Source organism: Streptomyces sp. MAI_2237, assembly GCF_054189285.1.
The window spans coordinates 841,769-897,870 of sequence record NZ_JAJPGQ010000005.1 but is presented as its reverse complement, the minus strand read 5'-3'; the positions used below and the strand labels follow the sequence as shown (position 1 = coordinate 897,870).

The following is a 56,102-nucleotide window of genomic DNA, read 5'->3' as shown; positions in this document are numbered from 1 at the left end:
ATCGACGGTTCGTCCGCTGCGGAGCGGCGGCGATGCCACCGCTCACAGCTTGAGCGTGAACCAGGTCGTCTTGCCCTCGTCGGTGGGCCGTACGCCCCAGGTGTCGGCGAGGGCCCGCACCAGCAGCAGGCCCCGCCCGGACTCCTCGTCCTGCGCCGCCAGACGCGGCTGGGGCAGATGCGGGCTGTGGTCGCTGACCTCGACGGTCAGGTCCGTGGCGGTGCGGTGCAGATGCAGGCCGATGGGGCCCTCCGCGTGCAGCACCGCGTTCGTCAGGGTCTCCGACAGCAGCAGCAGGGCGTCGTGGGCGCTCGGCGTGCAGTTCCACGAGGTCAGCGCCTTCTGGAGGAAGGCCCGTCCCTCCGGCACGGAGGACGGCACGGCCGGCAGTTCCGTGCCGAGGGCCGCCAGCGGCGCGGCCGGCAACTGGGCCAGCAGGAGCGTCACGTCGTCGTTGTGGCTCTCCGGGTCGGGCAGCAGGCTCGCCAGCACATGATCGGCCGCGGCCTCCAGACACGGCGTGCCGACGAAGAACTCCTCCAGCACGACGGACAGTTCGCCCACCCGCTCCTCGATGTCGCTGCCCGGCGTCTCGATCAGCCCGTCGGTGTACAGCACGAGGGTCGCGCCCGGCGGGATCGCCGTACAGGACTGCTCGTACAGGATGCCGCCCACGCCGAGCGGCGCGTTGACCGGCGCGGGCAGGCCGCGCACTCCCTCGTCGACGCCTGCGACGAGGATCGGCAGATGTCCGGCGGAACACACCGTCACCGTCCCGGTGTCCGGCGCGATGACCAGGTAGCAGCAGGTGACGAGCTGGTCCGGTACGTCCAGGTCGGCCACGCAGGTGTCCAGCGCCTGCATCAGCTGCCGGGGCTGCATGCCGGTCTTGGCGAGGGCGTGGGCCGCCGAGCGCAGCTGGCCCATGACGGCGGCGGCCTCCAGACCGCGGCCCATCACGTCGCCTATGAGCACCCCGACCCGGTCGGCGCCCAGCGGGATCAGGTCGAACCAGTCGCCGCCCACCCCGGCGCCCTGCGTGGCCGGGCGGTAGCGGCTCGCCGTGGCCAGTCCGGGCAGGGAGGGCGGGGCGCCCATCAGACTGCGCTGCAGGGTGAGGGCGATGTGGCGCTGCTGCTCGTACAGTGCGGTGAGCTCGGCCTCCGCCTTCTTGCGGTCGCTGATGTCCCGCACGATGGCACACGCCCCCACCACGGTGCCGGCGGTGTCCCGGGTCGGCCACAGCGTGACGTCGACGTCCAGCAGGCCCCCGGTCCTGGTGACCCGCAGCGTTTCGAAGTGCTCGACCTTCTCGCCGTCGCGCAGCCGCCCCAGCAGGATGCTCACCTCGTCGCGCAGGGCCGAGGGCGCGAGGAGGGAGACGTGCCGGCCGATGACCTCTTCGGCCGTGTAGCCGTAGAGGTCCTGCGCGGCCGCGTTCCAGTAGGTGATGTAGCCGTCGAGGGTCTTGGCGAGGATCGCGTCCTGCGAGGACTCCACGAGCGCGGCGAGTTCGTTGATGCGGGCCTCTGCGGCCTTGCGGTCGCTGACGTCCCGGACCGCCGCGGACACCAGCAGGCCGTCGGAGGTCTCCAGCGGGCTGAGGCTGATCTCCACCGGGAACTCGGTGCCGTCCTTGCGCAGCCCGTGCAGATCGAGCCCGGCGCCCATGGGCCGCACCTGGCGGTTGTCGGTGTACCCGCCGCGGTGCAGGGTGTGGTGGCCGCGGAACCGATGGGGCATGAGCAACTCCACCGGATGCCCGAGGAGTTCCTCGCGTCCGTAGCCGAACAGGGCCTCGGTCTGGGCGTTGACGAGCTTGATGCTGCCGGTGTCGTCGACGATGACCATGGCGTCCGGCGCCGCCTCCAGCAGCCCACGGAACCTTTCTTCCGCACCCCCGGGAGCCCCGTCCCGGACGGCTGCGGCACACCGGCAACGATCACGCACCCCAGCACTGGGCTGCGGCTCCGTCTCGACGAAGTCGGTCACCTCCGCCTCACCTCCACCCCCGGCGTCGATCAGGCCATCTCACCGCCTCGCCGTCCGCGCCGCACCGGGTTGTCGCTTACTGTGCGTGCACTGTCCGACCCTGTCCGTTACGACGGTGATTTCTGGCCATCCCCTGCGGAAGTGCCCGTCGGCGCGCGGTCCTGGTGCCGTTCGGCCCAAGCCGTCCGCCCGCCGTCGGCGGGACGCTGAGTACAGGGACCCCTGACGGGCGCGACCCTGCGCCGGGGCATGCCGGAGGACATCATGTACGGCACTCCGCACACCGTGAGCGATGTGATGACCCGCACCGTCGTGGCCCTGGCGAGCGGCGCGCCGTTCAAGGACATCGCCAGGGCGATTCGCCGGTGGCAGGTCAGCGCCCTGCCCGTGCTGGACGAGGACCGGCGCGTCGTCGGCGTCGTCTCCGAGGCGGACCTGCTGCCGAAGGAGGAGTTCCGCAACCGGACCCCCGACCGGTACACCCGGATGCATCGCGGCGGCGACCTCGCCAAGGCCGGTGCGCGCACGGCGGGCGAGCTGATGACCGCGCCCGCGCTCACCGTCCGGGCCGACGCCACGCTCGCCCAGGCGGCCCGCACGATGGCCCAGTACGGGGTCAGGCGGCTGCCGGTCGTCGACGAGGCAGGGGTGCTACGGGGCATCGTCAGCCGCTCCGACCTGCTCCAGGTGTTCCTGCGCGAGGACGCCGACATCGAGCAGGAGGTGCGGCTCGACGTCATCGCCCCGCTCTTCCCGGACCCTCTCGAACCGATCCTGGTCAGGGTGCGCGACGGCGTCGTACGGATCACCGGCCGGGTCGCGGACACCGCCTTCGTGCCCGTCGCCGTCCGCCTGACGCGGGCGGTGGAGGGCGTGGTCGACGTCGACTGCGCCCTGACGGGCCCGCCGCGCCGGGTCGACCTCGACGCGGACCTGCCCGACGTCGCGGAGGCGCGAGCCGCCGGGGACCCGACGGGCCGGAAGGGGTCCGGATGTCCCGGCGACGACCCCGGTCGGCCCCTGACCTGCGACGGCCGTACGTGAGACGTTGTCCTGGAGGGGAACGCGGAGCGTTCTCGGCAGGCGCGGGAAGAGGCGTCGACGATGAAGCAGCAACGCCCTGAAAAGCCGGTCAGAGTGCGGTTCTGGCGGTGGCGGCACAACACGCTCCTGCGCCGCAGCGACCGCGTGCAGGGCTGGGTCCTGCTGACCGCCTGGGTCCTCGCCCTGGTGGGCGGCCTGTTCGCCGGGCTCACCGCCGGCACCTGGGCGGAGCACGACCTCGCCGCACGACGGGCCGCGGTGCATCCCGTGTCCGCCGTCCTCCTCCAGGACGCGCCCAAGAGCGCGGTCGTCGCCCCCTACGGCTCCGACGGCACCGTGTGGGCCAAGGTGCGCTGGACCGGCCGTGACGGCACCGCGCACACCGACCTGGCCAAGGTCGAACCCGGCGGAACGGCGGGCGCCCGCGTCACCGTGTGGCTCGACCGCGACGGCACCCCGGTCGTCGAACCCGCCGACCCTGCCGTGGCCCGCACCCAGGCCGTCCTGCTCGCCGTGCCGACCGGACTCGCCGCCGGCACCCTCGTCCTCCTCGGCGGCCGGCTGGTGTGCAACCGCCTGGACCGCCGCCGCTACGACGAGTGGGAGGCGGAGTGGCGCCAGGTCGGCCCCCAGTGGCGCAAGCGCATGCTCGGCTGACAGGGGCCACCGGGTCCCGCGCGGGGCCGGACGGCCCACGCGGACGCCCCTTCACAGCGCGACGCTGGAAACAGGAGAAGAGGAGGGCGAGATGAGCGGCATGATCGAGCGGTTCCCGGGCTGGCCCGCGCTCCCTGACCTGTTCGGCTGGGTCGAGGGCGGATTCCCGGCGACGCACACCGCCCCCGGGACGCACGGCATTCGCATCGAGGAGCAGCTGAAGGACGGGGCGTACGTGCTGCGGGCCGAGCTTCCGGGCGTCGACCCGTCGAAGGACGTCGAGATCACCGTCGCGGAAGGCGTTCTGACGCTGCGCGCCACGCGCACCGAGGAGACGACCGACAAACACCACAGCGAGTTCCGCTACGGCACCTTCACCCGCTCCCTGCGGCTGCCCGCGGGAGCACAGGGCGACGAGGCCACCGCGGAGTACAAGGACGGCGTACTGACCATCACGGTTCCGGTGCCCGAGAAGAAGGCGGACACGAGGACCATCCCCGTGCGGCACGTCTGAGCGCTGTCACGCGCTGAGCCGCACCCTGCGCGACCGGCCCACCCCGGCCGCGCAGCCGCGTCCGGCCGCGGGATCGGCACGGCGCGCGCTCGGACCGCCGCGGGCGGCGGCTTCCCGGCTCCGCCGGACCCGGCGGAGCCACCCGGCCTGAGGCAGGGGTCGTTCGGCTCAGTGCGTGCGGTGCCGCACGGACGACTCACCACTCGCCGACACGGTGAGGTTCCTGGTCGACAAGGTCGACAGGTCGACAGGTCGGCGGGCCAGGAAGGCGACAGGAGGAACGGACGAGGGGCATCGGCGGGGACCGGTGCGGGCCGGGCCACCGGTCCGTATCGGCTCCTCTGCTCGTCGGGCACAGCCGTCGGCCTCACACCGGCCGGCCGGACGACGCGCCGGCGGACGGGCGTGCGAGATGACCCGTGAACCAGTCGCAGGCCAGCTCGGCGACCATGGGCAGGGCGCCCGGCTCGGAGAACAGATGCGTGGCACCGGGCACGATCGCGATCCGGTGCTCGCAGCGCATCCAGTCCGCGGCGAGCCGGTTGAGGCCGAGGACCCGGGTGTCCGCGGAGCCCACGACGAACAGCGTCGGCGCGTGCACATGGGCCAGCGCGGCGGGCGACGCCAGATCGGGCCGGCCGCCTCGCGAGACGATCGAGACGATGTCGGCGTCCGTGGCGGAGGCCGCCTCCAGGGCGGCCGCGGCTCCGGTGCTGGCGCCGAAGTAGGCCACGTGCAGTCCCGTCTCGTGCCGCAGCCACAGGGCGGCGGCGTGCAGACGCTGCGCGAGCATGCCGATGTCGAACACGTTGTGCCGGTTCTCCTCCTCGTCGGCGCTGAGCAGATCGAGCAGGAGCGTGCCCAGGCCGGCCCGGTTGAGGGTGTCGGCGACATAGCGGTTGCGCGGGCTGTGCCGGCTGCTGCCGCTGCCGTGCGCGAACGCCACGACCGCCTGGGCCGCCCGGGGCACCGTCAGACGGGCGGGAAGCCGGACGCGGCCGGCGGGCACCTGGAGCTCGCCGCCCTCGGGCGTGCCGGGGGAGCCGCCGGACCCGGGTACGGTCGGCCGTTCGAGCAGTTCGGCCACCTCCGCGTCCGTGACCTGGGTGAAGTCGTGGTACCAGGCGCCGACCGAGCCGAAGGGACGCGGCTGGTGCAGGACGATCAGTTCGTCGACGATCCCGTGCAGCCGGGCGAGGCCGGTCTGCGGGGCGACCGGCGCGGCCAGGACGACCCGGGCAGCGTGCCGGGCACGGACCAGCCGGCAGGCGGCCTCGGCGGTGGCCCCGGTCGCCAGCCCGTCGTCCACGACCACGGCGACGCGCCCGGCCACCGGCACGGGTGTGCGGCCGAGGCGGTAGCGGCGTACGCGCCGGTCCAGTTCCGCCCGCTCGGCCTGCTCCACGACCGTCAGATCGTCGGGACCGAGCCCGGTCTCGCCGAGCACGTCCTCGTTGAGGACGCGCACCCCGCCCTCGCCGATCGCGCCGAAGCCCAGCTCCGGCTGCCAGGGCACGCCCAGCTTGCGCACCACCAGCACATCGAGGGGAGCGCCGAGCGACCGGGCGACCTCGTGGGCCACCGGCACCCCGCCGCGCGGCAGCCCGAGCACCACCACGTCCTGTCCCCGCAGGTACGCAAGACGCCGGGCCAGCCGACGCCCCGCCTCCCCGCGATCCCGGTAACGCATGGGCCACCTCCTCATGCGCGCACCGCCGCGGCGGAGACACCGCTTGCTGCGACGCGGATTCCACCTTCCTTCCATTGCACCTCCCGGCCCGCGGGTCCGGCAGGGGTACATCGGGCCCGACCGCGGAGCCCTTCGGCCCATGGCAGCGCCCTCGCGGCCCCGCAGGCTGGAAGGAGAAGGCAGGGAAGGGGAGAGGACCCATGGCTGTCTCCACCCGTATCGCGATCGTCGCCGTCGGTGACCGGCAGCGGCATGACGACGGCATCGGCGGCGCGGTGCTCACGCGGCTGAGGGAGCGGGCCGCCGCACGGCCCCTGCCCCCGGGCACGGCCCTCGCCGAGTGCGACGGCGAACCCGGGCACCTGGCGGACCTGTGGGAGAACGCGGAACTCGCCGTCGTGATCGAGTCCGCCCACCCGGGCACCGGCCATCCCGGCCGTGTCCACCGGCTCGACCTGGGCCCCGGCGAACTGCGAGGCCCGGACGGACTCGGGCCGCGCGGTCTCGGCGCGGCCGTCGAACTCGCCCGCGAACTCGACCGTCTGCCGGACCACCTGGTGGCATACGCCGTCGAGGCCGAGGACCTCTCGCAGGGCGGCGGACTGTCCGAGGAGGTCGCCGGAACCGTCGCCGGCCCTGGCGGCCCGGGTGGAGGACGACATCGTCCGGCATCGCACCGCCGCCGCCCGTGCCCCGGCACGACAGGGCGGGAAGGACCCATCCGCTTCTCGCGGATCCTGATTGCGCGGTGCGCGGCTCGGGTCCGCTGCTCCGCGTCTTCCTCAGGTCCTTCCCGTCACCTCAAGCACACCACGCCCGCGATGCGGGCGCCAGGGCCGATGGGCCCCCATCCGCGAAGGAGACCGTGGCCATGACCACCGTGCCAGCACGCCCCGACGACCGGCCGCGGTCACCGATCCGGCCCGCCCTGCTGACCTTCCTCGGCGGAGTGGGGACGGTCACCGGCAGCAAGTTCCTGGTGGAGAGCGACCACGCCCGGGTCCTCGTCGACTGCGGCCTCTTCCAGGGCATCGCCGAGCTGCGCAGGCGCAACTGGCGCGAACTGCCCTGCGACGGCGCCGACATCGAGGCCGTGGTCGTCACCCACGCCCACCTCGACCACTGCGGGTATCTGCCCCGGCTGGTCCGCCACGGCTTCCGCGGCCGCGTCGTGACCACGGAGTTCACCGCCCGGCTGATGGAGATCGTGCTGCGCGACAGCGCCAAGCTGCAGCTGGAGACCGCCCAGCACGCCAACGAGCACGGCTGGTCCAAGCACCGGGTGGCGCAACCCCTGTACGACGACTCCGACGTGGACCGCACGATGAAGCTCGTGGAGGCCGTGCCCTACCGCACACCCGTCGACATCGCCGTGGACACCCGGCTCACCCTGCACCCCGCCGGCCACATCCTGGGCTCGGCCTGGGCCCGCCTCACCCTGGAGGACGGCGGCACCCTCGCCGTCAGCGGCGACATGGGCCGCCCGGGCCACCCGCTGCTGAGCCCCGCCGAACCCTTCTCGGGGGCGGACGTCCTGCTCATGGAGTCGACCTACGGCAACCGGCGCCACGACGAGCGGGAGGGCCGGACCAACTTCGCCGACGTCCTCACCCGCACCCTGGCCCGCGGCGGCACCGTCGTCATCCCGGCCTTCGCCCTCGACCGGACCGAGGTCGTCCTGCACGAACTGGCCGAACTGCGCAGGGAGGGCCGCCTCCCGGCCGCCGTGCCGGTGTACGTCGACAGCCCGATGGCCCTGGCCGCCCTGGACGTCTACCGGGACGCCCTGCGCGCCCACGCCCCCGACCTGCGGCCGGAGGTAACCGCCACCGGCGCCGCCGTGCTGAGCCCCGAACCGTTCCGGGCCGTGCGCTCGCTGCAGGAGTCGATCGAACTCGGCCACGCCCGCGGACCGGCCGTCATCGTCTCGGCGTCGGGCATGGCCGCCGGCGGACGTGTCCTGCACCATCTGCGGCGGGTGCTGCCCGATCCGCGCAACGCCGTCGTGGTCGTCGGCTTCGCGGCCCAGGGCACTCGGGCCCGCGACCTCGTCGACGGCGCCACGGCGATCAAGATGTTCGGCGAGTACGTCCCCGTCCGGGCCCAGATCGCCGACGTGCCGCACTTTTCGGCACACGCCGACGCGGCGCAGATCGTCGACTGGCTGCGCGGCGCTCCCGCCCCGCACGTCACCTACCTGGTCCACGGGGAGCAGGAGGCGGCCGAGGCGCTGCGTGAGCGCATCGACCACACCCTGGGCTGGACCGCGGTGGTGCCACGCTCCGGCGAACGGGTCCTGGTCCGCTGAGGACCGCCGCTCTCAGTAGGGCATCGGCCGCCCGGAGGGCGTGCGCAGATCCTGGGGCTGCGGCCCGCTCGGTGTCCGGGGCCGCCTGGGCGCCTGTATCCGCCTCATGACCATCGCCTCCCGGGCCGTCGTCCGCGGGTGCCGAACTCCGGCACCGTCGACGACACCCAGCCTCGTGCGCCACGTGCCGCGGGCCCAGGGGGCGACCTTCCCCGGGCGATGGGCCGCCCCGCCCACCGGCGCCCGGGGCCGCCCGGCCCATCCGCCCCGGGCGCCGGCGCCCCGCGCACAAGGGCCGCTCCAGACCCCTGTTCGGGCCGGAAGGCTCATGTGCCGCACGCCGAAAGGGAGTTGGCTGTAGGAGAAGGAACGACGCCTACCCGAGAGGAGGGAGGACAGTGGGTACGACCCTGACACCGGAGTTCTGGGAGCGGTTCGCCGTCCTGCTGGTCGCCGCGATGGCCGTGACCTTCGTCCTCACCGCACTGTTCGACACGCTCGTCGTGCGGATGACGAACCGTCGCGGACACCGGCCGCCCCCGGCCCGGGCCCCGCACCGGCCGACGATCACGCGCCACCGTACGCCGGTTGGCTGAACCGGCGGCGTGGCAGCCGTAAGTCCCACGATGTGCCGCCGTGGATCCGCGCCGTTCCACACCGCGGCGGCCCGCCGTCGGCCCACCCCGCCCGCCCCGGCCGGCGCGACCAGGAGGTTCCGCACCGCGGCGCCCGCGGCGACCACGAACATCTCCCGCTCGGCCCCGTCCCGCCGCGCGTCCCCGTACGTGGGCGACCCGTCCATCACCTGGCAGGGCACGACCGGATACGGCGCGTCGCGCAGTAGGTAGCCGCAGCGTCGGGCGACGGGCAACCGGTAACGGCACAACGCGACCGCGGTCCCCGAGGGACCGTGCGGCCGCGACACGTCGCAGGCGCTCTCGATGGGCATCCTGGTGCGAGCCTCAGGCGGCGCCGGTGCGCGAGAACGCCCCTTTCACACTGCGCAGCGGAGTCGCGCTCCGGTCCGGCGCGGGCACCGTCACCACCGGCACCCGGGCGTGCCGCAGACACTCGCGGCTCACCGGGCCCAGCGTCGGCAGGTCCCACCCACCGTGATCGCCGCGCCCCAGAGCCAGCAGCGCCGCCCCGCGCGCCTGCCGCAGCAGCACCCGCGCCGCGGGCCCTTCGACCAGCACCGCGCGTACGCCGCTTCCGACGTGGCCCCCGAACGCCCCGCGCACTGCCGAGGCGAGCAGCCCGGCGGCCGCCTCGCGTTGCTCGGCCCGCGTCGGCCGGCCCGACGCCGGGGCGTAGGGGGCCAGGCCGGTGGCCGGCTCCCACGCGTGCACGGCGAGGACCCCGGTGCCCAGCGCCCTCGCCTGCTCACCGGCCCAGCGCAGCGCGGCCACCGACGCCGCGGAGCCGTCCACACCGACCACGACGGGACGCTCGGCGGTGTTCTCGGACATGGCTGCCTCCCCATCGGACGTGGGTTCACCGTGCCCCGGCCGGGAAGGCCGGGGCGTGGGCCGGGCGGCCGTGCACGAGTGCCGAACGGTCCCTTACGGACCGGGGCGCGCCGCGCCGCCGTCACAGACGGTGGTGGCGGCTGTCGTCGCGCTCGCCCGTGCCCATGTAGTGGCGTTCCTCGATGACCGTCCCGCTCTCACCGGGACGCTTCACCATGCCCCGCGTGGACAGGAACATGATCAGACCGAGAATGCCGACCGCCATCAGTGCGAGCCCGACCACGGCCTGGCTGTAGCCGAACACCATGCAGGTGCCCACGACGGCCGCGGCCACCAGGAAGAGCGGAAGATACATGGCTGCCCTCCTTCGGTCGTCCGCCCGAGGGCGGAGCGGTACCGATGAGCCTGACCGGGACGGCCGGCGGCCTCCCCCCTGCGGCTCATCTCCAGCGTCACCGCCGTCCGGGCCGCAAGCCAAGGGCTGAACGGGCAGGCGGCAGGCCCGAACGGCCCCTCACCTGCGAGAATCCCCGGCCGCAGAAACGCTCACCAGTCCCGCGCGCCTTCCGCCGTGCCATCACCGGGGGCCGAACGTCCCGGTAGGGGGCCGAACCACCTATCGCGCCGGCCGCGTACGGGTGCCACGGTGAACTAGGAGACCTGCGCTGCCGCGGGCTCCGCGGCCCGAGAAAGGCGGTGGAGAAGATGGAGCTGCCCTTGGTCGTGGGTGTCGACGGTTCGGAGTCCAGTCTGGCGGCGGTCGACTGGGCGGTGGACGAGGCGGCCCGGCGTCACCGGCCGCTGCGCCTGGTGTACGCCTCCCTGTGGCAGCGCTACGAGGGTGCCGCCCCGACCGGCGGCCTCACCCGCCCGTCGGGGCAGGTGATGGCGGAGAACATCGTCGGATCCGCCGTGGAGCGGGCCCGCCGTGGCGCGCCCGAGGTGCCGGTGTCCGGTGAGGTGGTGCCCGAGGACGCGGCGGACGCGCTGCTGCGTGAGGGCCACAACGCCTTCGCCCTGGTCACCGGCTCCCGCGGCCGCAGCGAACTGGCGGGACTGCTGCTCGGCTCGGTCGGCCTGACCGTGGCCGCCCGCGCCCACTGCCCCGTCATCGTGGTCCGCGGCGACAAGGCGGGCCTGGAGGGCACCCACGAGCGGATCCTGCTCGGTGCCGGTGATCCGGCCACCAGCGGCGAGGCCGCGCGGTTCGCCGTCCGGGAGGCCGAGGCCCGCGGGTGCGGCCTGGACGCCGTACGCGCCTGGCGCTGCCCCGAGCACGAGAGCGCCGCGGACCCCGGCGCCGCCACGGAACAGGTCCGCTACCACGAACAGCGGGCGTCGGCCCTGCTGGACGCCGTGCTGCACGACGCCGCCGCCGACCACCCGGCGGTCCGGGTGCGCCGGTTCACGGTGGAGGGCCCGGCCCGGCAGGTGCTGCTGAATCGCTCCGCGGCCGCCGACCTCGTCGTCATCGGCGCACGGCGCCGGCACGGACACTTCGGGCTCCAGCTCGGCCGGGTGGGACACGCGCTGCTGCACCACGCGGAGTGCCCGGTGGCCGTCGTACCGCAGCAGATGTGACCGGCCTTGGGAACGACGGGAGGACCGGGGACGTGACGGACGAGGTCTGGGAGTACGAGGGCTACGACCCCGAGGAGGAGCGGCTGCGCGAGTCGCTGTGCGCGCTGGGCAACGGCTACTTCGCCACCCGCGGCGCCCTGCCCGAGTGCGCCGCGGACGAGGTGCACTACCCGGGCACGTACGTCGCCGGCTGCTACAACCGGCTCACCTCCGAAGTGGCCGGCCGCAGCGTCGAGAACGAGGACATGGTCAACCTGCCGAACTGGCTGCCGCTGCGCTTCCGCCTGCCCGGTGGCCCGTGGCTCACCCCCGACACGGCGACCGTGCTCGAGCACCGCCAGAGCCTGCACCTGACCTCGGGGCTGCTGGAACGCCGCACCCGGTACGGGCTCGGCGAGGGCAGGTCGCTGGTGGTGCGCCAGGAGCGGCTGGTGCACATGGGCGATCCCCATGTGGCCGCGCTGCGCAGCGAGTTCACCGCCGAGGGCTTCGAGGGCATGCTCGAGGTGGAGGCCGCCCTCGACGGCACCGTCACCAACGCCGGAGTGCCGCGCTACCGCGACCTCGACGGCCACCACCTCACCCATGTGCACACCGGCGCCGACTCCGGCACCGTGTGGCTGCGCTGCCGCACCCGCACCTCGGACATCCGCGTCGGGATGGCCGCCCGGCTGACCGCCGACTCGCCGATCAAGATCTGGCACGACGGTCCGCGTCCCGCCCAGTACACGGTCCTGAGCCTGGCCGACGGCCGCCCCGTCACCGTCGACAAGACGATCGCGCTGCACACCTCCCGCGATCCCGCGATCAGCGACCCGCTGTACGCCGCCGTCGACCGGGTCGGGCGGGTGCCCGACTTCGACGTCCTGCTCGACGACCACATCACGGCCTGGGACCAGCTGTGGCGCCGCGCCGACCTCGAAGTCCCCGGCGAACCCGGCCGCATCCTGCGCCTGCACCTCTTCCACGTCCTGCAGACCCTCTCCCCGCACACCGCCGACCTCGACGTCGGCGTGCCCGCCCGCGGGCTGCACGGCGAGGCCTACCGCGGCCACGTCTTCTGGGACGAACTGTTCGTCCTGCCCTACCTCAACCTGCACTTCCCCGAGGTCTCCCGCACCCTGCTGCGCTACCGCCACCGCCGCCTCGAACAGGCCTGCACCGCCGCCCGCGAGGCCGGCCGCAGGGGCGCCATGTACCCCTGGCAGAGCGGCAGCGACGGCCGCGAGGAGACCCAGCGGCTGCACCTCAACCCCAACTCCGGCCGCTGGCTGCCCGACCACTCCCGCCTCCAGCACCACGTCGGCTCCGCGATCGCCTACAACGTGTGGCAGTACTGCCAGGCCAGCGGAGACACCGAGTTCCTGCAGACCAAGGGCGCCGAGATGCTGCTGCAGATCGCCCGCTTCTGGGGGGACGCGGCCGTCTACGACGAGGAGCTGGGCCGGCACCGCATCAAGGGCGTCGTCGGCCCCGACGAGTACCACGACGCCTACCCCGGCGCCGAACTGCCCGGCCTCGACGACAACACGTACACCAACGTCACCGCCGCCTGGGTGCTCGCCCGCACCCTGGACGTCCTGGACGACCTGCCCGAGTCCCGCCGCCGCGAGCTCGTCGAGCGCACCGGCCTGGACGGCGGCGAACTCGAACAGTGGGAGGACGTCTCCCGCACCCTGCACGTGCCCCTGCACGCGGGCGTCATCAGCCAGTTCGAGGGCTACGGCGACCTCGAGGAACTCGACTGGGACGGCTACCGCAGGAAGTACGGCGACATCCGCCGGCTGGACCGGATCCTGGAGGCGGAGGGCGACACCGTCAACCGCTACCAGGCGTCCAAGCAGGCCGACGTCCTCATGCTCGGCTACCTGTTCTCCCCGGCCGAACTCGCCGGGCTGTTCGGCCGGCTGGGGATCGCGGTCGACGACGAGACCTGGTCGCGCACCGTCGACCACTACCTGACCCGCACCAGCCACGGCTCCACCCTCAGCGGCCTGGTCCACGGCTGGGTACTGGCCCGTGCCCGGCGTGCCGAGGCCTGGAAGTTCTGCCAGGAGGCCCTGCAGGGCGACGTCGCCGACCTCCAGGGCGGCACCACCGGGGAGGGCATCCACCTCGGCGCGATGGCCGGCACCCTCGACTTCGTCCAGCGCGGGCTGACCGGCCTGGAGACCCGCGCCGGCGCCCTGTGGCTCGATCCGGTGCCGCTGCCCGAGCTGTCGTCGTACGGCTTCGTCCTGCGCTACCAGGGCCACTGGGACGTACGGCTGCGTCTGAGCCGCGGCCGCCTGGAGATCGCCGTACCCGAGTCCGAGGCGTCGCCGATCGAGGTGCGGCTGCCGGACCGGTCGGTGAGCCTGCGGCCCGGCGAGTCCGGCAGCCTGCTCCTGGTCGACTGACGGACGTCGACGGCGGGGGCCTGATGGGCCACCCGCCCAGACCCGATGGCCCCTACCCGGCGCCCGCCGGCAGGGGCGAGGCTTTTCCCATCGAGCGGTCCGAGCGAGAGGAAGGGGCCGCCATGAACATCGACCACGGCTCCGGGCGCGGAAGGACGCGCCCCGGCCCGGCGCCAGGGCTGGACACCACGACGGTCACAGCCCTCGTGGCCGCGGCCACGACCGCCCCGTCCCTGCACAACGCCCAGCCGTGGCGCTTCCGGCACGCCGCGGGCAGCCGCACGCTCGAACTGCGGGCCGACCTCGACCGGAGGATGCCGCGGTTCGACCCCGACCTGCGCGGCCTGCACCTGGGATGCGGCGCCGCCCTGTTCAACCTCCGTGTCGCCGCGGCCGACGGCGGCCGGGACGCGGACGTCCGGCTGCTGCCCGACCCCGCGGACCGGCAGCTGCTCGCCGGCGTGCGCATCACGGACACCGACCACCCCGACCGCGAGCTGGCCCGGCTCTCCACGGTGCTCGGCCGGCGGCACACCAGCCGCCACCCCTTCGAGGACCGGCCGGTCCCGGCCGACGTGCGGGCGGCGCTGCGCCACGCGGCAGAACGGGAGGGGGCCCAGCTGGTGTTCCCCGACCGATGGCACATCGAGTCTCTGCTGGACGACGTCCGCGACGCCGAGGGTCGCGACGACTTCGACGCCGCCTACCTGGCGGAGATGCGCGCGTGGACCCGCGTCGGCCCGCAGGAGACCGGTGCCGCCGTGGACGGGGTCCCGGACTACGCCTTCGGGCCGAGCAAACGCGGCGGCCGCGCCCCGGTGCGGGACTTCGCGGGCCGCAAGCCCGTCCCCGGCCGCCCCGCAGCCGTCTTCGAGACCGTCCCGAACCTTGCCCTGCTCGGCACCACCCAGGACGGAGTCGCCGACTGGCTGCGCGCCGGAGAGGCGATGGAACGGGTCCTGCTGCTGGCCACCCTCCACGGACTGGCCACCTCGCTCACCTCGCACAGTCTCGAACGACAGGACCTGCGCGAGCTGGCCCGCGACCCCCTGTCCGGCATGGGCTTCGTCCAGATGGTGCTGCGCCTCGGCTACGGGCCCGCAGGGGTCGCGAGCCCGCGGCGGCCCGTGGAACAGGTCCTGGAGATCGTCTGACGGCACGGTCCCGCACGGCGGTTCAGTCGTGCGGGACAACGTCGGTTCAGTCGTGCGGGACGATGGCGGTTCAGTCGTGCGGGACGATGGCGACGGGGCACGGCGCGTGGTGCAGCACGGCGTGGGCGACGGGCCCGAGTTTCCAGGTCAGCGCGGAGGGGTGCCGGCGGCGCCCCACCACGGTGAGCCGGCCGTGGGTGGCGGCGGACAGCAGCACGTGCGCGGCCGGTCCCGCCGCCGTCTCCTCGATCACGGGAACGTGGGGGAACTTGTCCCGCCACGGCGCCAGCGCGGCCGCGAGCCGCGCCTCTTCATCCGGCTCGCTTCGGCCGTTCCCGATCACGCGCGGGTGCGGGACCAGCGCGGGCAGAGGGACGGACCGTATGGCGTGTACCCGGCCCCCGTGCGCTTCCGCGGTGGTGAAGGCGAACTCCAGCAGGGCGTCCGCGGCCGGTCCCGGCTCGACCCCGACCACGATGTCCTCCCGCTCGGCCGCCGGTTCCGCCCAGCCGGTCGCGACCGCCGGATCGCCGGCGCGGACGGTGACGGCGGGACACCGGGACAGGCCCAGGACGTGCAGGCTGATGGAGCCGAGGAGGAAGCTCGCGGCCGAGCCGTGTCCGCGGGAGCCCAGCACGAGCAGGGCGGCCCGCTCGCTGTGCTCCAGCAGGGCCTGCGACGCGGAGGCCTCCACCAGCTCGGTGGTGAGGCTCAGATCGCCGTAACGGTGCAGCAGTTCGGCCTCGGTCCGGCGCAGCACCCGCTGCCCGTACCGCTGCTTGCTCAAGGCCTCCTGCGGGACCGGCACGTTCAGCGGCTGGGTGGTCCACGAGTGGATCAGGACCACCGGCAACCGCCTGGCCACGCCTTCCCGGGCGGCCCACCACGCGGCGGTCGTGCCGGCGGGCGAGCCGTCGACTCCGACGACGACGAGTCCGGTCATGGCGCACCTCCCCGGCGGTGCGACGGCAGCGCCGAGGCACCGCGTTCGGGTCCCTCGGTCCCTTTCTTCCAGCGTCGTCCCGCGCCCGCCGGTGGGGGAGGGCCGGACGGTGCGCTGTTGGGAGCCGTCCGGCCCTGGGGGAAAACCGCCGACCGGGGCAGGCTGGGACCGGAGCAGCGAGGCGTGTCCGCACCCGCCGGCGCTGTCGGCCGCGACACCCTCGCCGCCCGGAGCTGCCGCCGTCACCACCCGCGTCCGGAACGGGAGCGGCGGCCGCGAGGGGAGATGCGTCATGAGCGGCCCCGTCGTCGTGGGCGTGGACGGTTCGGCGTCGAGCCTTGCCGCCGTGGAGGCGGCGGCACGGGAGGCAGCCCGGCGGGGCGCCGGGCTGCGCCTGGTGCACGCCGTGGGCTGGCCGCCGCTTCCGCTGCGGCCGGGCCGCTCGGCGTGGAACCCGGACGCGGCCGGCGTGCGCGAGCGGGTGGACGGCATCCTCACCGAGGCCGAGCAGCGGGCCCGCAGGATCGCGCCGCACGTGCGGACCGTCACCGACAGCGTGCTCGGCGAGCCGGTCATGGTGCTGGAGATCGTCTCCCGCCACGCCCCGCTCCTCGTGGTCGGCAGCCGCGGGCTGAGCAGGCTCGGCAGCCTGCTGCTCGGCTCCACCGCCGCCCACCTCGCCGCCCACGCCCGCCGCCCGCTGCTGGTGGTGCGCGGCAGGCCGGATCCGTCCGGTCCCGTCCTCCTCGCCGTCGACGGCTCCCCGGACGGCCGCCCGGCCGTCGAGTTCGCCTTCGCCGAAGCGCAGGCGCGCGCCACCGGCCTGGTGGCGCAGCACGTGTGGAACACGGCCACCGAGCGGGTGTACGACGGCCCGGCCGACCCGCCGTTCATGACGTACGACGAGGACCGGCTGCGCGACGAGGAGCAGCGGGTGCTGGCCGAGGCGTTGTCGGGGCTCGGCGCGAGGTACCCGGACGTCGCCGTCGAGCGGCGCCTGGTCCGAGGGCGGGTGAGCGGCACGCTCGTCGAGGCGAGCGCCGCGGCGCAGCTCGTGGTGACCGGCGCGCACGCCCACGGCGGCTTCACCGGGCTGCTGCTGGGCTCGGTCGGGCAGGCCCTGCTGCACCACGCGCACTGCCCCGTCGCCGTGATCCGCTCCACGGGGGAGTGACCCGGCGAGGGGGTCGCGTCGCGGTGTGCGGGCGGTCCCGCACACCGCGCGGCGGCCGGTCAGGCGCGGACGAGGTGGTCCACCACGGCGACGACGTCCGCGATCCGTTCCACCTCGGCCGTCAGCTTCGGGATCCGTCCGGCGTCCAGCGAACCGCTGAGCGTCACCGTCCCGTCGTGGACCTCGACGTCCACCTGCGCCGGGTCGATGCCCAACTCGCCGCGCACGACCCGGTGCAGGACCTCGGCGCGGATGGCCGCGTCGTCCCGCACCAGGGCGCGCAGCAGCTCGCTGCGGCTGACGACGCCCACCAGGTGCCCCTTGTGATCGGTGACGAACAGCTGCCTGATCCGGGAACGCGAGGCGATGCGCGCCGCCTCGATCACGGGGGTCCACGAGTGGACGGTCAGCGCCGGAGCCGACATCAGCATGCCCGCCGTCACCCCCGCGCCCGCGTCCCGCGGATGCCGGCGCAGCATGCGGGCGAACGCGCCGGGATGCTCGCCCGCGGTGATGGACGCCGCCCGGGCGAGCAGGTCGGACTCCGCGATCACACCGATCACCCGCTGGGTCTCGTCCACCACGGGCACCGCGCCGGTCTGCCGGCGTGCCAGCATCCGGGCGACGTCGAGGAACGGGGCGTCACGGGAGACGTCCACCACCGACCGCCGCATGACGTCACGCACCCGCAGCTCGGCGGTCGTGCGTGCCTTGTGGTGGACGTGGTGGACCTCGCCGGAGTGCGCGCCGGCGGCGACCGGTGTCTCCAGCGCGGCCGCCGAATGGGACGCCATCGCCTGCAGGTAGCGCACCATCATGTCCTGATGGACGTCCTCCACCGGCGACGGCGCGAAGGTCGGTACGGCATGCCGGGCTTCCACCGACGCGGCGGCGTGTTCTCGTGCCTCTCGGTCGCTCATGGCTACCTCCCAGCGTGCGTGGAGACCACACCCCTCCTGACTCTTACCGTCTCGCCAGGCGGCGGCCGCTGACAGGGCCGACCGGTCCCTTCCGCGGGGCGGATCAGCCCTAGAAGACCTTCGTGCGCCTCCGTAGCGTGAGAGTGGGCCACGGCGGGCACCCGCGCCGGGTCCGGAGGTTCTCATGCCCGGGTTCCGAGAGTTCCGCATACGACTCCGGCCGGCCGGCTCGCCCGGTCCGGCCGCGCCGGGCGGTGTCCCCGCCGACCGGTCGGACGAACTCGAGACCGAACTGCGGCCCCCGCTGACCCGGCTGGACGACACGGCCGCCGAGGCCGACCGCATCCGCGACGACGCGGCCCGCGAGGCCGACGAACGACGCCGGACCGCGCAACGGCAGGCCGAGGAGACCGTGCGGGCGGCCAGGGCGCGCGCCATGGACGTCAGGAACGAGAGCGCCGCCCGGATACGGCGGGAGGCCGCCGCCGAGGCCGAGCGGGCGGACGCCGCCTCGCGCCGCGAGACCGAGGCGCTGCGGGCCCGGGCGCACGCCAGGACCCCCGCCCTCGCGGCCCGGATCGTGGCGCGGGTCGCCGCAGGCCTGGGCCTGCCCGCCGAGCGGCGCGGACCGGAGTAGGAGGCCGTGATGGGCGCCGGCTGGGTCGCGGGCGTGACACGGGCCAGGTCCATGGCCGTCGGACGACTCGGCCCGGACGGCGCTCGCGAACTGGCCGCCTCGGCCACCCTGACCGAAGCCCTGCGCGCCCTCGCGGGCACCCGTTACCGCCGGGTCGGCGACGCGCGGGCCGAGCCCGGCGCGGCCTGCCGGGCGGTCCTCGACGCCCTGCTGTGGCAGTTGCGCGTGCTCGCCGGATGGCAGCCCCGGGCGGGGGCCGCCGCGCTGCGCCGGATGGCCGCCGGCTTCGAGATCGCCAACACCCGGGACCACCTGCGCGCCCTGTCCGGCGAGCCGCGCCCGGCGCCGTATCGGCTGGGCGCGCTGGCCACCGACTGGCCCCGGCTGGCCCGGACCACCGGCGCGAGCGAGGTGCGGGCCGTACTGACCGCCTCCCCGTGGGGAGATCCGGGCGGTGAGTCCGCGGCCGCGGTGCTGACCGGTATGCGGCTGTCCGCGGACGCCCACGTCGTGGCCGACCTGCCGCAGGCGGCCCGATGGGCGGCCGGGGACGCCGCGCTGCTGGTGGCGCGCGCGTCCCATCTGCTGGACCGCCCGCCGACCGGACGGGCCGCGGTGCACGCCGAGCGGCTCCTCGGCCGGGCCGCGGTACGGGCCCTCTCCTACGACGACTTCCGCGCCCGCCTGCCCTCGACGGCGCGCTGGGCCCTGAAGGACGCCGGGCGGCCCGCCGACCTCTGGCGGGCCGAGGCCCACTGGTGGAACGTCGTCGAACAGGACGGCCTGGAGATGCTGCACAAGGCGGACTTCGGCGTGACGCCCGTCGTGGGCGCCGTCGCGGTGCTGTCCGCCGACGCCTGGCGGCTGCGCGCCGCTCTGCTGGCCGCCGCGCACGAGGGCCGGGCCCAGGAGGCGTTCGATGACCTCCTGGAGTGACTCCCTCACCCGCGCGGCACCGGTCCGCATGCAGCGGGTGGCCGTCGTCGCCCCCCGCGACGCGCTGCGGGACGTCCTGGTGCGGGTCGCCGACGCCGGCTGCGTGGAACTGGACCGTCCCGACGACTCGCCCCACGGCACGGGACCGGCCGCGCGAGCGCTGCAGACGCTGCGCACCGAGGCCGTCCCGCCCCTGCTGGCCCGAACGCCCCCCGATATCACCGCACTTCAGTGCGACGGCCGCGCCGACCTCCTGGCCGGCGAGGCACAGCTCGAGGCCCACCGGGCGGCCGCGGTGGGGCGCGGACCGGCGGCCGCGCTGGCCGGCTGGTGCCCCGTGAGCGCCGTGCCCCGGCTCGGCGCCGACCTGGCCGACGCCGGCGGTGCCCTCGTACCCCTGCGAGCGCCGCGCGGCATCGACCCGCCCACCCTGCTGACCGCGACCAGCGCCGTCCGGCGCTCCTTCGGCCCCTTGGTGCGCACCTACGGCACCGTCCCGTACACCGACATCGACCCCACCCTCCCCGCCGGGATCGCCTACGTCGTCATGTTCGGGATGATGTTCGGCGACGCCGGCCACGGCGCCCTGCTCCTCCTGGGCGCCCTGCTGCTGCGGCTCGGCCGCCCGCGCCGGCTCGCCCCGCTGCGCCGACTGTGGCCCTTCGTCGCCGGAGCGGGGCTCACCAGCACCCTCGCCGGCGTCGCCTACGGTGAGTTCTTCGGCCCGACCGGTGTGCTGCCGGTGCTGTGGCTGAACCCGCTGGAGGAGCCCGTGCGGCTCCTGGCGAGCGCTGTCGGCTTCGGCGCGATCCTGCTCGCCCTGGCCTACGCGGCGGGCATCGTCAACCGCTGGCGGGAGAGCGGACCGGGCCGCGCGCTGTACGCGGCCTCCGGCATCGCAGGCGCGGCGGTCTTCCTCGGCCTCGCCCTCGCCGCCGGGGGAGTGCTGCTGCACACCCCGGCGCTCACCTGGTGCGGAGCGGCACTCGCCGGGACCGGACTGGTGCTGGTCGGCGCCGGGCTGAGCGCGGAGTCCGGGGGCGGCGCCTCCGGGGTCCTGCAGACCGGCATCCAGCTCTTCGACGTGGTGGTCCGCATCGGGTCGAACACCGTCTCCTTCGCCCGGCTCGCCGCCTTCGGACTCACCCACGCCGCGCTCGGCGCCATCGTCTGGCAGGCCACCACGGGCCTCGCCGGGCGCGGCCCCCTGGGGGTGGTCGCCGCACTCCTCGTCTTCCTCCTGGGCAACGCGCTCGCCTTCGCGCTGGAGGCGCTGGTCGCCGGCATCCAGGCGCTGCGCCTGGAGTTCTACGAACTGTTCTCCCGCGTCTTCGACGCCGAGGGCCGCCCGTTCAAGCCCTGGCACGTGCCCACGGAGTCCGCAGAGCCCTCAGAACCCCCATATGCACCCCTACGACACGTAACGGAGGTGACCACATGATCGCCTGGCTGATCGCGCTTCCCGTCCTCGTCGGGGCCTTCGCCGTCACCCGCCGACTCCTGCGCCGCCGAGGCCGAGGGGCCCTGCGGGCCATCCTCGCGGTGGACGCGGCCCTGTTCGCCGGAGCGCTGGCGCTGCTGCTGGTCGCGCTGAGCGGCGGTGCGGCACAGGCCCAGACGGCCACCGCGGCCGCGCAGGGCTCCGGCTCCAGTTCCGCGGCGTTCATCGGCGCCGCCATCGCGGTCGCCGGCGCCTCGATCGGCGCGGCGATCGCCGTCGCCTACACCGGCGCCGCAGCCCTGGCGGCGATGAGCGAACGCCCCGAACTCTTCGGCCGGGCCATGGTCATCGTCGGCCTCGCCGAAGGCATCGCCATCTACGGCCTCGTCGTCGCCGTCATCCTGCTCGGGAAGACCTGACCATGGGACACATCGCGGCCATCGGGGAACCGTTGCGCATCCTCGGACTGGCGTCCGCGGGCATCCTGCTGCGCCCCGCGGAGGGCCCGGACGCCGCGCGCGACGCCTGGCGGGACCTGCCGCCGGGCGTGGACCTCGTCCTCCTCACCCCGGCCGCCGCCGACGCCCTCGGCCCCGAGGCCGTCGACGGGCAGGAGCCGCTCGTGGCGGTGATGCCGCCATGAGGAACCCGCCCCCGGCCACGACCGACGCCGCACTCGAACCGGTACGCGCGCAACTGCTGCGGGCCGCCCGCGCCGAGGCCGACGCGCTGCTGGCCGCGGCCGACACCGACGCCCGTGCCGTCCTCGCCGAGGCCGACGGCCGGGCCGCCGCGATCCTCGCCGAGGCGCGCAGCCTGGGCGAGGCCGACGCGGCGGCCGCCCGCGACGCCGCCCGCGCCCGGTCCCGCCGCACCGCCCGCGCCCGCGAACTCGCCGCCCGCCGGGAGTGCTGGGAGGAACTGCGCCGCCAGGTGGTGGCCGGCGTCGAGGACCTGCGCCACGCGGACTCCTACCCGGCCGTGCGCGCCCGGCTGACCGCGCACGTACGCGCCGCGCTGGGCCCGGACGCCGAGGTCGTCGAGGCCCCCCACGGCGGAGTGATCGCCCGCACGGCGCACCGCAGACTCGACTGCGGCCTGACCGCCCTGGCCCTGCGGGCGCTGGAGCGCATCGGCGGGGAGGCGGAGGAGCTGTGGACACCGTGACGGTGGTCTCGTCGGGGGTCGGCCGGGCCCTGCGGGGTGCGGCCGGGGGTGGACCAGGGGTGCGCGGCGTCTGCTCGGGCTCGCCGGATCGTGCGGGTTGCGGCCGGGGTGGGCCGGTTGGGGCTCGCGTCGGGGCGCTGGGGAGGTGGAGGTGCTGTGGGCGCCATGACGAGCGGGTCGTCCGTGGGTGGCCGGGGCGTGCCGGGTGCGGTCGGGGTGGGCGTGTTCGGGCTCGCGTCGGGGCGCTGGGGCGTGTCGGTGGGGGGTGGAGGTGCTGTGGGCGCCATGACGAGCGGGTCGTCCGTGGGTGGCCGGGGCGTGCCGGGTGCGGTCGGGGAGGGCCTGTTCGGTCTTGTGTCGGGGGCGTTGGAGCGTGTCGGTGAGGAGGTCGAGGAGTTGTGGGCACCGTGACAGGCGTGTCGTCTGAGGGCGGGCGCATCCTGCGGGTCGCCGGGCCCCTCGTGGAGGCCGAGTACGTCGCCGGCACCGCGATGAACGACCTGGTCGCGCTGGGCGAGGCGGAACTGCCCGGGGAGGTCGTCGCCATCCGGGACGGGGTCGTCACCGTCCAGGCGTACGAGTACACCGGCGGCCTGGCCCCCGGCGCGCGGGCCCACCCGCTCGGCCGGCCGCTGTCCGCGCCGCTCGGCCCCGGCCTGCTGGGCGGGGTCTTCGACGGCCTGCTGCGCCCCCTCGCCACGGCCGGTGCCTGGCTGGAACCCGGTGCCACGGGGCGCGGGAGCGGGCCCGCGCACCAGTGGGAGTTCGTGCCGCGGGCCTCGGTGGGCGACCTCGTCGACCAGGGCGACGTCCTCGGGGAGATCCACGGCTCCGGACCCGTGCCCCTCAAGGTGCTGGTGCCGCCCGGCCGTTCCGGCGCCGTGGACCACGTCGCGGGCGCCGGTCTCCACCCCGCCGACGCCATCGTCGCGTCCGTCGCGGGCACCCCCGTCCGCATGACCACCCCCTGGCCGGTCCGCACCCCCCGGCCCGTCCGCGAACGCCTCGACTCCCCCCGCGCCCTGGGCACCGGGCAGCGTGCCATCGACCTGCTCTTCCCGGTGGCCCTCGGCGGCACCGTCGCCGTCCCCGGCGGCTTCGGCACCGGCAAGACCGTGCTGCTGCAGCAGATCGCCAAGTGGTGCGACGCCGACGTCATCGTCTACGTCGGCTGCGGCGAGCGCGGCAACGAGATGGCCGACGTCATCGACGAGTTCGGCGCGCTCACCGACCCGCGCACCGGCGGCCGGCTCGCCGAGCGGACCGTGATCGTCGCCAACACCTCCAACATGCCGATGATGGCCCGCGAGGCCGGCATCCACACGGGCGTCACGGTCGCCGAGTACTTCCGGGACATGGGCCTGGACGTGGTCGTCATCGCCGACTCCACCTCCCGCTGGGCCGAGGCGCTGCGCGAGTTCGCCTCCCGCACCGGCGCCCTGCCCGCCGAGGAGGGCTACCCGGCCGGCCTCGCCTCGGCGATCGCCGCCTTCTACGAACGGGCCGGCGCGGTCACCACCCTCGGCGGCCGCACCGGCTCGGTGACCGTCATCGGCGCGGTGTCCCCGCCCGGCGGCGACATGGCCGAACCGGTCACCGCGCACACCCAGCGCTTCGTACGCTGCCTGTGGACCCTGGACCGCGAACTCGCCTACGCCCGCCACTACCCGGCCGTGTCCTGGGCGGAGTCCTTCTCCCGCGACGCCGATGCGCTCGGCGCCCGCCGCGCCGCGACCGACGACCCGGACTGGCCGGCCCGGCGCGCCCGCGTCGCCGGTCTGCTCGCGGAGGCCGACCGGCTCGCCGACCTCGTCGACCTCGTCGGCATCACCGCGCTGCCCGCGCAGGAACGCGTCAGCGTCCTGGGCGGCCGGCTCGTGCGCGAAGGCGTGCTCCAGCAGAGCGCCCTGTCGCAGCGGGACGCCTACAGCGGGGCGAAGAAGACGGCCGCGCTGGCCGAGGCGGTGCTCGACGTGGTCGACCGCTGCCGCGAACTGGCAGACGCCGGCGTGCCCCCGGCCCACATCGAGGAGGCCGACTTCACCCCTGTGCTGCGCGCCCGCGAGGAAGCCGGGCCGCACGACGCGGACACCGTCCGGGCACTCGGCCGGAGCATGCTCGACCGACTGGGGGAGCTGACATGACGGACACACCGGACTGGGGCCTCGTCGAGTACACCACCATCCGTGAACTGCACGGCCCCCTCGTGGTCGTCGACAAGGTCGAGGGCGTCGGCTGGGACGAGTTCGTGCTGTTCACCCTCGACTCCGGCGAGCAGCGGCACGGACTCGTGCTCGACGTCGACCGCGGCACCGCCGTCGTGCAGGTCCTGGAGGACACCGCCGAGATCGACCCCGCGCGCATCCGGGCCGCCTTCACCGGCACGCCGCTGCGGATCCCGGTGGGTCCCGGCTGGCTCGGCCGGGTCTGCAACGGCCGGGGCGAACCGCTCGACGGAGGGCCGCCCGTCTTCGGCTCCGCCACCTCGGCGGTCGGCGGCAACCCCGTCAACCCCGTGCGCCGCGAGCCGCCGGCCGAACCGGTGCTCACCGGGGTCAGCGCGGTGGACGCCCTGACGACCCTGGTACGCGGTCAGAAGCTGCCGGTGTTCTCCGTGGCGGGCCTGCCGCACCTGGAGCTGGCCGCGCAGATCGCGGCCCAGTCGACGGCCGGGGGAGAGCCGTTCAGCGTGGTGTTCGCCGCCATGGGAGTCACCCACGCGGACGCGGCCTTCGTGCGCGACGCGCTGGAGGAGCGCTCCGCGGCGGGCGAACTGGTGCTGCTGCTCAACACCGCCGCCGACCCGGTGATCGAACGCATCCTCACCCCGCGCATCGCGCTGACGATCGCCGAGGACCTGGCGTTCACCGGCGGCCGGCACGTGCTGGTGGTCATGACCGACATGACCAGCTACGCCGAGGCGCTGCGCGAGGTCTCCGCGGCCCGCGGCGAGATCCCGGCCCGCCGCGCCTACCCCGGCTACCTCTACAGCGACCTGGCGTCCCTGTACGAGCGGTGCGGACGCATCCGCGGGCTGCCGGGCTCGGTGACCGTGCTGCCCCTGCTCACCATGCCGGCCGGTGACATCACCCATCCGGTCCCGGACCTCACCGGGTACATCACCGAGGGGCAGGTCGTGCTCTCCCGCGAGATGCACGCCAAAGGCGTCTACCCGCCGGTCGACGCCCTGTCCTCGCTGTCCCGGCTCATGCGCAAGGGCGCCGGCCCCGGCCGCACCCGCGCCGACCACCTCGACGTCGCCGCCCAGCTGCTCGCCGCGCTGGCCCGGGCCCGCCAGGTCAGGGAACTGGCCGACCTCGTCGGGCAGGCCGCGCTGAGCCCCACCGACCGCCGCCACCTGGCCTTCGACGAGGCGTTCGCGCACGGCTTCGTCGACCAGGACCGCGACGAACGGCGCACGCTGGAACAGACCCTGGAGCGGGCCTGGCAGGTGCTGCTCACCCTGCCGCGCAGCCAACTGTCCATGCTGCCCGCCGAGTTCCTCGACGCCCACGCGGCGCCGGAAGGCGGGTGAGCCCGGTGAAGGAGCTGCGGACCCCGCCCGGCCGGGCCGGCCGTATGAAGGTGCGCCACAGCCTGGACGTCGCCCGGCGCGGCGCCGACCTGCTCGACCAGAAACTGCGCATCCTGCGCGCCCGGCACGAGACGCTCCTCGCCGCCGAGGAGACCGCGCGCACCGCCTGGCACGAGCGGCTGCGGGAGGCCGAGACCTGGCTGCGGCGCGGGCTGCTGCTGGCCGGCGACGAGGCGCTTGAGGCGCCGGCGCCCGTGCGCCCCGCCGAGATCGACATCGTCCGGACCTCCACGATGGGCGTGCGCCACCCCGAGACGGCCCGCTGTGCGCTGCCGCAGCGGGAACCGGACACCCCCGCGCCCGCCAACACCGCCCTGATCCACGCCGAGGCCGCCTACGCCGAGGCGGTACGCGCCGCCGCCGGCCACGCCGTCGCCCGTGCCGCGGCACGCGAGGTCGGCGCGGAGGTGCTGCGCACCCGCCAGCGCGTCCGGGCCCTGCAACGGCACTGGATCCCCCGCCTGGAGCGGGCCCTGGCCCGCGCGGACGCCGCCCTGGAACAGAGCGAGCACGAGGACGCGGTACGCCGCCGCTGGTCGGCCCGCACCTCGGCCGACCGGGCGTGACACGCGGCATGATCGCCGGGCCGTCCCCCGGGGATCCGCTCGGCCCCACCCGGGGGTCACATGACCCATGGCAGGCGGGCGGCGGTGCGTCGAAGCTGGAGCGAGGTCGTCTCGGAGTCCGGAGGGCTTCCTGTGGACAAGGACAGCGTCGCTCAGCGGCTCGCGCCCGGCCCGGAAAGCGGCACGGTGCCCGTGCGCCCCGCACCCGGCCCCCCGTTGCCGCGGCAGCGGGCCGACGAGGTGCTCGCCCAGCTCGGCACCTCTCGGCGGGGCCTGGCCGCGGCGGAGGCCGAGCGGCGCCGGCAGCTCCACGGCCCCAACGAACTGCCGCAACCGCGCCGCAAGGGACTCTGGCGCCGCTTCTTCGCCCAGTTCACCGACCTGTTCGCGATCCTGCTGATCGTGGCCTCGGCGCTGACCTTCCTCGCCTACGCCCTGCAGGACCCCCGCGACGTGGGCAACCTGCAGCTGGCCTTCGCGATCCTCGGCGTGGTGGTGCTCAACGCGGTCATCGGCTTCGTCCAGGAGTACTCGGCGGAGCGCACCGCCCAGTCGCTGCAGGCGATGGTGCCGCACACCTGCCGGGTGCTGCGCGACGGCGAACGCCTGGAACTGCCGACGGGCGCGCTCGTCCCCGGCGACCTCGTGGTCCTGGAGGCGGGGGACGCCGTACCCGCGGACTGCCGCGTCGTCGAGGGCCACGGCCTGATGGTCAACAACGCCTCCCTGACCGGGGAGAGCGTCGCCGTCGCCCGGGTGGACGAGCCTACGACGGCCGCCACCGTCCTCGACTCCCGCAACTGCGTGTTCATGGGCACCACGGCCGTCTCCGGATCGGGCAAGGCCGTCGTGTTCGCCATCGGCGCCGACACCGAGTTCGGCCGGATCTACCGGCTCACCCAGGAGGCACCGCAGCAGCAGACCCCGCTGCAGCAGCAGGTGGCGTCCATGGCCCGCAGGGTGGCCGTGCTGGCCGTGGCCATCGGTCTGCTCGTCCTCGCCGTCCGCGTGCAGAGCGGACAGCCGCTGGTGTCCACGTTCGTCTTCGCCCTCGGCGTGATGGTCGCCCTGGTCCCCGAGGGACTGCCCGCCACCCTGTCGGTGTCCCTGGCCATCGGCGTCCGGCGCATGGCCCGCCGCCAGGCGCTGGTGAAGAAGCTGCTGGCGGTGGAGGCACTGGGCTCCACCACGGTGATCTGCACCGACAAGACCGGCACCCTGACCCAGGCCGAGATGACCGTCACCCGGTTGTGGACCGGCGGTAAGTGGCACGAGGTGTCCGGCGTCGGCTACGCCCCCGTCGGCACCGTCACCGATCCGCAGACCGTACGGGACCTGCTGCGCGTCGGCGTGCTGTGCTCCGACGCCCGGCTGCTGGCGCCGGACGAGCAGGCCGACTGGCGGGTCCTCGGTGACACCACGGAGGGCGCGATCCTCGTCGCGGCGGCCAAGGCCGGCCTCGACCCGGCGACCGAACGGGCCGCCGCGCCGCGCGTCGCCGAGTTCCCCTTCGACCCCGTCCGCAAGCTGATGAGCACCGTCCACCGCACACCCGAGGGCGACGTCGTGTGCGCCAAGGGCGCCCCCCAGGAGCTCCTCGCCCGCTGCACGCACCTCCTGCTGGACGGCGCCTCCCAGCCCCTGACCGACGAGTTGCGCGCCGGTGTCACCGAGGCGAACGACGCCATGGCCGCCCAGGGACTGCGCGTCCTGGCCGCCGCCCTGCGGCCCGTGACCTCGGCGCCCGGCGACAGCGCGGAGGCCGAGTCCGGGTTGACCCTGCTGGGCCTCGTCGGCATGTTCGACCCGCCCCGGCCCGAGGTCTCGGCCGCCGTCGAAGCCTGCCGCAAGGCCGGCATCCGCATCGTCATGGTCACCGGCGACCACCCGCTCACCGCCGAGGCCGTCGCCCGCAGGGTCGGCATCGTCACCGGAACCGCCCCGACGGTGGTGACCGGAGCCCGGCTCGCCGAGATGGGCGCCGACGAGCTCGACGCGGTGATCGCTGCGCCGGGAGAACTGCTGCTGTGCCGGGTCAGCCCCGAGCACAAGATGCGGGTCGTGGCCGCCTTCCAGGCGCGCGGCGAGGTCGTCGCGGTCACCGGCGACGGCGCCAACGACGCCCCCGCCCTCAAGCACGCCGACATCGGTGTCTCCATGGGCGCCGGCGGCACCGACGTCGCCCGCGAGGCCTCCGTCATGGTGCTGCTCGACGACTCCTTCGGCTCCATCACCGCCGCCGTCGAACTCGGCCGCTCCGTCTACCGCAACATCGGCAAGTTCCTGACCTACCTGTTCAGCCACAACATCGCCGAGCTGACCCCGATCCTGGCCGCCACCTTCGTCGGCTTCCCGCTGGTCCCGCTGAGCGCCGTGCAGATCCTGGCCATCGACCTCGGCTCCGACGTACTGCCCGCCCTGGCGCTCGGCGCCGAGCCACCCGAACCCGACACCATGGAGCGCCCGCCCCGCGGACGGCGCGAACGGCTGTTCTCCGCCACGCTCGTGCGCCGCTTCCTCTTCCTCGGCTTCGTGCAGTCCATCGGCGTGTGCGCGGTGTTCTTCTGGCAGGTGCACTCCGCCGGCATCCCCTTCGCCGACTTCACCACGCACACCCCCGCCTACCGCAAGGCCATCACCCTGACCCAGGCCGCCATCGTCGTCAGCCAGTTCTTCAACGCCCTGGCCGTGCGCACCGACCGCGAGAGCGTCTTCCGCGTCGGCCTGTTCTCCAACCCGCGCCTGCTCGCGGCAGGCTGCTTCGGGATCGCGTTGATGGCCGCCATCAGCTACGCGCCGCCGCTGCAGGCCGTGTTCAACACCGCGCCCATCTCGGCCGCCGACTGGGCGGTGCTCACCGGCTTCGGGGTGCTGCTGCTGGCCGCCGAGGAAGCCCGCAAGGCGTGGCTGCGCCGCACACCACCGCACCAGCCAGAGAGGAAACAGCCATGAGGGTCGTCATCGTGGGCTGCGGCCGGGTCGGCTCCGCCCTCGCCACCCGGCTGGTCAACGAGGGCCACGACGTGCGGATCATCGACCGCGAGCCGAAGACCCGCGCCCTGCTGCCGGCCGGCTTCCCCGGTCAGGTCCTGCACGGCAACGGCTTCAGCCGCACTCTGCTGGAGGCGGCGGGCATCGAGCACGCCGACGCGTTCGTCGCGGTCACCTCCGGGGACAACACCAACATCGTCAGCGCCCGGACCGCCAGGGAGACCTACCGCGTGCCGATCGTCCTGGCCCGCATCTACGATCCACGGCGCGCCGACATCTACCGCGACCTGGGCATCCCCACCATCGCGAGCGTGCGCTGGACGGCGGACCGGCTGCACCAGATGCTGCTGCACCGCCACCTCACGCCCGAACTCAGCTTCGGCAACGGCGAGACGCTGCTGCTGCGTTCCCAGCTGCCCGCGCATCTCACCGGCCGGCGGCTGGGCGAGCTGGAGGTCGACGGCGAGATCCGGCTCGTCGAGGTGACCCGCGGCGGGCGGTCGTTCCTGCCGACGCACAGCACCGCCGCCGAACCGGAGGACCTGATCACCTTCGCCGTGGCCGCCGAGGCCCTGACCCGGCTGCGCGGCTTCCTCGACAAGGAGCTCGGCACATGAAGGTCATCGTCGCCGGCGCCGGCCGGCTCGGCAGGCAGGTCGCCCAGGTGATGGCGGCCGCGGGCAACCAGGTCACCGTCGTCGACCGCGACGACGACCGTATCGCCGCCCTCCAGGACCGGCTGCCGGTGCGGTTGGAGGCCGGGGACGCCTGTGAACCCTCGGTCCTCGAACGCGCCGGGGCGCACTCGGCCGACCTCGTCGTCGCGACGACCGGGGAGGACGAGGACAACCTCGTCATCAGCCTCCTCGCCAAGCGCCAGTTCGGCGTCGAGAGGGTGGTGGCCCGGGTCAACGACACCGAGAACGCCTGGCTGTTCGACCGCAACTGGGGCGTCGACGCCGCCGTACCCGCCGCCATGCCCCTGATCTCGCTCATCGAGGAGGCCGCCGGGGCCACCGACACCGTCGCCCTGCTGCGACTGAGCAAGGCCGGGGTGAACGTCATCGAGACCACCATCACGGCCCGCTCGCGCGCCGTCGGCCGCACGCTGGGCGACATCACGCTGCCGGCGAGCACCGTCCTCGCCGCGGTCGTCCGGGACGGCAGCCCCGTCGTGCCGGCGCCCACCCTGAGCCTGCGGGCCGGGGACGAGATCCTCGTCGTCTCGCACGAGGCCACGGAGGACGAGGTGCACGCGGCCTTCCAGTGACGAGCACGCCCGTGCACGACAACGGCGGCCGCCGCCGGGAGTGCCCCGGCCGGCGGCCGCCTGAAGGCGGGCCGTCACCGCAGCACGGGACCCGCCAGCTGGACGATGTCGTCGGAGGCGACGTCGTGCAGCCGGATGGCGAGGTCCTCCAGCGCGCGGCTGGCGGCGAGTTCGTCGCCGATCTCCGGAATGGAGCGGTCGACCGGGTTCTTGCGGGCCACGCCCCGGCCGGTGACCGTCGAGGTGTCCCGGGTGGTGAGCACGGCCCGCGCGTGGGTCTCGTCGCCGTCCTCACTGATGAAGATCTGTACCGTCCACTGCTTGGCTCGCATCGTGATCACTCCCGGGCGGAGGGGTGAGGAGCAGGCGTCCGGACGAACCGGTTCCTCCGCTCATCTCCCAGCCTGCGCCCCCGGCGAGGGCCGGGACAGGGCCGAACGGCCCGCCGGCCGGGACGTCATGCGGAGGCAGCCTCGGCGCCCGGCGCGTGCCGTGCGGCGGCGTCCGGCGGGACCGCGTCCTCGGGAGCGATGGCCGGCTCCGTCCGGACCACCGTCGCCGCCGGCTCGTCGAGCCGCAGTCCCGTGGCGGCCGAGAAGCAGTGCACGGCGTCCGCCCGCACCCCGACCCGCACCCGCGCCCCCTTGCCCTGGGTGGCCCGCCCCGGCAGCCGTACGACGAGCGGCGCGCCGACCCCGCCGACCCGTGCGGTCGCGTGCAGGTAGGCGACGGAGCCGGTGTCCTCGACCGCGTCGACCACGAGGTCCAGCCCGGGGGTCTTCTCGTCCTCCGGAGACAGGATCCGGAACTGCTCGGGGCGGACGCCGAGCGCGATCTCGGTGGCTCCCTCGGCGGCCGCGGACCGCAGGACGCCGCGGGTCAGCGGCACGGTCAGCCCGTCCAGCCGGACACCGTCGGACGTCAACGGCAGCCGGAACAGGTTCATCGCGGGCGAGCCGATGAAGCCGCCGACGAACGTGTTGGCGGGCCGCTCGAAGACCTCCTTGGGCGTGCCGACCTGCTGCAGCACCCCGTCCTTGAGGACGGCGAGCCGGTCGCCCATGGTCATGGCCTCGACCTGGTCGTGGGTGACGTACACCGTGGTGGTGCCCAGGCGGCGCTGCAGCACCGCTATCTGAGTGCGTGTCTGCACCCGCAGTTTGGCGTCCAGGTTGGACAGCGGCTCGTCCATCAGGAACACCCGCGGCTCGCGCACGATGGCCCGCCCCATGGCGACGCGCTGCCGCTGCCCGCCGGAGAGCGACTTCGGTTTGCGGTCGAGATAGTCCTGCAGGTCGAGGACGGCGGCGGCCTCCCGCACCCGTTCGCGCACCCGGGGCTTGGGCATGCGCGCGATCTTCAGGGCGAAGCCCATGTTGTCGGCCGTCGTCATGTGCGGGTAGAGGGCGTAGTTCTGGAAGACCATCGCGATGTCGCGGTCCTTGGGCGGCAGATGGGTCACGTCCCGCTCGCCGATGCGGATCGTTCCGGAGTCGACGTCCTCGAGGCCGGCGAGCATGCGCAGGCTGGTGGACTTGCCGCAGCCGGAAGGCCCGACCAGGACCATGAACTCCCCGTCGGCGATGTCCAGATCGAGGTCGCTGACCGCCGGGCGCTCCATGCCCGCGAAGCGGCGGGTGGCCTTCTCGAAGGTGACCGATGCCATGACCCATCCCTCCCGGTGCTTCTCCTCATCCCAGCCTGGAGCGGTCGACGACACCGGCGCATGCCCCGACCGTCCCCTTCCCGGGCCGGTCGGCCCCTTCGGCGTCGACCGGATGTGGCAGGTGCCCGCGCCGGAGAACTCCCCGCCGCTCGGGGCCACATGGCTGCTGTACCCCGTCGCCCGGGGTCCGTCGTCGCGGGTTCAGCCGGCGACGGTGCACGTCCAGCGGGCGCCGTGCCGCGGGGCCGGGCCGACGGAGCGACCCGGCGACCCGGTGGCCGTGAGCGCGGGGGCGGAGGGCCGGTTCCCCGGCACCGTGACGACGGGGACCGTCGCCCGCTCGAGGCAGGCGCGCACCACCGCTCCCGACGCGTGCTCGTCGTACCCCCCGCGCGGGGTGCGCCCGAGCGCCAGCAGTACGGCTCCCTGCGCCTGTTGGACCAGGACGCTGGCCGGGGCCCCCTCGGCCACGACGGCGCGTACGGCGCCGTCGTCCTGCGGCCCGAAGGCCTCGCGGAGCGTCGCGGCCAGCAACCGCGCCGCCCCCTCGCGCTGTTCGGCGGCCGTCGGCCGTGCCGTGGCGGGAGCGTAGGGGGCGAGCCCGGGCCGTTGCCAGGCGTGCACGGCGACGACGGTGGCCTGCAGGGCCCGCGCCTGCCGGGCGGCCCAGCGCAGTGCCGCCACCGACGCCTGCGACCCGTCGACCCCCACCACGACACTGTTGCCGACCGCGCCTTCCACCATGACAGCCTCCCTCGCCGGTTGTTCCCCGGTGCCTCAGTCTTCCGGTGCGCTCCGCACGGCACTTGGGCCGAGTGGCTCCGCCGCCGGCGCCGAACGGGTCGGTGCCGGCGGGCAGGGGGGTCGGTCGGTGCGCCGTTCGGAGCCGTACGGCCCAGTGCCGGGGGCGGGCCGCGAGCGGACGCTGGATGCGGCACGAGCGGAGGTGACCGTGAGGCCGGGGTGGCCCGGTCCGGGTCCGGCGCGGTGCCGCCGCTCATGGCGCTCGGCTCGTGGCCGGGGCGGGGGCGGGGAGGCCCGAGAGGAGAGAGGCGTCATGAACGGACCGGTGGTGGTGGGGGTGGGCGCGTCGTCGTCGAGCCTGGCCGCGGTGGAGACCGCCGCGCGGGAGGCCGAACGGCGAGGCGTGGGCCTGCAGTTGGCGCACGCCGTCGTATGGCCTGCCGATCCTGTGGCGCCCGGTGTGCCGCCCTGGGACCCGGACGGTGCCGGGCTGAGCGCGTCGGCCCGGGGAGCACTCGCCGAGGCCGAGCGGCACGCGCGGCGCGTCGCGCCGGGGCTGCCGATCACCAGCGAGGTGCTCGTCGGCGAGCCCGGGACGGTGCTGGAGGCCGAGTCGCGTGCCGCCTCCCTCGCTGTGGTCGGCGGTCGACGCCAAGGCCGGTTCGGCGGGCTGCCGTTCGGCTCGGTCGCCGGCCGGCTCACCGCGCAGGGACGCTGCCCGGTGCTGGTCGTGCGCGGCGCCACCGGCCGCGGCGGCCCCGTCGTCCTGGCGTCCGACGGCACCTCGCCCGTGGCCCGCGCCGCGGCGGAGTTCGCCTTCGCCGAGGCCGCCCAGCGAGCCGCGGAGCTGCTCGTCCTGCATGGGGGCGGCCGCGACGGCGCGGCAGTGGTGGCCGAACTGCGGCGTACGTACCCCGACGTCGTCGTGCGGCATCGGCGGCTCCGGGGTCGCAGCCGCCCGGTCGTCGGCGGGGCGAGCGCGGGCGCGCAACTCGCCGTGGTGGGCGTGCCCGCCCACGCCGGTCTCACGGACACCCTGACGGGCTCTCTGGGCCGCGCCCTCCTGCGCCACGCCCGGTGCACCGTCGCGGTGGTCCCGGCCGAGACCCCGCGGCACTGACGTCGAAGGGCCCCGGCGGGTCCGTGGCGGCTCGCGCGGGCCCCGGCCGTCGGTCGGCCCGGGCCCGCGCCTGTGCGTCCGCACTGCCCCCCGGTGGACGCCCCGCCTCGGCCCTGTGCCGGTCTGCGCCGAGCGCCACCCCCGGGCGGGTCGTCGATGCCCGGCTTCCCGACGCCGCGACGGTGCCGCAGCTCACCGCGCTGATCACCGACACCGAAACCGCGGCGTTCCTGCGCCCGCTGCACGCGCTCGGGTGCCCGGACGGCGCTGCTCGGTGACGCGAACCAGGGCGCCGACCCGGCCCTGTACGACGGCGCCGAACCCGGAACGGCGGCCGAAGGCTCCCACCTGCACGGACTCCTCTTCGGCGACGACGCCCCACGCGGTATGGCCGGCATGTTCGCCGCCGCCTGATCGGCGAACCGCACGCGAGGTGTGTGGAGGCCGCGACACAGGGGACTTGGTGGTCACGTCGGGTGCGGCGTCGCTCCCCCGGGGGGCCGGCCCGGCCAGGCTTCTCTGGTTCTGACACCGAGCCAGGGAAGCCGCCGCCACCTCAGTCGATGCCGCCCTGTTCGCAGATCATCCGGGCGACCTCCCGCAGCTTGAGGTTGTGCTCCTGCGAATAGCGGCGCAGCACGTCGAACGCCTCCTCCTCGGTGAGCCGGCGGCTGCCCATGAGGATGCCCATGGCCTCGCCGATCACATGGCGCGTGGCCATGGCCTGTTCCAGCTGGGCGTGTGTGCGGGCGCTGGAGAACGCGACCGCCGCGTGCGAGGCCAGCAGCCACCCGGCCTGCTCACTGGCCTCCGTGAACATGCCGGGCTTGCGGGAGTACAGGTTCAGCGCGCCGAAGTCCTCGTCCTCGGTGAACAGCAGGAAGCCCATCATGCTGCCGATGCCGAGCCGCGAGGCCTGCGGTGCGAAGGCGGGCCAGCGCAGCTGCTGCCCGGTGAGATCGGGGATACGGAAGACCCGCTCCCGCACCGAGCTGCGGGCGGTGTCGAAGCACGGCCCCTCGCCCAGCCGCTCCTGCAGCCGGTCGCTGTCGACCACCAGATCATCGGTGGGGGCCAGCGTCTGCACCTGTCTGCCCTGCAGCACGAGGATTCCGGCCGCGTCACATCCCTCGACCAGCTCCACGGCCGAGGACGTGATCCGCTCCAGCGTGGCGTCGACGGAGTCCTGGGCCAGCAGGTCGCGGGCCATGGCAGCCATCTGCTGCCCGAATCGTGCCCACTCCACGCCGTCCTCCGCCTGTCGCGTTCTCCGGACTCACCTTCTACCCGGATCCGCGCGACCTTCACCCGGTGACCGCAGCCGCCGTGCCGGGTGCCGCGAACGTGTCCTGGTCCAGCGTCTGCGCCACCGTCCGGCGGGGCGAGGGCGGCCCTTGCGGCCCGTAGCCGAGGCGGAGCACCATCTGGGCGTGCACGCGCCCGTCCTCCGGGTCCCGTACCAGCTGGTCGCGCAGGTCGGGCCACTCCAGGGCCTGGTGCAGCAGCGAGGCGCGCACACCGTGCCGGGTGGCCACCAGCAGCACGTGCTGCAGGGCCTGGCCGGCCCGCAGCCAGTCGGCGCGGCGGTCGTGCGGGGTCGACAGCACGGCGAGCGTCGGCCGCTTCTCGAAGGCACGGGCGGCCAGCGTCGACGGATGGAGATGGGCCCCGAAGTCCCGCATCGGGACCTGGTCGCGGTAGTCCTGCGGGCCGACGGCGGCCGGCGGGATGCCGAGCGCCGACGCGTCCGGTTCACGGATCCAGCGGCGGCTCTCCGCCGCCCGGTCGGCGTCGGCCCGGTTGCGGCGCTCCGCCTCCAGCGTCACCCGCAGCAGCCGGTCGGTCTCGCCGGTCTCCGGGTTGTTCAGCAGGGCGCCCTCCGCGTGCGCCGCGTCCGCCAACTCGTGGCGCAGGGCGGCGGGCAGCGGCCGGTCGGAGTACGGGAAGCGGCTGCTGCGCCGGTGCCATACGGCTTCGTAGAGCTCGGGCGGCGGCGTGAAGCGGGCCGGGCCGCCGAGCCGGACGGAGGCGAGCAGTTCGGGCTCGCCGGGCCGGGGCAGCAGCCGGGTCACCGGGGCCCATCCGAAGTGCGCCACCGCCAGCCGCAGGTTGAACACCGCGCAGCCCACCGACAGGTGCAGGGCCCGCCCCGAGGGGTCGATGTGGCGCAGTCCGCGGTCCTGCGCGGCCCGGATCTCCAGGGTGAGCGTGTCCGGGTCGAGGCGGAACCGCCAGGGCTGCGTGTTGTGGATGGAGGGGGCGGCAACGGCGGCCGAGATCAGCTTCTCCAGGGTCGCCACGTCGAGCGGCGCGGTGGACATGGGGGCCTCCTCCCCGCCCGGTGACCGAGGGCGGTGGAACGGGTCGTTGACCCTGTCCAGGGTGGTCCCGGCACGGCCCCCGGGGCAGGGGCCGTACGGCCTGACATCCGGCCGTACGGCCCCGTCCGGTTCAGCGCGTGTGCGGGGCGCCCTGCTCGGGCTGCTCCAGATGCGAGGCGAGCACCGCGGCCTGGACCCGGCGCTGCACACCGAGCTTGGCCAGCAGCCGCGAGATGTGGTTCTTGACGGTCTTCTCCGACAGATACAGCTGCTTGCCGATCTCCCGGTTGGTCAGGCCGTCCCCGATGAGGGTGAGGATCTCCCGCTCGCGCGGGGACAGGCTCGCCAGCTCGGGGGAGACCTCGGGGGCCTCGGCCGGCTCGGTGCGCAGCGACCGCATCAGCCGGGCGGTGGTCGCCGGGTCGAGCATCGACTGGCCCGAGGCGACCGTGCGCACCGCGGACACCAGGTCGGAGCCCTTGATCTGCTTGAGTACGTATCCGGACGCCCCCGCCATGATCGCGTCCAGCAGGGCGTCCTCGTCGTCGAACGAGGTGAGCATCAGGACCGCCAGCTCCGGCATGCGGCTGCGCAGCTCACGGCAGACGGAGATGCCGTCCCCGTCGGGGAGCCGCACGTCCAGGACGGCCACGTGCGGCCGGACCGCGGGGGCGCGCACCAGGGCGTGCTCGACGTTCTCGGCGTCGCCGACCACGCTGATGTCCTGCTCCGCGTCCAGCAGGTCCGCGAGGCCGCGGCGGACGACCTCGTGGTCGTCGAGCAGGAAGACGCGGATGGGATCCTGCGCCGTGAAGGTGCGTGCCTCGGTCATGTCGACCTCTCGTTCCCCGGATGTGAGACGGACTGCGGGCCGTCTGTGCTGAAGATCATGACTTGCCGGGGCCGGAGGCACTAGGGCCGACCGGCCCCAGCGGACCATGACCCACCATCAAAGCTCCCCTCGGGGCGAGGTCGCAATCCTCTCCCGTCCGAGTTCCATGGATGAGACCTTTTAGGGGTGTCCGTCCCATTGCTCCCCGAGGGGGTGTGACCGATGCGGAAGGCGAGATGCGGCAAGGTCCTGGGGTGGCGCTGGCGTGACAATCCGCTGCGGCGGCGCAGTGACGTGCTGGAGGCCTGGATCGTCCTGGCTTCCTGGGCGCTCGCCACGGTCGTGGCGGCGTGCGCCGGGATCCTCGGCGCGCAGCTGTCCGAACGCGCGGCCGAACGGGACAGGGCGGGCCGTGAGCCCGTCTCCGCGGTGCTGGTCCGCATCCTCCCGGGCGGTGCTCCCGACGCCGTCTCCGGCGTGCGCTACGACCGCGCCCTGGCGATCGTACGGTGGCGCGACGCGAACGGGACCGGCCGGACCGGAACGATGGAGGTCACCCCCACGGCCAGGGCCGGCAGCGGCGTGCGGGCCTGGACGGACGGCCACGGCCGCCTGCTGCACAAGCCGGTGGGACCCGCGGAGGCGACGACCCGCGCGGTACTGGCCGGCAGCGGTGCCGGCCTGACGGCCCTCGCCGGCGGGCGGCTGGTCCGGCTGCGGGTGCAGCGGCGCGCCACCGAGGCGTGGGGCGCCGCATGGGAGCGGATCGACGGCCGCTGGGGGCACACCGCCGGCTGATCAGCCGGCGGAGTCCTGGCCGGCGAGGGCGAACCGCACGTCCACGACCCCCTCGACGGCCCGCGCCAGGCGCGCGGCCACCGGCACCAGGGACGTGTCGTGGACGCGGCCGCCCAGCGTCACCACACCGTCGTGGACCGCCACCCGGACGGTCGAGCCGGGAGCGGGGAAGAGGTACGTCACCACGTCCCGGCGCACCTCCTCGGCGATCTCCTCGTCGGCGCGCAGGAAGACCTTCAGCAGATCGGCCCGGCTGACGATGCCGACCAGGTGCCCGGACGCGTCGACGACGGGCAGGCGCTTGACCCGGGCCCGCGCCATCTCCCGCGCGGCCTGCGCGAGTGTCGCGTCCGGGGCCACGGTGAGAGCGGGGGAGGTCATGAGCTCTCCGGCGGTGACCGATCCGGCCTTGAGGAGGTCGGACAGCCGCCGCAACTGCGTGTAGCGGTCGGGGTCGCTGTCGCGGAACTCCTCCTTGGGCAGCAGATCGGCCTCCGAGACGATCCCGACGACCGCTCCCGTGGCGTCCACGACGGGCATCGCGCTGACCCGGCGCTCCTGCACGGTGCGCACCATGTCCTTGAAGGCCGCCCCGATGCCCACGACCGCGACGTCAGCGGTCATCACGTCCCTGACCAGGTGCGGCGACCCGGGTCCGCCGGCCGCGGGGCCGGTGTGGTCCTCGTGGTCCTGGCGCGTGGTCATCGCAGGCCTCCGCTGCCGTAGGGGCCGTAGAGGTCCAGCAGCCGGGTGCGGGCCGCCTGCAGCCGGTGCGCCACGATCCGGCCCACCCACTCGGCGACAGTCCGGCCGAACTCCGCGTCCTGCTTGCACTCGGCCCGCACCTGCGCGGCGTCGAACTCGTAGGCCCGCAGCGGCGTGACCGCCTCGGCGCCCAGATGCCAGGTGTGCGGCGGGTAGAGCCAGGACCAGCCGAGCAGTTCGTTGTGGCCGAGGGAGTCGATGACGGCGGCCTGACGGCCCGGCACGCGCATGTCGAGATCCACGGTGCCGGTACGGATGATCCAGAACCGGTCGGCGTGGCCGCCCTCCTCGAACAGCCGGGCGCCCTCGGGATACGACACCTCGCGAGCCAGCCCCATCAGCCGCTCCCGGTACTCGGGAGACAGGGCCCGCGTCATGCTCGACGTTGCGGGAGCGTTCATGGCGTGCCTCCACTCAGGCGTACGGAACTGCCACCTCCAGGGTGTCGACGGGCGGTGTCACCGGCCATGGGCCACCCGGCCCCAGCTGCGGGCCACCTGGCGATTCAGTGCTTGCCGCTCCACTCGCGGTACGCGGTCACGGCGGTCGGCAGGGTGGGGAAGATCAGGTCCCGGCCCACCGACTCCGCCAGCCCGTACGCCTCCAGGTCGTCCAGGAGGTCCTTCTTGACCCGCGCCAGCGCGAAGACGACCCCGCGGCGCGTCAGCTCGCGCCGCAGCGCGTCGACGGCGTCCAGCGCGGTGATGTCCACCTCGACGTTCGCCTCGGTGTTGAGCACGAACCAGCGCACCGGCCGGGCCTGCTCGTCCACGGCGGCCAGGGCGCGGCGGTGGAAGTTCTGCGCGTTCGCGAAGAACAGCGGGGAGTCGTAGCGGTAGACGAGCAGGCCCGGGATGGTGCGGGCCTGCGGGTAGTCGTCCACGTCGTGCATGCCGGCCACCCCGGGCACCAGCCCCTCGACGGCGTCGTGCGGGCGCGCGACCCGGCTGAGCAGCTCGGCCACGGACAGGCCGACGGCGACGAGTACCCCGTAGAGGATGTCCAGGGTCAGCACCCCGGCCAGGCAGCCGAGCGCCAGGAGCAGTTCGCGGCGCCGGAAGGCGGCCAGCTTGGTGAAACCCGTCAGATCGATCATGCGGACGGCCGCGTAGACGACGAGGGCGCCCAGCACCGCCGACGGCGTGCGGCTCAGCAGCGGGCTCAGGAACAGCAGCACGCACAGCACCAGCGCGCCCGCGACCAGCGAGTACGCCTGGCTGCGGGCGCCCGCCGAGGAGGCGAGCGCGGTCCGGCTGGCGCTGCTGCTGACCGGGAAGCCGTGCAGCAGGCTCGCACCGATGTTGGTCGCGCCCAGCGCCAGGAACTCCTGGTCGGCGTCGAGCGGCGGCGCGTCCTCGTCGGGGCCGGGGAAGGCGCGCGCGGTGAGGACGAAGTCGGTGTAGGCGACGAGCAGCACGCCGAGCGCCGGCAGCACCAGCCGCGGCAGCTCGGCCGGGTCGGGCAGCGCGAACGAGGGCAGCCCCGAGGGCACCGTGCCGATGACCTTGATGCCGAACCGGTCGTCGAGGTCGAACGCGACCACCGCCGCGGTGCCCAGTACGACGGCCAGCAGCGGCCCGGGCACCGCGCGGGCCAGCCGGGGCACGGTGAACAGGAAAGCGATCGTCAGCGCGGAGAACAGCACCGTGGCCGGGTGCGCCTGCCCCAGGTGCCCCGCGAACGACCACAGCTGAGCGAAGAACACCGAACCCGTCGTGGGCACCCCGGTCAGCCGGGGCAACTGGTCCATGATCATGATCAGGGCCACGCCCGCCAGGTACCCGATCAGTACCGGGCGGGAGAACAGATCGGCGACGAACCCCAGACGCAGGACACGGGCCGCCACGCACAGCAGGCCAACCGTGAGGGCGAGACAGGCCGCCAACTCGGCGTAGCGGCCCGGGGCGCCGCCGGCGAGCGGAGCCACCACGGTCGCCGTCATCAGCGCCGTCGTCGACTCCGGGCCCACCGACAGCAGCCGGGAGGAGCCCAGCAGCGCGTACAGGGCGAGCGCGGGCAGGATGGCCCACAGCCCGGTCACCGGCGGCAGACCGGCCACGCCGGCGTACGCCATCACCTGCGGCACCAGGTACGCGGCCACCGTCAGGCCCGCCATCAGGTCGCCGCGGACCCAGGAACGGCGGTATCGGGACAGCGAGGCCAGTCCGGGCGTCAAGCGGTGCCACGCGCGTACGCACCCGCTCCAGCCCCGCGACATGGGCCTTGTGTCGTCACACTCCCTCAGCATTCACCGAGAATCGGCCACCCGCCCGGTCATGGGGAAGGGCTTCGGCCTCGCGAGGACCGACGGTCCCGCGCCCGACGCCGTTCGGCCCCGCACGCGCCGACCATCGGCACCGTGCGCCGCGGACCGGCCGGGAGCAGCGTCGGACCTGTGGACACCCCCGGGCATCGGGCCGTGGCGGCAAGGCGCGGACTCCGGCCCCGGGACGGTCGTTCACCGGTGGGTCGTCGGCGCGTGGTTGTCGCCCGTACGGCCGGTCCGCCCAGCGCGGGAGGGACGGCGGATCCCGGATGCACGGGACCCGCCGTCCCGCATGGCCGTTGGGCCGGTCGGTCCCGGTTGGGGAAAAGCGGCCCCTGCAGCCCGGACGCCTCCCCGGCCGACGCTGGACCCACACACCCGATCAGGAGGCAGCATCATGGTCCGCACCGTTGTCGCAGGTCTCGACGGCTCACCCGAAAGCCGCGCCGCGGCCGAGTGGGCGGCGCGCGAGGCGAAGCTGCGCGGCCTTCCCCTGAAGATCGCGCACATCTGGGAGCCCGTGCCCGCTCCGATGGCCCAGGCCCCCCTGCTCGGTGCCGAGACCCAGCAGCACTGGACCGAGCGCATCCCGCGGGAGGCCGCCGAAGGACTGCGGCTGCGCCACCCCGGCGTCGAGGTGACCATCGAGCACTCCACCGGCCAGCCCGCCGAGATCCTCGCGAAGGCCGCCGAGGAGGCCGAACTGCTCGTGCTCGGCTCCCGCGGACTGAGCGGCATCGGCGGCTTCCTGATCGGTTCCGTCGGCCTCGGCGTCGTCGCGCACGCCGCCCGCCCGGTCGTGCTGGTCCGTGCCGGGGAGCAGGCCGCCGACGAGCACCAGGCGGACCCGGTGGGCATCCCCTCCGCCGCGACCCCCTACCTGCCCGTGCTGCTCGGCCTCGACCCGGCCCACGCCGACGGCTCCGTCATCGAGTTCGCCTTCGACGCGGCAGCCCGCCGCTCCACCACCCTGCGGGTCGTGGCCGCCTGGAACCTGCCGCCCTACTACACCTACGGCCTGTCCGTGGACCCGGACTTCGACCGGGAGGTCGGCCGCCAGCAGGCAACGGCCCTGGCCGCAGCCCTGCGCCCGTGGCGGCTGAAGCACCCGGACGTCGAGGTCGTCGAGGAGTCCCGGGCCGGCAGCGCCGCCACCTTCCTGATCGACGGCTCCGCCGACGCCTCCCTGGTCGTCGTCGGCCGGCGCACCCGCCGCAGCCCGCTGGGCCAGCACATAGGCCCCGTCACCCACGCCGTCCTGCACCACGCCAAGGCCCCCGTCGCCGTCGTCGCCCACGACTGACGCCCCCCCCGACACCCCGAGGAGCAACAACCATGAAGGCAGCGGTCGTCCGAGCGTTCGGTGAACCCCTGGTCATCGAGGAACGCCCCGACCCCGAGCCCGGCCCCGGCCAGGTCCGCATCCGGCTGGAGGCCTCCGGGCTGTGCCACACCGACATCCACGCCGCCCACGGCGACTGGCCCATCAAGCCGAACCCGCCGTTCGTCCCCGGCCACGAGGGCGTCGGCCTCGTCGAGAAGCTCGGCGACGGCGTCACCCATCTGGCCGTCGGCCAGCGGGTCGCCGTGCCCTGGCTCGGCCGGGCGTGCGGACGGTGCGAGCACTGCCTGTCCGGCTGGGAGACGCTGTGCGAGCAGCAGATCAACACCGGCTACGGCTGCGACGGCGGGTACGCCGAGAAGATGCTGGCCTGGGCCGACTACGCACAGCCGGTGCCGGAGGGCGTCAGCGCCCTCGAGGCCGCCCCGCTGACCTGCGCCGGCGTCACCACCTACAAGGCGCTCAAGGTCGCCGACGTGCGGCCCGCCCAGCTCGTCGCCGTCTCCGGCGTCGGCGGGCTCGGCCATCTGGCCGTGCAGTACGCGAAGATCGCCGGCGCCACCGTCGCCGCGATCGACGTCACCGACGACAAGCTCGAACTGGCCGCCGAACTCGGCGCGGACATCGTCGTCGACGCCCGCAAGGAGGACGTCGGCGCGGTCCTCAAGCGGCACGGCGGGGCCCACGCCGCGATCGCCCTCGCGGTGAACCCGGCCGCCTTCGAGGCGGTCAACGCGGGCTTGCGGCGCGGCGGAAAGCTCGTCATGGTGGCCTTGCCGGCCCACGGCACCATCCAGGTCCCGATCTTCGACACCGTCCTGAACGGCACGTCGGTGATCGGCTCCATCGTCGGCACCCGGCAGGACCTCGCCGAGGTCTTCCGGCTGCACGCGGACGGCCGCACACGGGTCATCTACGAGACCCGGCCCCTGCAGAGCGTGAACGAATCGATCGACGAAGTCCTGCGCGGCGAGGTCAAGGCCCGCATCGTGTTCGATCTCGGCACGGGAAGGTGAGCACCATGGAACTGCCCCTGGTCGTGGGGGCCGACGGCTCCGAACCCAGTCTGCGCGCCGTGGACTGGGCGGCCGACGAGGCAGCGCTGCGCGGAGTGCCGCTCCGGGTGGTGTACGCCTCGCTGTGGGAGCGCTACGAGGGCCACGCCCTCGCCGAGGACCTCGGCAAGCCGTCCGACGAGGTCATGGCCGAGGACGTCGTCGGCAGCGCCGTCGCCCGGGCCCGCACCCGGCACCCCGATCTGCGGGTCACCGGCGAGGTGCTCCCCGAGGAGCCGGAGTACGCCCTGGTCCGCGAGGGCCGCAACGCCTCCGCGCTGGTGGTCGGCACCCGCGGCCGCAGCGGCATCGCCGAGATGCTCCTCGGCTCCGTCAGCCTCACCGTCGCCGCCCACGCCGACTGCCCGGTGATCGTGCTGCGCGGCAGCCACGACAACCGCGCCCGGCCCGCGACCCACGGGCGCGTCCTGGTGGGCGTCGGCGAGGAGCCCAAGGACCTGGCCGCCGTGCGCTTCGCCTTCGACGAGGCCCGGCGCCGCGGGTCCTCCGTGGAGGCCGTACGGGCCTGGCGGTGCCCGGCGCACGAGACCACCGACCATCCCCTGATGGTCGGCGAACCCGCCCGGCTGCACGAGGAACGGGCCGCCGAGGCCCTGGAGGAGGCGCTGCGGGACGCCCCGGAGGACATCGAGGTGCGGCGCCGTACCGTCGAGGGCAACGCCCGCCGGGTGCTGGTGGACCTCTCCCGCGACGCCGACCTGCTCGTCGTCGGCGCCCGCCGCCGCGAAGGACACCTCGGGCTCCAGCTCGGCCGCGTCGCCCACGCGGCACTGCACCACTCCGCCTGCCCCGTCGCCGTCGTGCCGCAGCCGGCGTGAGCGCCTTACAGGCCCGCCGCGTGATCCGGGACGTAGTTCTGCAGATCGCGCGGCGGCCGCACGTAACCGGTCGACGCCGGACGAGGAGGCAGCTTCAGCACCGGCGGCGGCACCTCGTGGTACGGCAGGGAGTCCAGCAGGTGGGCGATCATGTTCAGCCGGGCGCGCCGCTTGTCGTCGCTCTCGACCACGTACCACGGGGCCTCGGTGATGTCGGTGTGCACCAGCATCTCGTCCTTGGCCCGGGAGTAGGCCTCCCAACGGGTGATCGACTCCAGGTCCATCGGCGACAGCTTCCAGCGCCGCAGCGGATCCTCCAGCCGGCGCCGGAAGCGCTCCTGCTGCTCCCGGTCGCTGACCGAGAACCAGTACTTGCGCAGCAGGATCCCGTCCTCCACCAGCATGCGCTCGAAGATGGGGCATTGGCGCAGGAAGAGCTGGTACTCCTCCTTGGTGCAGAAACCCATCACATGCTCGACGCCGGCCCGGTTGTACCAGGACCGGTCGAACAGCACGATCTCCCCGGCGGCCGGCAGATGCTCGACGTACCGCTGGAAGTACCACTGGGTGCGCTCGCGCTCCGTCGGCTTGGGCAGTGCCGCGATCCGCGCCACGCGGGGATTGAGGTGCTCGGCGACGCGCTTGATCGTCCCGCCCTTGCCTGCCGCGTCCCGGCCCTCGAAGACGACGACCAGCCGGGCGCCCTGCGCCCGCACCCACTCCTGCAGCTTCACCAACTCCGTCTGCTGGCGCAGCAGTTCCTTCTCGTACGCCTTGCGCGGCAGCTTTGCCGCCTTCTTGCCGGCCATGCCGCCTCTTCCCCTCGATGACTTGTGGAGTCACTCATGCCCAAGGTCGAACACCAGGACGCCACCGTACTGACCGACGACGAGGTGCGCACCCTGGACGCCCACTGGCGGGCCGCCAACTACCTGGCCGCCGGACAGATCTACCTGATGGCCAACCCCCTGCTGCGCGAGCCCCTGCGGCCCGAGCACATCAAGCCGCGGCTGCTCGGCCACTGGGGCACCTCGCCCGGCCTGAACCTCGTCTACACCCACCTCAACCGCGTCATCAAGGCCCGCGATCTGGAGGCCCTGTGCATCTGGGGTCCCGGCCACGGCGGCCCCTCCGTCCTGGCCAACTCCTGGCTGGAGGGCACCTACAGCGAGACCTACCCGGACGTCTCCCGGGACGGGGACGGCATGGAACGGCTGTTCCGGCAGTTCTCCTTCCCCGGCGGCGTGCCCAGCCATGTCGCGCCGGAGACGCCGGGCTCCATCCACGAGGGCGGTGAGCTCGGGTACTCCCTCTCGCACGCCTACGGCGCCGCCTTCGACAACCCCGGCCTGGTGGTCACCTGCGTGATCGGCGACGGCGAGGCGGAGACCGGCCCGCTGGCCGCCTCCTGGCACTCCAACAAGTTCCTCGACCCGGTGCGCGACGGCGCCGTCCTGGCGGTCCTGCACCTCAACGGCTACAAGATCGCCAACCCGACCGTGCTGTCCCGGCTGCCGGAGCACGAACTCGACGAGCTGCTGCGTGGATACGGCCACGCCCCCATCCACGTCACCGGCGACGACCCGATCGCCGTCCACCGCGCCATGGCCCAGGCCCTCGACACCGCCCTGGACCGCATCGCCCTGCTGCAGAGCTCCGCCCGCGAGGACGGGGTCACCGAACGCCCGCACTGGCCCATGATCGTGCTGCGCACCCCCAAGGGCTGGACCGGCCCCGCCGAGGTCGACGGCCTGCCGGTGGAAGGCACCTGGCGCGCGCACCAGGTGCCGCTCGCCGCCGTCCGGGAAAACCCCGAGCACCTGCGGCAGTTGGAGACCTGGCTGCGCTCCTACCACCCCGAGCGCCTCTTCGACGGCGAGGGCCGGCCCGTCGCCGACGTCCTCGACTGCGTCCCCGACGGCGACCGCCGGCTGGGCGCCACCCCGCACGCCAACGGCGGCGTCCTGCTGCACGAGCTGCCCGTCCCCTCCCTGGACCGCTTCGCCGTACCCGTCGACAAGCCCGGCACCACCCTGCACGAGCCGACCCGCATCCTCGGCGACCTCCTCGAAGAGGTCATGAAGAACACCTCCCACCGCCGCGACTTCCGCGTCGTCGGCCCCGACGAGACCGCCTCCAACCGGCTCCAGGCCGTCTTCAACGCCAGCGGCAAGGCCTGGCAGGCCGCCATGCTCCCGGTCGACGAACACCTCGACCGGCACGGCCGGGTGCTGGAGATCCTCTCCGAACACACCTGCCAGGGCTGGCTGGAGGGCTACCTGCTGACCGGCCGGCACGGACTGTTCTCCTCCTACGAGGCGTTCGTGCACATCGTCGACTCCATGGTCAACCAGCACATCAAGTGGCTGAAGACCTCCCGGGAGCTGCCCTGGCGGGCGCCCATCGCCTCCCTCAACTACCTGCTCACCTCGCACGTGTGGCGCCAGGACCACAACGGCTTCTCCCACCAGGACCCCGGCTTCGTCGACCACGTCCTCAACAAGAGCCCCGAGGTCGTCCGCGTCTACCTGCCGCCGGACGCCAACACCCTGCTGTCGGTGGCCGACCACGCGCTGCGCAGCAAGGACTACGTCAACGTGATCGTGGCGGGCAAGCAGCCCTGCTTCGACTGGCTCTCCATGGACCAGGCGCGCGCCCACTGCGCCCGCGGCGCCGGCATCTGGGACTGGGCCGGCACCGAGAACGGCGGGGAGCCGGACGTCGTCCTGGCCTGCGCCGGGGACGTGCCCACCCAGGAGGTCCTGGCCGCAGCGCAGCTGCTGCGCCGCCACCTGCCCGGCCTCGCCGTACGCGTCGTCAACGTCGTCGACATGGCCCGCCTGATGCCCCGTGAGGAGCACCCGCACGGCATGAGCGACTTCGAGTACGACGGCCTGTTCACCGAGGACAAGCCGGTGATCTTCGCCTACCACGGCTACCCGTGGCTGATCCACCGGCTCGCCTACCGCCGCACCGGGCACAAGAACCTGCACGTGCGCGGCTACAAGGAGTCCGGGACCACCACCACGCCGTTCGACATGGTCGTCCGCAACGACCTCGACCGCTACCGGCTGGTCATGGACGTCATCGACCGCGTCCCCGGACTCGCCGTGCGCGCCGCCGCCGTACGCCAGCAGATGGCCGACGCCCGCAGCCGCCACCAGGCGTGGATCCGGGAGCACGGCACCGATCTGCCCGAGGTCGCCGACTGGGGCTGGAACGCCTGAGAAACGGCCGGGATCGGGGGCCGACCGGCCCTCGATCCACCCCCGGACAGCCCATGGGAGCGCGACCCGTTCCGCTGGACCCTCGAAGTGTCATCAGACGTGGAAGGGATCCGCGATGTCGCACGACGCTCTCAGCAGGCCCCAGGTCCACGCCCTGCTCGCCGACGGCACCATGGTGTGCATCCGCGAGGTGCGGCCCGGCGACCACGAGCAGCTGCGGGGTTTCTACGAGGAGATGTCGCCGGAGAACCTGAGGCTGCGGTTCTTCGCGATCAGCAGGCGCTCCGCCGAGATGGCCGCCGACCGGGCCTGCGCGACGCCGCGCCCCGGATACCGCGCCCTCGTCGCCGAGACCCAGGGCCGCGTCATCGGCCTCGCCGAGTACGACACCTCCGGCACCGGCCAGGAGGCCGAGATCTCCATCGCCGTCGCCGACACCCTGCACCACCGGGGCGTCGGCACCCTGCTGGTCGAACACCTGGTCTCGGCCGCCCGCGCCGAGGGCGTCACGGCCTTCAAGGCCGACGCCCTGTGCGAGAACCACGAGATCCTGCGGCTCTTCGCCGACCTCGGTCTGCGCACCGCCCGCCACTTCGACGGCCCCGAGGTGCGCTGCACCATCGAGCTCGCCGAGAGCGAGTCCTACCTCACGGCCGTGGAGGAGCGGGGTCGGGCCGCCGACGTCGCCAGCCTCCAGCCTCTGCTGCGCCCCGACGCGGTGGCCGTCGTCGGCGCCGGCCGCAAGCCGGGCTCGGTGGGCCGGGCCATCCTGCACCATCTGCACTCCGGCGGCTTCACCCGGCGCCTGTTCGCCGTCAACCCCGCCGCCACCTCCATCCTCGGCATCCCCTCCTACCCCTCCGTCGCGGCCCTGCCCAGGACACCCGACCTCGCGATCCTCGCCGTACCGGCGGCCGCGGTGGCCGAGACCGCCGAGGAGTGCGGCAAGGCGGGCGTACGGGCCCTCCTCGTCGTCACCGCCGGCCTCGACGCCGACGAGGCCGGCGCACTGCTGACCTCCTGCCGCACCTACGGCATGCGGCTCGTCGGCCCCAACTGCCTCGGCGTCTCCAACACCGACCCCGAACTGCGCCTGGACGCCACCTTCGCCGCCGACCACCCGCGCCCCGGCACCGCGGGCGTCGCCGTGCAGTCCGGGGGAGTGGGCATCGCCCTGCTCGACGGCATGTCCCGGCTCGGCATCGGCGTCTCCTCCTTCGTCTCGCTCGGCGACAAGTTCGACGTCAGCGGCAACGACCTGCTCCAGTGGTGGGAGAGCGACGGCCGCACCGACCTCGCCCTGCTGCACCTGGAGTCCTTCGGCAACCCGCGCGCCTTCTCCCGCACCGCCCGGCGGGTCACCCGCCGGATGCCGGTGCTGACCGTCGACGCCGGCCGCACCGACGCCGGCCGCCGCGCCGCCGCCTCGCACACCGCGGCCGCCGCCACCCGCACCATGACCCGCGGCGCGCTGTTCACCCAGGCCGGCATCACCGCCACCCGCTCGGTCGGCGAACTCCTGGAGGCCGCCGCCCTGCTGCACGCCCAGCCGCTGCCCGCGGGGCCCCGCGTCGCCATCGTCACCAACGCGGGCGGCGCCGGAGTGCTCGCCGCCGACGCCTGCGCCGAGGCCGGGCTCTTGCTGCCCGCGCCGACCCCGCAGCTCGTCGACGACCTGCTCGCCGTCCTGCCCGAGGGCGCCGCCGCCGGCAACCCCGTCGACGCCACCGCCGCCGTCGGCGAGGACCAGCTCATGGACTGTGTGGACCGGATCATGCGCGACGGCGGGGTCGACGCCGTCCTCGTGGCCCTCGTCCCCACGGCGGTCGCCGCGGCGACCGGCGACGACCTCGTCCGGGCCCTCACCCGCGCTCCCGGCCGCAGGGCCAAGCCGATCGCCGCGGTACGGCTCGAACAGGCCCTGCCCGTCGAGCTGCTGGCCGCCTCCGACGGCGGCGCCGTCCCCGCGTACTCCGAACCCCAGGCGGCCGCACGGGCGTTGGCCCACGCGGCACGCCGCGCGGCCTGGCTGGCCCGCCCCGCCGGCACCGTCCCCGCCCTGGCCGACGTCGACACCGCCCGCGCCCACGCGGTCGTCGAGGACTACCTCGACACCCACCCCGACGGCGGGTGGCTCGACCCCCGCGTCTGCGCCGAACTCCTCGGCTGCTACGGCCTCCCGCTCTCGCCCTGGGCCTGGGCGGAGACCGAGGACGAGGCCGTCCTCGCCGCCGACCGGCTGCGCGGCGCCGACGGCCGGGTCGTCATGAAGGGGTACTGGCCGGGACTGCTGCACAAGAGCGTCGAGCACGCCGTCCATCTCGACCTGCGCGGCGACGCGCAGGTACGGGCCGCCTTCCGCGACCTGGAGACCCGGTTCGCGGGCCGGCTGACGGGCGTGGTCCTGCAGCCCCTGGCGCCGCGCGGCACCGAGCTGTTCGCCGGCGTCGTCCAGGACCAGGTCTTCGGACCGCTGGTGCTGTTCGGACTCGGCGGCACCGCCACCGAGATCCTCGCCGACCACGCGGCACGTCTGGCCCCGCTCACCGACCACGACGTGCACGACCTGATCACCGCCCCCCGCTGCGCCCCCCTGCTGTTCGGGGCCGGCGGCGAGCGGCCCGCCGACCTCGAAGCCCTCGAACAGCTGCTGCTGCGGCTGTCCCGGATGGCGAGCGACCTGCCGCAGCTGGCCGAGGCCGACTTCAACCCCGTACTCGCGTCACCGGGCGGAGTCAGTGTGCTCGATGCGCGGGTGCGCCTGCTGCCCAGCAGGCCGCAGGACCCCTATCTGCGCCGGCTCCGCTGAGGAGGAGAAGCCATGAAGCACAACAAGGTCGGCTCCGTCATGACCACGGACGTCGTCCGCGCCGAGTACGGGACCCCTTTCAAGGAATTGGTCCGGCTGCTCGGTGAGAACCGCATCAGCGGACTGCCGGTGGTGGACGAGGACGAGAAGGTCATCGGCGTCATCTCCGAGACCGACCTCATGATCCGGCAGGCCGACACGCCGGACCCCTACGAGCAGCCCCGGCACCACCCGCTCGCCGCCCTGTCCCGGGAGAGCCGCACCCGCAAGGCCAAGGGCCGTGCCCGCACCGCCGGCCAGCTGATGACCGAACCGGCCATCACCGTGCACGCCGAGGACACCATCGTCGAGGCCGCCCGCACCATGGCCCTGCACCATGTGGAACGGCTGCCCGTGCTGGACGAGGAGCAGCGGCTCGTCGGCATCGTCACCCGCCGCGACCTGCTGCAGGTCTTCCTGCGGCCCGACCCCGAGATCCGCAAGGAGGTCGTCGACGAGGTCGTCGTCCGCGCCCTGTGGCTCGCCCCGCGCAGCATCGACGTCTCCGTGGTGGAGGGCGTGGTCACGCTCGCCGGCCACATGGAGCGCAAGAGCGAGACGGAGATCGCCGTCTCCATGACCCGTCAGATCGACGGTGTGGTCGCCGTCGTCGACAAGCTCACCTTCCGGCTGGACGACTCGCACATCCGGCCCGCCGAGGAGGGCGCCATGCACGGCGTCGCCGACGACTGGATGCGCAAGCTGTGACGTGAGAGGAGGCGGACCGCATGCCCGCGAACGTGCTGGTCGCCTATGGAACGACCAACGGATCGACCCGGGGGATCGCCGAGGCGGTGGCCGACGTCCTGCGCAAGGAGGGCCTGAGCGCCGACACGGCGCCCGCGGCCACGGTCACCGATGTGACGCCGTACGACGCCTTCGTGGTCGGCGGTGCCCTGTACGCGGGGCGCTGGCACCGCGACGCCCGCCGCTTCGTGCGCCGCAACCGGCGGACCCTGGCGGAGCGGCCGCTGTGGCTGTTCAGCAGCGGCCCGCTCGACGCCTCGGCCTCCGAGAAGGACATCCCGCCGGTGCCCTGGGTACGGCGCGCCCTGGACAAACTCGACGCCCGTGGGCACGTCACCTTCGGCGGCTGCCTGGAGGAGGGCGCCAAGGGGCGCATCGCCCGGATGATCATCCGCAACGGCAAGGGCGGTGACTTCCGCGACTTCCCCGAGATCGAGGCGTGGGCGGCCCGGGTCGCCGACGAACTGGTCAAGAGGGAGCAGACGACCTGAGGAAAGACCCTCCGGGAAAGGAGGCGCGTCATGAACGTCCGTCAGATCCCCGTCGTCACCACCGAGGCGGTGCTCTACCTGGTCGCCGGAATCCTGGCCTTCCTGTGCCTCGGGCTGGCCGCGTCGGTCGCGGGTCTGCCCCTGGTGCCGCTGGTGATACCGGCCATCGTCGCACTGGTCCTGCTGGCCCGGCACCTGGCCCACCGCCACCCCATGACCAAGGTCTGAAGGGCAGCGGCATCGACGACCCCGGCGCTGTCCTTGCGCCGGGGTCCCCGCGTCGCGGGCCGGAGTCAGCGGTTCACGGCCAGCGGCACGGTGTCCACGGTCACCGGGCGCCCGTCCTCGGGCGAGACGAAGTACGCCGTCAGCAGCCCCGGCCCGGTGCGCACCGCCCGGTAGGGGAAGGTGACGTCGAAGGTGCCACGGGTGCCGGTGCCCGATGTGGCCCGGACCGGCACGTCGGCCGCCCGGTGCCCGGAGACGTCGGTCAGCCGCAGCCGGAACTCGGCCTCGAAGGTGTCCGCGCTGCCCCACACCCGCAACGGGGTGCGCACCGAGTCCCCGATCAGGGGCGACTCCACCAGCACGGCCGGCGACAGGTCCTCGAAGTCGGCGCGGCCCACCGGCCCGTCGAGGACGCTGCCCTCGGGGCCGACGTACCGCACCGGCTTGCCCTCGATCTCGAAGGCCACCTTGCGCACCGTCGGGAACCTGGTCAGCGTGAACACGACCTGGGCCATCCGGGCCCGCATCGAGAGGCTGCCGCCGTCGACGAAGCGGTCGGACAGATCCACCGTCGCGAGACGGCCCTGGACGTCGACCGAGCGCAGCTCGGTGCCGGACGGGACGGCGGTGGTGCGGCCCCGGTGGCCCTCGAAGCGGCTGGGTCCGGACAGCAGGGCGCGCACGGCTGAGGCGGCGGTCGCCGGAGCCGTCACGGTGCGGGGCACGGCCGAGAGATTCGCGTCGTGCAGGAAGTACACCGCCGTACGGATCCTCTTCGCCGACGAGGGGCCCGTGCCGCCGGCCGACGGCTTCGGGACCGTCGCCGCGCGGGCCGCCGACGGGGACCGGGTTCCACTGGACATGGCGTCCTCCTCCCACCCTTCCAGCGAACCGCTCCCCGCCGGGGTCCCCCAGTGCCGTCCGGCTCCGTTCGCGGGCCGAACGGCGGCCGCCCCCGGCCGTCCGGACCGCGCGTGATCCGGACACCGGACGGCGGGGACCGGCGGGCGCGAAGAGGGCCGCCCAGGCCGCCCACCGGGACCCTCGGCCCCTGCCTGAGCCGACCGCGCCCGGGGAGGCTGGGGGTGGATGGTTCACGAAGGGTGGACGGTTCTCGAAAGGCGGGATCCACCATGACCGTGTCGTACGAGAAGTCCGGCCACGCGGCCCTTCACCTGGCCCGTGCCGCCTCCCTCGCGCCCTCCCCGCACAACAGCCAGCCCTGGTTCTTCGTCGAGGAGGGCCATGACCACGGCTTCGAGGTGCACGCCGACGGCGGGCGGCGCCTGATCCTCACCGACCCCGGCGGCCGGGAGATGGTGATCGCCTGCGGGGCGGCACTGTTCAACACCCGGATGGCCGTGCGCCACCTCGGCTTCCAGCCGTCCGTCGACCTGTTGCCGCGGCCCGGCGACTCCGCCTTCCTGGCCCGCGTGGGCTTCGCCGCGCACGCCCCGGCCGGCGCCGAGGAGACCGCGCTGATCGACGCCATGCCCCACCGCCACACGCACCGCGGTCCCTTCGCCTCCCTGGCCCTGCCCAGCGGCCTCCTCGACGACCTGCGCGAACACGCCCGGATCGAGGGAGCCGTCCTCCACGTCCTGGAGGAGCCCGAGGAACTGGACCTGATCGCGCGCCTGGTGCGCACCGCCGAGGACGTGCACCGGGCGGACCCCGGCCACAGCTGGGAGGTCACGCGCAGTGTCGGTCCCGACCAGGTGCCGGCCGACGCGGCCCGCTTCCACCCGGACGCCACGCTGCTGGCCGGCCGGGACTACCTCGATCTGGCACGCCGGTTCATCGTCCCCGCCCGCCGGCGCGGCCTCGGCACCGGCACCGTCGCGGTACTGTCCACCCCGCGCGACGGCCGCCTGGACTGGCTGCGGGCCGGACAGGCGCTGCAGCGCGTGCTGCTGTCCGCCGCCTCCCGCCACGTCATGGCCGCCTTCCACACCCAGCCGCTCGAACTCCCCGAGACCCGCGCGGAGTTGCGCCGGCGACTGGCCGCCGGGAACTTCCCGCAGATGGTGCTGCGGCTCGGCGTCCCGGCGCAGGTGTGGGCCACCGCCCGCCGGCCGGCGTCCGAAGTCCTCGTCCGCGACGACGCGTTGGTCCGGTGGTGAGGATGGCGGCGGTACGGCACGTGGGACCGGCCCGGACGCGATGGTGGCGACTGCGGAACAATCCGCTCCGCCGCCCCAGCTACCTGATCGAGGGATGGCTGCTGCTGGCCGTCTGGGCGCTGGCCCTGCTGGCGTCCGTCGCCGCGGGCCTGGGCACCGCCGGCGCCGTCGAACGCGACGGCGCCGCCCTGCGGGCCGAACGGCACACCGTGCAGGCCGTGCTGACCAAGGACGCCGAAAGCGGCACCGCCTCCGTCGACGGCATCGGCGACGCCCACGCGTGGGCCACCGTGCGCTGGATCGCGGCGGACGGGACGCGGCGCACGGGCGTCACCCGCGTCGCGGTCGCGAGCAAGGCCGGCACGACCACCCGGATCTGGCTGGACGCTCAGGACCGGCTCGTGCCCGAGCCCGCGGGCGTCGGCCAGGCGCGGTTCCAGGCCGTCGTGCTGGGCGCGCTGGCCGGTGTGACCGTCGCCGGAGGGATGCTGCTCGCCGGCTCGGGCGTGTGCGCCCTGCTCGACCGGCGCCGACTGCTCCGGTGGGACGCCGAGTGGGCCCGCGCGGACCGGCAGTGGGGCGGGAAGACCCGCTGACGCCGTCGCGGCGGGCGGTCCGAAGCGGACCGGCCCGAGCCGCGCTCCCGACCTCGTCGACGACGGGCTGCGACGTCCGGCGCGGAGGTCCGATCGCCGCATCTTCACGGCGGCGCTTTCGTGTGCCGCGGAGGGGCGGCGCCTCAGCAGGCGATTCGCGGCGCCGCCGGCCGAGCTGCAAGCCCCGGGGCTCAGCAGATGCGCGGCAGTTGCTCGCCGAGGGGCATCTCCACGATGCGGCGGGCGCCCACCAGGGTCCGCAGGGTCGCGCGACCCTGCGGACCCTCGTGCAGCACCTCGCCGATCCGCACCGCCTGGGCGCCCTCCGGCACCGCCCGCATCGCCGTCAGCGCCTCCTCGGCCGCCTCCGGGGCGACGAACGCCACCATGCAGCCCTCGTTCGCGACGACCAGCGGGTCCAGGCCGAGCAGGTCGCACGCGGAGGCGACCGCCTCCGGCACGGGCACCGCGCTCTCCTCGATCTCGACGGCGACCGACGAGTCCCGGGCGATCTCGTTGAGCGAGGCGGCCAGCCCGCCTCGCGTCGGGTCGCGCAGCACGTGGACGGCGGCACCGAGAGGCGCCAGGGCGTGCACCAGGCGGTGCAGCGGACGGCTGTCGGAGGCGATGTCCCCCTCGAAGCCCAGGCCCTCCCGGGTGCTGAGCACGGTCGTGCCGTGCAGCCCGATCGGCCCGGACAGCAGGATCACGTCGCCGGGCCGGGCGTTCGCCGCAGATGGGCACAACGGCGCGTACCGCTGCCCGACGCCGGTGGTGTTGATGAACAGCCGGTCGGCGGCGCCACAGCCCACGACCTTGGTGTCCCCGGTGATCACGGGCACGCCGGCGTCCTGCGCCGCCTTGCCCAACGAGGCCATCACCGAGCGCAGTTCGGACAGCGGCAGGCCCTCCTCGATGATCAGCGAGACGGACAGCGCGAGCGGCCGGGCGCCCCGCATCGCCAGGTCGTTGACCGTGCCGTGGACGGCGAGGGACCCGATGTCCCCGCCGGGGAAGAACAGCGGGCTGACGACGAAACTGTCGGTGCTCATCACCAGGTCCGGCCGGCCCGGCAGCAGCGCCGCGTCCTCCAGCGGCCCCTCGGCCTCGCCGACCGCGGGCAGCACCACGGACTCCAGGAGTTCCTCGGTGAGCCGGCCGCCGGCGCCGTGGCCCAGCAGCACGACCTCCTCCTCGTGCCGGGGGGTGGGGCAGTCGATATTCATGGTGTGCTCCTCGCCGAGGCGGTGCGTCCGGCCGCGTGGAAGGCGGCACACGTGCCCTCGGACGACACCATGGGCGCGCCGAGGGGATGACGGGGCGTGCAGCGGGTGCCGTACGCGGGGCAGTCGGTGGGCAGCCGGGCACCGGTCAGGATGGCGCCCGCGATGCACTCGGGGTCCTCCACGGGACGCAGCCCGCCCACGTCGAACCTGCGGGCGGCGTCGAACCCGGCGTAGACGTCGGCGAGTTCGAGTCCGCTGTCGGGCAGCGCGCCGATGCCCCGCCAGGACCGGTCGGCGACCTGGAAGACCTTCCGGACGGCCTCCTGGGCGTCGGTGTTGCCCGAGCGGCGCACGGCCCGTACGTACTGGTTCTCCACCTCGAAGCGGCCCGCCTCCAGCTGCCGGACGGCCATCAGGACG

At 74.3% G+C, this 56,102-nt stretch carries 52 protein-coding genes and 1 pseudogene (1 of these 53 cut by a window edge); 34 read left to right on the top strand and 19 right to left on the bottom strand.

Annotation, left to right across the window (positions count from 1 at the left end):
- Positions 1–42: 42 nt before the first annotated feature.
- On the bottom strand, positions 43–1,992 hold the full coding sequence (locus LN251_RS32440) for a PAS domain S-box protein (RefSeq protein WP_458247721.1): 1,950 nt from the start codon (positions 1,990–1,992) through the stop codon (positions 43–45).
- A 264-nt stretch (positions 1,993–2,256) separates the two neighbouring features.
- Here LN251_RS32440 and LN251_RS32435 point away from each other — a divergent pair, with 264 nt between their 5' ends.
- From LN251_RS32435 to LN251_RS32425, 3 genes are all read left to right on the top strand, one after another.
- Positions 2,257–3,036 (top strand): CBS domain-containing protein, encoded by a 780-nt coding sequence (locus LN251_RS32435; RefSeq protein ID WP_458248210.1) that lies wholly within the window; start codon positions 2,257–2,259, stop codon positions 3,034–3,036.
- A gap of 60 nt (positions 3,037–3,096) precedes the next feature.
- Positions 3,097–3,693 carry an Rv1733c family protein gene (locus LN251_RS32430; protein ID WP_458247720.1) on the top strand — a complete coding sequence of 199 codons (597 nt, stop codon included), beginning with the start codon at positions 3,097–3,099 and terminating at the stop codon, positions 3,691–3,693.
- 91 nt (positions 3,694–3,784) lie between these two features.
- Positions 3,785–4,207 (top strand): Hsp20/alpha crystallin family protein, encoded by a 423-nt coding sequence (locus tag LN251_RS32425; RefSeq protein ID WP_458247719.1) that lies wholly within the window; start codon positions 3,785–3,787, stop codon positions 4,205–4,207.
- 367 nt (positions 4,208–4,574) lie between these two features.
- On the opposite strand, the gene LN251_RS32420 is transcribed toward LN251_RS32425, so the two are convergent.
- Positions 4,575–5,897 (bottom strand): phosphoribosyltransferase, encoded by a 1,323-nt coding sequence (locus tag LN251_RS32420; protein WP_458247718.1) that lies wholly within the window; start codon positions 5,895–5,897, stop codon positions 4,575–4,577.
- Positions 5,898–6,097: 200 nt separating this feature from the next.
- Between LN251_RS32420 and LN251_RS32415 the strand changes: the two genes are divergently transcribed.
- The 3 genes from LN251_RS32415 (at position 6,098) to LN251_RS32405 (ending at position 8,801) form a co-directional block, all read left to right on the top strand.
- On the top strand, positions 6,098–6,772 hold the full coding sequence (locus LN251_RS32415; protein ID WP_458247717.1) for a hydrogenase maturation protease: 675 nt from the start codon (positions 6,098–6,100) through the stop codon (positions 6,770–6,772).
- A complete protein-coding gene (locus LN251_RS32410; protein WP_458247716.1) occupies positions 6,769–8,205 on the top strand; it encodes an MBL fold metallo-hydrolase RNA specificity domain-containing protein in 1,437 nt (478 codons plus the stop codon). Before LN251_RS32415 ends, LN251_RS32410 begins: the two co-directional genes overlap by 4 nt.
- A gap of 398 nt (positions 8,206–8,603) precedes the next feature.
- Positions 8,604–8,801: a hypothetical protein gene (locus LN251_RS32405; protein ID WP_458247715.1), complete on the top strand. Its 198-nt coding sequence runs from the start codon at positions 8,604–8,606 to the stop codon at positions 8,799–8,801.
- Between the two features lie 366 nt (positions 8,802–9,167).
- Here LN251_RS32405 and LN251_RS32400 read toward each other — a convergent pair whose 3' ends face one another.
- Entirely contained in the window at positions 9,168–9,674 is a 507-nt protein-coding gene (locus LN251_RS32400) for a universal stress protein (protein ID WP_458247714.1), read from the bottom strand.
- Positions 9,675–9,795: 121 nt separating this feature from the next.
- Complete coding sequence (locus tag LN251_RS32395; RefSeq protein ID WP_458247713.1) at positions 9,796–10,029, bottom strand: hypothetical protein; 234 nt, start codon at positions 10,027–10,029, stop codon at positions 9,796–9,798.
- Positions 10,030–10,379: 350 nt separating this feature from the next.
- Between LN251_RS32395 and LN251_RS32390 the strand changes: the two genes are divergently transcribed.
- From LN251_RS32390 to LN251_RS32380, 3 genes are all read left to right on the top strand, one after another.
- On the top strand, positions 10,380–11,255 hold the full coding sequence (locus LN251_RS32390; protein ID WP_458247712.1) for a universal stress protein: 876 nt from the start codon (positions 10,380–10,382) through the stop codon (positions 11,253–11,255).
- A gap of 32 nt (positions 11,256–11,287) precedes the next feature.
- A complete protein-coding gene (locus LN251_RS32385) occupies positions 11,288–13,654 on the top strand; it encodes a glycoside hydrolase family 65 protein (protein WP_458247711.1) in 2,367 nt (788 codons plus the stop codon).
- 122 nt (positions 13,655–13,776) lie between these two features.
- Positions 13,777–14,808 (top strand): Acg family FMN-binding oxidoreductase, encoded by a 1,032-nt coding sequence (locus LN251_RS32380; protein WP_458247710.1) that lies wholly within the window; start codon positions 13,777–13,779, stop codon positions 14,806–14,808.
- Positions 14,809–14,878: 70 nt separating this feature from the next.
- Here LN251_RS32380 and LN251_RS32375 read toward each other — a convergent pair whose 3' ends face one another.
- Entirely contained in the window at positions 14,879–15,751 is an 873-nt protein-coding gene (locus LN251_RS32375) for a universal stress protein (protein ID WP_458247709.1), read from the bottom strand.
- Positions 15,752–16,043: 292 nt separating this feature from the next.
- Between LN251_RS32375 and LN251_RS32370 the strand changes: the two genes are divergently transcribed.
- Positions 16,044–16,925 (top strand): universal stress protein, encoded by an 882-nt coding sequence (locus tag LN251_RS32370; protein ID WP_458247708.1) that lies wholly within the window; start codon positions 16,044–16,046, stop codon positions 16,923–16,925.
- Between the two features lie 59 nt (positions 16,926–16,984).
- Here LN251_RS32370 and LN251_RS32365 read toward each other — a convergent pair whose 3' ends face one another.
- Complete coding sequence (locus LN251_RS32365) at positions 16,985–17,845, bottom strand: CBS domain-containing protein (RefSeq protein WP_458247707.1); 861 nt, start codon at positions 17,843–17,845, stop codon at positions 16,985–16,987.
- Between the two features lie 184 nt (positions 17,846–18,029).
- On the opposite strand from LN251_RS32365, the gene LN251_RS32360 reads away from it, so the two are divergent.
- The 12 genes from LN251_RS32360 to LN251_RS32305 all read left to right on the top strand — a co-directional run bounded on the left by LN251_RS32360 (position 18,030) and on the right by LN251_RS32305 (position 30,448).
- A complete protein-coding gene (locus LN251_RS32360) occupies positions 18,030–18,482 on the top strand; it encodes a hypothetical protein (RefSeq protein ID WP_458247706.1) in 453 nt (150 codons plus the stop codon).
- Positions 18,483–18,491: 9 nt separating this feature from the next.
- Positions 18,492–19,418: a hypothetical protein gene (locus tag LN251_RS32355; protein ID WP_458247705.1), complete on the top strand. Its 927-nt coding sequence runs from the start codon at positions 18,492–18,494 to the stop codon at positions 19,416–19,418.
- Complete coding sequence (locus LN251_RS32350; RefSeq protein WP_458247704.1) at positions 19,402–20,859, top strand: V-type ATPase 116kDa subunit family protein; 1,458 nt, start codon at positions 19,402–19,404, stop codon at positions 20,857–20,859. Before LN251_RS32355 ends, LN251_RS32350 begins: the two co-directional genes overlap by 17 nt.
- A complete protein-coding gene (locus LN251_RS32345; protein ID WP_058927162.1) occupies positions 20,856–21,278 on the top strand; it encodes an ATP synthase subunit C in 423 nt (140 codons plus the stop codon). The genes LN251_RS32350 and LN251_RS32345 overlap by 4 nt, the downstream gene beginning before the upstream one ends.
- Before the next feature lie 2 nt (positions 21,279–21,280).
- Positions 21,281–21,502, top strand: coding sequence for a hypothetical protein (locus LN251_RS32340; RefSeq protein ID WP_458247703.1), 222 nt, complete (start codon positions 21,281–21,283; stop codon positions 21,500–21,502).
- Positions 21,499–22,026, top strand: coding sequence for a hypothetical protein (locus LN251_RS32335; protein WP_458247702.1), 528 nt, complete (start codon positions 21,499–21,501; stop codon positions 22,024–22,026). Before LN251_RS32340 ends, LN251_RS32335 begins: the two co-directional genes overlap by 4 nt.
- Positions 22,027–22,442: 416 nt before the next feature.
- On the top strand, positions 22,443–24,170 hold the full coding sequence (locus LN251_RS32330) for a V-type ATP synthase subunit A (protein ID WP_458247701.1): 1,728 nt from the start codon (positions 22,443–22,445) through the stop codon (positions 24,168–24,170).
- A complete protein-coding gene (locus LN251_RS32325) occupies positions 24,167–25,561 on the top strand; it encodes a V-type ATP synthase subunit B (protein WP_458247700.1) in 1,395 nt (464 codons plus the stop codon). The genes LN251_RS32330 and LN251_RS32325 overlap by 4 nt, the downstream gene beginning before the upstream one ends.
- A gap of 5 nt (positions 25,562–25,566) precedes the next feature.
- Positions 25,567–26,187, top strand: a complete 621-nt coding sequence (locus LN251_RS32320) for a V-type ATP synthase subunit D (RefSeq protein ID WP_458247699.1) — start codon at positions 25,567–25,569, stop codon at positions 26,185–26,187.
- A gap of 132 nt (positions 26,188–26,319) precedes the next feature.
- Positions 26,320–29,139, top strand: coding sequence for a cation-translocating P-type ATPase (locus LN251_RS32315; protein WP_458247698.1), 2,820 nt, complete (start codon positions 26,320–26,322; stop codon positions 29,137–29,139).
- Positions 29,136–29,795 (top strand): potassium channel family protein, encoded by a 660-nt coding sequence (locus tag LN251_RS32310; RefSeq protein ID WP_249837104.1) that lies wholly within the window; start codon positions 29,136–29,138, stop codon positions 29,793–29,795. Before LN251_RS32315 ends, LN251_RS32310 begins: the two co-directional genes overlap by 4 nt.
- A complete protein-coding gene (locus LN251_RS32305) occupies positions 29,792–30,448 on the top strand; it encodes a potassium channel family protein (protein ID WP_458247697.1) in 657 nt (218 codons plus the stop codon). The genes LN251_RS32310 and LN251_RS32305 overlap by 4 nt, the downstream gene beginning before the upstream one ends.
- A gap of 74 nt (positions 30,449–30,522) precedes the next feature.
- Here the strand turns inward: LN251_RS32305 and LN251_RS32300 are convergent, their stop codons facing one another.
- The 3 genes and pseudogenes from LN251_RS32300 to LN251_RS32290 all read right to left on the bottom strand — a co-directional run bounded on the left by LN251_RS32300 (position 30,523) and on the right by LN251_RS32290 (position 32,858).
- Positions 30,523–30,780 (bottom strand): DUF1876 domain-containing protein, encoded by a 258-nt coding sequence (locus LN251_RS32300; RefSeq protein ID WP_458247696.1) that lies wholly within the window; start codon positions 30,778–30,780, stop codon positions 30,523–30,525.
- Positions 30,781–31,013: 233 nt separating this feature from the next.
- Positions 31,014–32,114 (bottom strand): annotated as a pseudogene (locus LN251_RS32295) (ABC transporter ATP-binding protein); the annotation flags it as partial.
- A 201-nt stretch (positions 32,115–32,315) separates the two neighbouring features.
- Positions 32,316–32,858: a universal stress protein gene (locus LN251_RS32290; protein ID WP_458247695.1), complete on the bottom strand. Its 543-nt coding sequence runs from the start codon at positions 32,856–32,858 to the stop codon at positions 32,316–32,318.
- Positions 32,859–33,171: 313 nt separating this feature from the next.
- Here LN251_RS32290 and LN251_RS32285 point away from each other — a divergent pair, with 313 nt between their 5' ends.
- The gene (locus LN251_RS32285; RefSeq protein ID WP_458247694.1) at positions 33,172–33,978 is read left to right on the top strand and encodes a universal stress protein; all 807 of its coding nucleotides are present in this window, start codon (positions 33,172–33,174) and stop codon (positions 33,976–33,978) included.
- A 556-nt stretch (positions 33,979–34,534) separates the two neighbouring features.
- Here the strand turns inward: LN251_RS32285 and LN251_RS32280 are convergent.
- The 3 genes from LN251_RS32280 to LN251_RS32270 form a co-directional block, all read right to left on the bottom strand.
- Positions 34,535–35,197: a GAF and ANTAR domain-containing protein gene (locus tag LN251_RS32280; protein WP_458248209.1), complete on the bottom strand. Its 663-nt coding sequence runs from the start codon at positions 35,195–35,197 to the stop codon at positions 34,535–34,537.
- 85 nt (positions 35,198–35,282) lie between these two features.
- Positions 35,283–36,299 (bottom strand): Acg family FMN-binding oxidoreductase, encoded by a 1,017-nt coding sequence (locus tag LN251_RS32275; RefSeq protein WP_458247693.1) that lies wholly within the window; start codon positions 36,297–36,299, stop codon positions 35,283–35,285.
- 130 nt (positions 36,300–36,429) lie between these two features.
- Complete coding sequence (locus LN251_RS32270) at positions 36,430–37,131, bottom strand: response regulator (RefSeq protein WP_458247692.1); 702 nt, start codon at positions 37,129–37,131, stop codon at positions 36,430–36,432.
- 222 nt (positions 37,132–37,353) lie between these two features.
- Here LN251_RS32270 and LN251_RS32265 point away from each other — a divergent pair, with 222 nt between their 5' ends.
- The gene (locus LN251_RS32265) at positions 37,354–37,929 is read left to right on the top strand and encodes an Rv1733c family protein (protein WP_458247691.1); all 576 of its coding nucleotides are present in this window, start codon (positions 37,354–37,356) and stop codon (positions 37,927–37,929) included.
- Here LN251_RS32265 and LN251_RS32260 read toward each other — a convergent pair whose 3' ends face one another.
- The 3 genes from LN251_RS32260 to LN251_RS32250 all read right to left on the bottom strand — a co-directional run bounded on the left by LN251_RS32260 (position 37,930) and on the right by LN251_RS32250 (position 40,912).
- On the bottom strand, positions 37,930–38,634 hold the full coding sequence (locus LN251_RS32260) for a CBS domain-containing protein (protein ID WP_458247690.1): 705 nt from the start codon (positions 38,632–38,634) through the stop codon (positions 37,930–37,932). It lies immediately after the preceding gene.
- A complete protein-coding gene (locus LN251_RS32255; protein WP_458247689.1) occupies positions 38,631–39,095 on the bottom strand; it encodes a Crp/Fnr family transcriptional regulator in 465 nt (154 codons plus the stop codon). Before LN251_RS32255 ends, LN251_RS32260 begins: the two co-directional genes overlap by 4 nt.
- 104 nt (positions 39,096–39,199) lie before the next feature.
- A complete protein-coding gene (locus LN251_RS32250) occupies positions 39,200–40,912 on the bottom strand; it encodes a SulP family inorganic anion transporter (protein ID WP_458247688.1) in 1,713 nt (570 codons plus the stop codon).
- Between the two features lie 445 nt (positions 40,913–41,357).
- Between LN251_RS32250 and LN251_RS32245 the strand changes: the two genes are divergently transcribed.
- The 3 genes from LN251_RS32245 to LN251_RS32235 are packed head-to-tail and all read left to right on the top strand — an operon-like array spanning position 41,358 to position 44,196.
- A complete protein-coding gene (locus LN251_RS32245; protein WP_458247687.1) occupies positions 41,358–42,263 on the top strand; it encodes a universal stress protein in 906 nt (301 codons plus the stop codon).
- A 32-nt stretch (positions 42,264–42,295) separates the two neighbouring features.
- Positions 42,296–43,318, top strand: coding sequence for an alcohol dehydrogenase AdhP (gene adhP / locus LN251_RS32240; RefSeq protein WP_458247686.1), 1,023 nt, complete (start codon positions 42,296–42,298; stop codon positions 43,316–43,318).
- A gap of 5 nt (positions 43,319–43,323) precedes the next feature.
- Positions 43,324–44,196 (top strand): universal stress protein, encoded by an 873-nt coding sequence (locus tag LN251_RS32235; protein WP_458247685.1) that lies wholly within the window; start codon positions 43,324–43,326, stop codon positions 44,194–44,196.
- Between the two features lie 5 nt (positions 44,197–44,201).
- Here LN251_RS32235 and ppk2 read toward each other — a convergent pair whose 3' ends face one another.
- On the bottom strand, positions 44,202–45,005 hold the full coding sequence (gene ppk2, locus LN251_RS32230; RefSeq protein ID WP_450711210.1) for a polyphosphate kinase 2: 804 nt from the start codon (positions 45,003–45,005) through the stop codon (positions 44,202–44,204).
- A 36-nt stretch (positions 45,006–45,041) separates the two neighbouring features.
- Between ppk2 and LN251_RS32225 the strand changes: the two genes are divergently transcribed.
- From LN251_RS32225 to LN251_RS32205, 5 genes are all read left to right on the top strand, one after another.
- Entirely contained in the window at positions 45,042–47,423 is a 2,382-nt protein-coding gene (locus LN251_RS32225; RefSeq protein WP_458247684.1) for a phosphoketolase family protein, read from the top strand.
- A 115-nt stretch (positions 47,424–47,538) separates the two neighbouring features.
- Complete coding sequence (locus LN251_RS32220) at positions 47,539–50,232, top strand: bifunctional acetate--CoA ligase family protein/GNAT family N-acetyltransferase (protein WP_458247683.1); 2,694 nt, start codon at positions 47,539–47,541, stop codon at positions 50,230–50,232.
- Between the two features lie 12 nt (positions 50,233–50,244).
- A complete protein-coding gene (locus tag LN251_RS32215) occupies positions 50,245–50,979 on the top strand; it encodes a CBS domain-containing protein (protein WP_458247682.1) in 735 nt (244 codons plus the stop codon).
- 20 nt (positions 50,980–50,999) lie between these two features.
- Positions 51,000–51,509, top strand: coding sequence for a flavodoxin domain-containing protein (locus tag LN251_RS32210; RefSeq protein ID WP_458247681.1), 510 nt, complete (start codon positions 51,000–51,002; stop codon positions 51,507–51,509).
- 30 nt (positions 51,510–51,539) lie between these two features.
- The gene (locus LN251_RS32205) at positions 51,540–51,737 is read left to right on the top strand and encodes a hypothetical protein (RefSeq protein WP_458247680.1); all 198 of its coding nucleotides are present in this window, start codon (positions 51,540–51,542) and stop codon (positions 51,735–51,737) included.
- Between the two features lie 65 nt (positions 51,738–51,802).
- Here LN251_RS32205 and LN251_RS32200 read toward each other — a convergent pair whose 3' ends face one another.
- Complete coding sequence (locus LN251_RS32200) at positions 51,803–52,600, bottom strand: GerMN domain-containing protein (RefSeq protein ID WP_458247679.1); 798 nt, start codon at positions 52,598–52,600, stop codon at positions 51,803–51,805.
- Positions 52,601–52,870: 270 nt separating this feature from the next.
- On the opposite strand from LN251_RS32200, the gene LN251_RS32195 reads away from it, so the two are divergent.
- Together LN251_RS32195 and LN251_RS32190 are read left to right on the top strand one after the other, a co-directional pair.
- Complete coding sequence (locus tag LN251_RS32195) at positions 52,871–53,860, top strand: Acg family FMN-binding oxidoreductase (protein WP_458247678.1); 990 nt, start codon at positions 52,871–52,873, stop codon at positions 53,858–53,860.
- A 2-nt stretch (positions 53,861–53,862) separates the two neighbouring features.
- The gene (locus LN251_RS32190) at positions 53,863–54,456 is read left to right on the top strand and encodes an Rv1733c family protein (protein ID WP_458247677.1); all 594 of its coding nucleotides are present in this window, start codon (positions 53,863–53,865) and stop codon (positions 54,454–54,456) included.
- Between the two features lie 191 nt (positions 54,457–54,647).
- On the opposite strand, the gene hypE is transcribed toward LN251_RS32190, so the two are convergent.
- Complete coding sequence (hypE, locus tag LN251_RS32185) at positions 54,648–55,682, bottom strand: hydrogenase expression/formation protein HypE (RefSeq protein ID WP_458247676.1); 1,035 nt, start codon at positions 55,680–55,682, stop codon at positions 54,648–54,650.
- Positions 55,679–56,102, bottom strand: the 3' portion of a protein-coding gene (gene hypD / locus LN251_RS32180; protein ID WP_458247675.1) for a hydrogenase formation protein HypD. It continues 683 nt past the right edge of the window; only the last 424 of its 1,107 coding nucleotides appear in the window; its start codon lies off the right edge, out of view — the gene reads right to left on this strand; the stop codon is at positions 55,679–55,681. The genes hypE and hypD overlap by 4 nt, the downstream gene beginning before the upstream one ends.

Bases quoted from the DNA above. Each gene is read 5' to 3' on its own strand.
- LN251_RS32290 (WP_458247695.1), bottom strand. From the start codon at position 32,858: ATGGTGGAAGGCGCGGTCGGCAACAGTGTCGTGGTGGGGGTCGACGGG.
- LN251_RS32285 (WP_458247694.1), top strand. From the start codon at position 33,172: ATGAACGGACCGGTGGTGGTGGGGGTGGGCGCGTCGTCGTCGAGCCTG.
- LN251_RS32235 (WP_458247685.1), top strand. From the start codon at position 43,324: ATGGAACTGCCCCTGGTCGTGGGGGCCGACGGCTCCGAACCCAGTCTG.
- LN251_RS32380 (WP_458247710.1), top strand. From the start codon at position 13,777: ATGAACATCGACCACGGCTCCGGGCGCGGAAGGACGCGCCCCGGCCCG.
- LN251_RS32340 (WP_458247703.1), top strand. From the start codon at position 21,281: ATGGGACACATCGCGGCCATCGGGGAACCGTTGCGCATCCTCGGACTG.
- LN251_RS32245 (WP_458247687.1), top strand. From the start codon at position 41,358: ATGGTCCGCACCGTTGTCGCAGGTCTCGACGGCTCACCCGAAAGCCGC.
- LN251_RS32370 (WP_458247708.1), top strand. From the start codon at position 16,044: ATGAGCGGCCCCGTCGTCGTGGGCGTGGACGGTTCGGCGTCGAGCCTT.
- LN251_RS32220 (WP_458247683.1), top strand. From the start codon at position 47,539: ATGTCGCACGACGCTCTCAGCAGGCCCCAGGTCCACGCCCTGCTCGCC.
- adhP (WP_458247686.1), top strand. From the start codon at position 42,296: ATGAAGGCAGCGGTCGTCCGAGCGTTCGGTGAACCCCTGGTCATCGAG.
- LN251_RS32280 (WP_458248209.1), bottom strand. From the start codon at position 35,197: ATGGCTGCCATGGCCCGCGACCTGCTGGCCCAGGACTCCGTCGACGCC.
- LN251_RS32300 (WP_458247696.1), bottom strand. From the start codon at position 30,780: ATGCGAGCCAAGCAGTGGACGGTACAGATCTTCATCAGTGAGGACGGC.
- LN251_RS32255 (WP_458247689.1), bottom strand. From the start codon at position 39,095: ATGAACGCTCCCGCAACGTCGAGCATGACGCGGGCCCTGTCTCCCGAG.
- LN251_RS32395 (WP_458247713.1), bottom strand. From the start codon at position 10,029: ATGTATCTTCCGCTCTTCCTGGTGGCCGCGGCCGTCGTGGGCACCTGC.
- LN251_RS32275 (WP_458247693.1), bottom strand. From the start codon at position 36,299: ATGTCCACCGCGCCGCTCGACGTGGCGACCCTGGAGAAGCTGATCTCG.
- LN251_RS32310 (WP_249837104.1), top strand. From the start codon at position 29,136: ATGAGGGTCGTCATCGTGGGCTGCGGCCGGGTCGGCTCCGCCCTCGCC.
- LN251_RS32425 (WP_458247719.1), top strand. From the start codon at position 3,785: ATGAGCGGCATGATCGAGCGGTTCCCGGGCTGGCCCGCGCTCCCTGAC.
- LN251_RS32335 (WP_458247702.1), top strand. From the start codon at position 21,499: ATGAGGAACCCGCCCCCGGCCACGACCGACGCCGCACTCGAACCGGTA.
- LN251_RS32215 (WP_458247682.1), top strand. From the start codon at position 50,245: ATGAAGCACAACAAGGTCGGCTCCGTCATGACCACGGACGTCGTCCGC.
- LN251_RS32420 (WP_458247718.1), bottom strand. From the start codon at position 5,897: ATGCGTTACCGGGATCGCGGGGAGGCGGGGCGTCGGCTGGCCCGGCGT.
- LN251_RS32360 (WP_458247706.1), top strand. From the start codon at position 18,030: ATGCCCGGGTTCCGAGAGTTCCGCATACGACTCCGGCCGGCCGGCTCG.
- LN251_RS32390 (WP_458247712.1), top strand. From the start codon at position 10,380: ATGGAGCTGCCCTTGGTCGTGGGTGTCGACGGTTCGGAGTCCAGTCTG.
- LN251_RS32350 (WP_458247704.1), top strand. From the start codon at position 19,402: ATGACCTCCTGGAGTGACTCCCTCACCCGCGCGGCACCGGTCCGCATG.
- LN251_RS32410 (WP_458247716.1), top strand. From the start codon at position 6,769: ATGACCACCGTGCCAGCACGCCCCGACGACCGGCCGCGGTCACCGATC.
- LN251_RS32210 (WP_458247681.1), top strand. From the start codon at position 51,000: ATGCCCGCGAACGTGCTGGTCGCCTATGGAACGACCAACGGATCGACC.
- LN251_RS32435 (WP_458248210.1), top strand. From the start codon at position 2,257: ATGTACGGCACTCCGCACACCGTGAGCGATGTGATGACCCGCACCGTC.
- LN251_RS32400 (WP_458247714.1), bottom strand. From the start codon at position 9,674: ATGTCCGAGAACACCGCCGAGCGTCCCGTCGTGGTCGGTGTGGACGGC.
- ppk2 (WP_450711210.1), bottom strand. From the start codon at position 45,005: ATGGCCGGCAAGAAGGCGGCAAAGCTGCCGCGCAAGGCGTACGAGAAG.
- LN251_RS32260 (WP_458247690.1), bottom strand. From the start codon at position 38,634: ATGACCACGCGCCAGGACCACGAGGACCACACCGGCCCCGCGGCCGGC.
- LN251_RS32430 (WP_458247720.1), top strand. From the start codon at position 3,097: ATGAAGCAGCAACGCCCTGAAAAGCCGGTCAGAGTGCGGTTCTGGCGG.
- LN251_RS32205 (WP_458247680.1), top strand. From the start codon at position 51,540: ATGAACGTCCGTCAGATCCCCGTCGTCACCACCGAGGCGGTGCTCTAC.
- LN251_RS32190 (WP_458247677.1), top strand. From the start codon at position 53,863: ATGGCGGCGGTACGGCACGTGGGACCGGCCCGGACGCGATGGTGGCGA.
- LN251_RS32265 (WP_458247691.1), top strand. From the start codon at position 37,354: ATGCGGAAGGCGAGATGCGGCAAGGTCCTGGGGTGGCGCTGGCGTGAC.
- LN251_RS32355 (WP_458247705.1), top strand. From the start codon at position 18,492: ATGGGCGCCGGCTGGGTCGCGGGCGTGACACGGGCCAGGTCCATGGCC.
- LN251_RS32250 (WP_458247688.1), bottom strand. From the start codon at position 40,912: ATGTCGCGGGGCTGGAGCGGGTGCGTACGCGCGTGGCACCGCTTGACG.
- LN251_RS32225 (WP_458247684.1), top strand. From the start codon at position 45,042: ATGCCCAAGGTCGAACACCAGGACGCCACCGTACTGACCGACGACGAG.
- LN251_RS32200 (WP_458247679.1), bottom strand. From the start codon at position 52,600: ATGTCCAGTGGAACCCGGTCCCCGTCGGCGGCCCGCGCGGCGACGGTC.
- LN251_RS32325 (WP_458247700.1), top strand. From the start codon at position 24,167: ATGACGGACACACCGGACTGGGGCCTCGTCGAGTACACCACCATCCGT.
- LN251_RS32305 (WP_458247697.1), top strand. From the start codon at position 29,792: ATGAAGGTCATCGTCGCCGGCGCCGGCCGGCTCGGCAGGCAGGTCGCC.
- LN251_RS32195 (WP_458247678.1), top strand. From the start codon at position 52,871: ATGACCGTGTCGTACGAGAAGTCCGGCCACGCGGCCCTTCACCTGGCC.
- LN251_RS32365 (WP_458247707.1), bottom strand. From the start codon at position 17,845: ATGAGCGACCGAGAGGCACGAGAACACGCCGCCGCGTCGGTGGAAGCC.
- LN251_RS32375 (WP_458247709.1), bottom strand. From the start codon at position 15,751: ATGACCGGACTCGTCGTCGTCGGAGTCGACGGCTCGCCCGCCGGCACG.
- LN251_RS32345 (WP_058927162.1), top strand. From the start codon at position 20,856: ATGATCGCCTGGCTGATCGCGCTTCCCGTCCTCGTCGGGGCCTTCGCC.
- hypE (WP_458247676.1), bottom strand. From the start codon at position 55,682: ATGAATATCGACTGCCCCACCCCCCGGCACGAGGAGGAGGTCGTGCTG.
- LN251_RS32270 (WP_458247692.1), bottom strand. From the start codon at position 37,131: ATGACCGAGGCACGCACCTTCACGGCGCAGGATCCCATCCGCGTCTTC.
- LN251_RS32415 (WP_458247717.1), top strand. From the start codon at position 6,098: ATGGCTGTCTCCACCCGTATCGCGATCGTCGCCGTCGGTGACCGGCAG.